The sequence below is a fragment of the Pontibacter sp. 13R65 genome, assembly GCF_047525655.1.
Taxonomy (GTDB): Bacteria; Bacteroidota; Bacteroidia; order Cytophagales; family Hymenobacteraceae; genus Pontibacter.
This window is the reverse complement of the sequence record NZ_JBLIQL010000014.1, coordinates 1-57,671: the sequence shown is the minus strand read 5'-3', so window position 1 is coordinate 57,671 and position 57,671 is coordinate 1. Positions and strand designations below refer to the sequence as shown.

The window sequence follows — 57,671 nt, the reverse complement described above, 5'->3', positions numbered from 1 at the left end:
CGAGCGATCTGGCGCTTTTTTTAACAAAGCAACCATAGAGACTGCCGTTGCCGATATTATTACGGCTTACCACGATGTAGTGCGAAATGCTCGAAAAATTAACTCTATTGAAGATGCCATCGCTATTTCGGAGCAGCGCGTGAACATTACGCAAGAGCAGTTTAATGTGGGTGTAAGTGCTAAAGTCGAAATCTTAAGAGCGCAGGTAGATTACAATGCCGACCGGGCAGAATTACTCCGGCAACTGGAACTGCTTCAGAATTCGAAAATAAATCTGAACCAGTTGCTGGGCCGCGACCCGAACATTGATTTTCTGGTAGATAATATTATTGAAGTAACCAACGATCTTAAGCTGGCAACGGTTAATGAGCAATTACTTTCTAGCAACCCGCTTCTGCAGCGCCTGCGCTTAAACCGCGACATAGCTTTGTACGATCTGCGTTCTACCCGTGCCCTGCGACTGCCAGAGGTCGGGTTAGCCGCCAGTTATGGCCGCAACCGATCTTTGCAGGACCCTGTGATTTTTGGTAACACGGTTGGTACCAACGAGAGCACCCGACAAGGCTTTAACTATGGCCTTACCATCAGCATGCCCATTTTTAACGGCTTAGAAATTAACCGGCAGGTGCAGAACTCGCGCATTGCAGTAGAAGCCAATACTCTGGCACTGCAGAGAGAACAAAACGCATTGCAGTCAGACATGTCGCGGGCATATACGCGTTACCAGAACCGGCTGCAGCTACTGGAGCTGGAAGAGTCGAACCTGATACTGGCAAAGCAAAACGCCGAAATAGCTATGGAGCGCTACCGCCTGGGTCTGCTCACGGCCATAGAACTGCGGGAGGCTCAACGGAACCAACTCGTAGCCGAAACCCGCTTAATAGATATTCAGTTTGAAGCAAAAGTAGCCGAAACAGAATTGAAAAGAATTGGCAGCACATTGCTAAACGAAGTAAACTAGATTTACAGACTTTTTTACCTGTTGGCATCATTCCAATTCCTGTAATGAAAAAGGCCTTCCAGAATGTTTTTAGGATCTGGAAGGCCTTTTTCATTACTGGAATTGCTCAGGCACTTTAAGGTACAACCAATATACATCCTTACCGGAGCAAGGTGGCAGGCTTCCGGATCAGTGGCGTCAGCACCAGGCTTATCATAAAGGCGAGCACCACTGTAAAAGCAATTTCAAGCCTACGGCCGGGCTCATACACCAGCACGCGTACCACCACCAGTAATAAGGTTACAGCCAGTAGCAACAACCAGTACGGCCATATGCCACTGCATTTAACAGGAGCCTCACCTGCCGGCAACTTAAGCAGCGCATACATTACCACCAGCATCCCAAAAAACGAGCTAAGCAACTGCAGCAACTGGTACAACGAGATAGAAAGCCCGACTACTCCGAACCGCTTATCCTGAAACGGGAAAAGAATGTCTTCCAAATAACCGTCCTCATGGGTAAAGGCATCCCAGAAGAGGTGCAATAAAGCACCCACCAGAATAGAGGAAATAACAACTAAATAATTATTCCTGAAAAAAGAAATCCAGTGGAGCTGCTTAAACGGGTAGAGCCTTTTCCGCAAAAAGTTCGGAAGGTTATCGAGGAGAGTATCGCGAACGACTAAATGGTACAGAAAGCAGAGCACCAGCGAAACAGGTAAGCTAAAAAGAAAAACTCCGGCAAGGCTATGGCTAAAGGTATTGGAAAGCCGCATGGTCAGAAACTTTTCGAAGTCTGGTGCCATACTGCCTACGATCAGGCCTGTTAAAGAAGTCCACTTTTTAAAAACACGATGAACTGGCACTATAAGAGCAGGGTGCGAAAGAGTAAAAGGCATGACTTAGCATTTTGCAGCAGAAATATAATCAAGAAGTGTTTAAATATAATTTTAAAACATTCTTTTAAAGCTTCGCCGCAAACATGTAACTGGTACTCCTTTACAAGCCAAAGCTTTACGGTCGCCGGAACGCAAAAGCTTTTTTACCTGGTATTAGCAGAGGAGCCAAGATGAGACCAACCAAAAAAGCAGCAAGCACCGAGAAAATGAATTCCATGACGTGCGAAATTTCAATCCAGTACCGAATACCAAACACCACACTCGCGACCAGTACCACGATACCCCAGTAAAGCCAAGGCGAAAAGGCAGGAGCAGGCACCGCCGGGAATTTAGGTAACCGGTAAACCTCATACATGATATACAATAGCCCGCCTAAGGAACTGATAAGCTGCAGCAGCAGGTATACCGGCATCCACATAATACCAATGCGGTACTTAAATTTAAGCATTGGGACCATATCTGCCACAAAGCTGTGTTTGTGTGTAAAGGCATCCCAGAGAAGGTGCGAAAAAGCACCTATAAGCACAGAGACTACAATGGTCTTATAGTGCTTGTTGAAATGCGCCACCCAGTCGAAACTTTTAAACTGATAGAACCGGCTGCGCAAGATATGGGGTAAACTATCGATAAGGGCATTGCGAACCACCAGGTGAAACAGCAGCGCAAGGAGAATAGAAACTGGCAGACTAAACCAGAACACTCCTACAATGGTATGGCTATAGGTATTGCCTGGCCCCATTTTCAGGAGCTTCTCAAAATCTGGCGCCATGCTGCCAATTACCAATCCGGTTAGAGAGACCCGGCTACCTAGCCGCTGAAGCGGCAAAACAATAGCAGGATGAGAAAATGTAAATGGCATTCGCGAACTAATTAGGAACCCTGTTTACAATGCAACAATAGCTCTGAAATTGGAAGATTAGAAAACTGACAATGAAATGCGCTCAATTCCCATTCCATCTTTCCCTTCGCCATTTTCACAATCTACAATCTGCTTTCCCACAGGAACTGAACCAGGCTTACTATACCCGTTTAAGTCTGCAAAGTTACTGTTTTCAGAATGACCTGTGTGTTATTTTTACAAGAAAGCTTGTCTGTAATAAACATAGCTGGCAAAAATTTAGCGCCAATTGTCTTTCTCAGAAAAACCATTGGCGCCAATAAATAACTTTGTTCCAGAAGCAGGTTCCATGACTGCTTAAACCTACAGCCATTAACTCAGTGGAGGAAGCCTTACAATTTGTTCCAACTCAAACCATTCCTTACCTCACCGCCAGCATTTTTCTGCGGGCCGGAATGCTATATAAAATCAAGCCTCCTATAATCAGCATCATGCCGAGGTTGCCTATCCAGTTTGGCCAGGCTATACCAAGCAGCAGCACCTCTCCGACCACCGTTACCAAAATCTCCAGCGCCTGGGTAGCTTCTACGGCTGCCATGGCAGCGCCATTTGAGCGGGCCATGTGCATGGCTTTAAAAAAGAAGATGCAGCCCAACACACCGGAACTTACCGAAATAATGGATACCGCCAGCAGCTGCTGCTCTGAGGGCCAGCCGACTTCACTATAACCAAACGTCATTAAGAGCAGGTTAAACGGCAGACTACCTATGGCGGTTCCGGCTACACGTTGCATGGCATTCAGCTTTAGCTGCTTCACCTCCAGGTGCAGCATCAGTTTACGGTTGGCCAGTGGCCACAGAAAGGCAGCTGTCAGTACCAGTCCAATGCAGCACAGCAACTGCTCTGTTGTGTAGCTTCCTTCTTTCTGGCTCCATTGCATCAGGGCAATGCCGGCCAGAATCAATGCTGATAAAAGGAGTGCGCGCATTGGAATGCGGGCGCGGTCGTCGCTGTAAATAAAAGGGGCGATTAAGATACCCGCCACAATAGTAAACTGAAACACTCCTGCCACCAACCAACCTGGCCCAAACAGAGCACCAAACGTTAACAGAAAATAGTTAAGCCCGAAGGCAATGCTCCCCCAGCCTATCCAGACCCAGACATGATTACGCATGGTTTGCAGCAGCGGCCACAGTTGCCCCTGCCACTGCAACATTACCCCCAGGAACAGCACAAGCAGCGAAGTCCGGAGCCCAGTAGTCCAGGCCCAGTGGCCGCCACTGCTGGCCAGAAAGCTATTCAGGATATAAGTAGAGCTAAAAAAAACTCCAGCCAGTGCGCCGGTTGCTACAGCTTTAGTTTGTTGCGTTGTTTGCATTGCCACCAATAAAAATCTTTTGGCAAAGGTACAGCAGCAGCAGCATCAGGTAGCAGGATTTTCAGCAGCAAGCGTGGTACTTTCGGAACCACCCAACCGAAATTGCATAGGCGTGGTGTTGGTCAGGCGTTTAAAGAAACGCACAAAATAAGAGGCATCCTCAAATCCAAGCTCAAACGCTATCTCTTTAACGGAGAGGCTGCTGAAGTATAGCAAGCGTTTACTTTCGAGCAGTAGCCGGTCGTGCTGCATATCGGCTACGGTGGTTTGCAGGTACTCCCGGCAAAGGCTGTTGAGGTGCTTGGGCGTAATGGCAAGCGCTGTTGCATAAAAGGTAATAGGCTGGTGCTCCCGGAAGTGCTTTTCAACCAGGTGGCTCAGCTGAAACAACCGCTCGCTGTGCCGGGGCGGCGTGAGTTGCTTAATAATATCTACGCTTTCGAGCAGCAGGTAGCGTAGCAGAATAAACAGGTACCGGGACAAGATGGCCCGATCGGGAGATGGTTTTTGCAGCTCCAGTTGCATTAGGTGCGCCAGTTGCTCCACGGTATGCAACAGCTGCGGAGGCAAGTCGAGGTAGGGGTGCTGGTACAAAGAGCCGAACAGCACCAGCACATCGTGGGCGTTGGTACCGGTTGTTTGCAGAAACTCCTCCGAAAACGACACCAATATACCCTGCTCCTGCCGCGACTGCCGTTGGTGTGCCTGCCCCGGCCTCACAAAAAAGAGCCGCCCCGCCTGCAGCGAATATCTTCTAAAGTCGATGAGGTTATCGCCACCCTTGGTTTCCTGCACCAGCATGAGCATATAGGCATCGTGGCTATGCGGCACCTCCGATAGCTCACTGCTATACTCCCCCAGCGATAGCACACTGAGCGGCTGGTGGTTCAGCAGATCCTGGTTAGGCAGTTTGTCCTGTTTTCGTTCTTTCATCTGGTGCCACAGATGCTGCAAAAGGCACCTGCCGGTCTGCCACAAATGAAGTAAATTCTCTTCTGATTTTGTGTTTAGCTATTCAGAATTATTTTAGGACAGGTTGCGAACTCTGAAGAAGTTCAGTCTTTGCCCCAGGCACCCAGGCTCGTAAAAGCTAAGATTAGCTCCGGAAGGTCATTTTTATTAGCATAATTTAAGGTTACTTGCAGTTGCGAAATTCAATCCTGTTTACTAAAGGGCAATTTGATTGTGACGGAAAAAGCTATTGGCAAGGTGTTTCGGTTAAAACAATATAGTTACCGAACTTAAGCTTGCTGCGATTTCTAAACACCATTTTACCACTTCGCTCTTCTACTTCACCAAAGCCTTCTACCAGCGTATTTCCTTTTCTAAGAAAAGCCACTTCTCTTACTGAACGCACACCTTCCGAATCGAAAGTATAATCAGCAAAAAGGGTATCGCCGTGCATTTCTCCTGTAATAGTGCCCTTGTTCTTGTCTTTTTCATAGAGGTTGTATTGCAGTGTTCCTTCAACCGCTTTAGTATCTGCCTGCGTAAGTTGCAGCCGAATTGTGTCGTTTTTTTGCACATACACATAGCATTTCTCCGTTAGCTCCTGCTGTGTAAGCGGATCCGGATTATTGGGTGTGGAAGAGGTAGCAGAATCGGTGTTGCCCTGGCAGGCCCCTAAACCGACAAAGCAAATGAAAAGAAAGGTTGTGTTCTTCATCATACTTAGCTTACTCTAAGTAGTGGCATAAAGTTAAAACACCTGTTACGGAGCACCTGAATTATTCTAATAAAAATGGGCTTCCGGAGCTATTTTGTTTAAAAATAAGCTCCGGAAGGTCTAGGGTTTATTACCATACTATGCTTATCTGACCGATGTACTTGCAGAAAAATTATACTTTATATAGCTGATGTGCTTTTCACTTTAACAGGTAAACTTTCTTATTTTTTAACAAACAGTGCTTTTACTACCTGAAGAGCATTTCAGGAACGCTTTTTGCTTCCGTTTATATTTAAACATTTACTTCATAAGTAAATTATTATTTGTAAAGGCTTTATTTTAGTAGTAATTTAGCCTTACCAAAAAATAAAGAAAAATCAGTTTCTGAGGGCTCTTTTTTTTGCCTTATCAGGAACGATTGTTCGTTTGAAACTCAGCTTCTTATCAGCTTTTAACAATTTTAGTTCATGGTATACTTAGCTCAAAAGCTATTTCTAATGGTCGGTTTGCTTGCAATGGTAAAGAGCTGCTCCGACTCCGATGCGCTGCCACCTAACAACCGGGTGCTGCAAGGCGATAAACTGGACCAATACGTAACGTATTTCAACCAAATGGAGCCAGAGGAAGTTGTAAACTACGTTCCGAATGCACAGGCCGCCAGTTGGATGAAGCAGAATGTGCCGCTGTTTGAGTGCCCCGACTCCGTGCTCGAAAAAACTTATTACTTCCGCTGGTGGAGCTTCCGCAAGCACTTAAAAGAGACGCCTGATGGCTTTGTTTTCACAGAGTTTATTACACCCGTAAAACATGCCGGCAAACACAACACCATCAGCTGCGCCCTCTCCCACCACGTGTACGAAGGCCGCTGGCTGCACAACCAGGAGTATGTAAACCAGTACGTCGACTTCTGGTTCAACAAAGAATTAAACTACGATGGCAGCAAGTACTACAAGTTCAGCAGTTGGATCGGCGACGCCGCCTACAACCGTTACCTGGTAAACCAGGACTCTGCGCATCTGCTGGCCCTTTTCGACCACTTTGAAGAAGACTACAAGACCTGGGAGAAAAATAACGACTACGGCCAAAACCTGTTCTGGCAGTTCGACGTGCGCGATGGCATGGAAGAATCGGTGAGTGGCTCCCGCAAAGAAAAAAACGCCCGCCCTACTATTAGCAGCTACATGTTTGGCTATGCCAACGCTTTGGCCAACATAGCCACTATGGCCGGCAAACCAGAAGTAGCGGCACAGTATCGCCAGAAAGCGGCCACCATTAAAGCATCGGTGCAAGACCTGCTTTGGGACAAAGAAGAAGACTTCTTTAAAACACGACATGAAGATGGAAAACTGAACGGCGCCCGCGAAGCTATTGGCTACATTCCCTGGTACTTTAATTTACCAGACGACTCTCCGGTTTATGCCAAGGCCTGGGAGCAGATTCGTGACTCAGCTGGTTTTGCCGCTCCCTGGGGTTTAACCACGGCCGAACGCCGCGAACCTACCTTCCGCACCAGAGGCTCCGGCCACGGCTGTGAATGGGATGGCGCTCTCTGGCCTTTTGCCACTACCCAAACGCTGAAGGGCCTAGCTAACCTGCTCAACGACTACTCTAACCACACCATGACCAAGCAGGACTATTATGATGCCCTGCACACCTATGCCAAGTCGCATCAGAAAAACGGTAAGCCCTACCTGGGTGAGTACCAGGACGAGAAAACCGGCTATTGGCTCAAAGGCGACAACCCGCGCAGCAGCTACTATAACCACTCCGGCTACACCGACCTTATTATAAACGACCTGGTGGGGCTGAAACCGCAACCTGACAACAGCATAGAGGTGCAGCCACTTATCCCGGAAGGCCAATGGGACTGGTTCTGCCTCGACAATGTACTGTACCACAACCAGATCGTAACTATTTTATGGGATAAAACCGGCGAAAAGTACGGCAAAGGTAAAGGCTTCAGAATTTTTGCAGATGGTAAGGAGATACATCATTCTAAAGACCTAAAGCAGACCGTGGCCAAACTACCTGCCAAAAAAGGCTAAGCACGAACATAAACAGTATCTACACATACATTACCAACCAACAGTATAATGAACACGAGACGGTACAGCACCCTCCCCCGCTTCTTCTTTTCGCTCTTTTGTATTGTCATGCTTTCGGCAGTTATGGCAAAAGCTGAGAAAAGCCCCTACTACAGCGTGCTGAAGTATGGTGCCAAAAACGACGGCAGCAAATTAGCAACCGAAGCCATAAGAAAAGCCATTGATGCCGCCTCAAAAGCAGGTGGCGGCACCGTTTTTTTCCCGGCAGGAGAATACCTCACCGGCCCGATTCACCTGAAAAGCAATATAACTCTTTATATAGATGCGGGTGCCCTGATCAAGTTCAGCGATAATTTTGATGATTACCTTCCTATGGTACAATCGCGTTGGGAAGGAATAGACGTAGTGAATTTCTCGCCGCTTATTTACGCCTACGAGCAGGAGAACATTACCATTAAGGGCGGCGGCACCATAGATGGACAGGGTAAAAAATGGTGGGACTTCCACCACAAGCTCTACGACAAAAGCATGCCACGCACCAAATGGCAGCTTGAATTCGACAAAAACAACAAAGATGTGCTGATGCCAGATATTCCGGGCATGGTGGCGCGTGGTTTCCTGCGCCCTCCGTTTATCCAGCCTATGTTCTGTAAAAATGTGCGCATCGAAGGCATCACCATCATCAACTCACCTTTCTGGACCGTTAACCCGGAGTTCTGTGAGAATGTGACGGTAACAGGAGTAACCATCAACAACCCTGATTCGCCAAACACCGACGGTATTAACCCATCTTCCTGCCGCTACGTGCACATCTCCGACTGCCACATCAGCGTGGGCGACGACTGCATCACTATTAAATCTGGTAAAGACAGAGCGGGCCGTAAAATGGCGACTCCAGCCGAGAACTATACCATTACCAACTGCACCATGCTCAGAGGACATGGCGGCGTGGTAATAGGTAGCGAAATGTCAGGCGATGTGAAGAAGATTACCATCTCGAACTGCGTGTTCGATGGCACCGACCGTGGCATCCGGATTAAAACAGCCCGTGGTCGCGGTGGTGTTGTAGAAGAAATCCGTGTCGACAACATTATCATGAAGGATATTAAGGATCAGGCTATTGTACTGAGCATGCAATATGCTAAATCAGAGCTCGAACCAATTACTGAAAGAACTCCGATATTCCGCAATATCCACATCAGCGATATTACAGTAGACGATGCCAATGAAGCAATCCTGATTGACGGACTGGAAGAAATGCCTGTTGAAAACATCACTTTCAACAACATTAACATGAACTCAAAAACAGGCGCCACCATCAGGAATGCCAAAAACATTGAATTCCATAATGTAACGATCAATACAGAATCTGGTCCGGCCATTAAAGCACAGGATGTACAGATGATGGAATTTGGCGGCGTAAAAACACACACGCCACACGCTAACACACCTGTTGTAGAATTAAACAACGTAGACGATGCTTTTATTTTCAACGCCAACCCACGCCCGGGCACCGATGTGTACCTGCAACTGAAAGGCAGCAAAACCAAAGGCATTATCCTGAATGGCAACAACTTCAGACATGCCAAAACACCTGTAGCCAAAGATCAGGAAGTAGCTGAAACGCCTGCTATGGAAATTAAGCCACAGGCAGCAGCAAAAAAATAGTAGCTTTTTAACACCAACTAAATTGCCTAGAGCCCCTATGATGCGTCAAAAAGCTTATATTCTCTCATTGATGATAATGTTTATCCTGGCCAGCCCTGTGGTTGCCCAGGATAAACCTGTTCAGGGGCAGCAGGTAGAACGGTGGGATATTTTTGAGCTGACGCTGCAAGGCCCTTCGGCCGGAAATCCGTTTACAGAAGTACCACTTACAGCTACTTTTAAGCAAGGCGACAAAACATTTACCCCGGATGGCTTTTACGATGGCAACGGAACCTACAAAGTGCGTTTTATGCCTAGCACAGAAGGCACCTGGACATATGAAACCCGAAGCCGCCATGAGGCCCTGAACGGCAAAAAAGGTTCTTTTGTATGTACGCCAGCCGCAACCGGTAACCATGGTCCGGTACGCGTGCGCGACCAGTACCACTTTGCCTACGAAGACGGTACTCCCTACTTCCCCTTCGGCACCACTATTTACGAATGGCCTTACAACCCCAAAGAGCGGCAGGATCAGACTATTGAAACTCTGAAAAATTCGCCCTTTAACAAGGCGCGTTTTCTGGCTATTCCGCCTTATAAACCAAAATATGTGGAAGGGTCGCTCAAGCTGACACAGTTTCCGTTTGAAGGCACCAGCAAAGACAACTGGGATTTCTCCCGCTTCAACACCGACTACTTTAAGCACCTGGAGCTGTGTGTAGAGCGGTTACGAGCATTAGGTATAGAGGCCGACTTTATTTTGCTGCGCCCTTACGATGGCAACTGGGGCTTCGACAAGATGGACATGGAGACGAACGAGCGCTTTATCCGCTATGTGATCGCCCGCTTCGGGGCCTACCGCAACATCTGGTGGAGCCTGGCCAACGAAAACAGCTTTATGCGTCACCTCTCGCAGGAAGACTGGGACACACTATTTAAAGTAGTGGAGAAGCATGACCCGTACCAGCACCTGCGCTCCATCCATAACGCCGACAAACTTTACGACTACTCTAAGCCATGGGTCACGCATGTGAGCCTGCAGTATTATAATGCCGTAAAGGCTTTTGGTGTATCGCCGCTCCTCCGCGACATTTACCGCAAGCCCATTGTGCACGACGAAATTAACTACGAAGGCAACGTAAGCCGGCGCTGGGGGCAACTAACCGGCGAAGAGATGGTGGACCGGTTTTGGATTGCCTACGTGGGCGGCGCGTACGCTACCCACGGCGAGGCTACCGAAGAAGGCTGGATTTCGAATGGCGGCACCCTCACCGGCAGCAGTCCTAAACGAATTGCTTTTCTGAAACAGGTGGTGGAACAGGGACCAGCAGAAGGCCTGAACCCGCTGGACCAGTACTATCTGATGAACGCCGCCGGCAAGTACGGTGAATACTACCTCTACTACTTCGGCAAAGACACCCCCAAAAACTGGACATTTGAACTGCCAGACGATGCCTTAAAACCCGGCATGAAGTTTAAGGTAGATATTATTGATGCCTGGAACATGACGGTTACACCGCTAAAGCAGGTGTTTGAAGTAGAAGAAGTAAACCGCTACAAGTTTAAAGATAAGAAAAACACGAAAATCAAACTTCCCAACAAACCGTACATCGCGCTCCGAATTCAGAGAGTTGATGCCGAAAAGTTGAACAATACAAAAGAAACCATAAAACGAAACGAGCTGACGGATGAAGTAGAACCGTAGGGCTGCGCTGCGCTAAATTAAAAATTAAAAATTAGAAATTATGGATGGTAGACTCCTGACACTACAGTCTAATATAAAATCATACTGATATAACCCTTGACCATAAAAAGCTAAATAGGCTTCCTGAAGGGCATTTTCATTAGAATAATTTGATTGTTGGTTGTTAGTTGCGATTGTTTAATGGTTAAATGGCTTGATTGTTAAACGAACCTAGATTGCTTTTGCTGATTATGTGAATTAGTAGCAGCAGATACAAAATGATTATCATAGGCTATCGAAACTGTACCAGTCTTTGGCTTAAGCCGCCTCGTGAGATCCGGTGCCGCCCTGGCGGCAGCCTGAGCGGGAGCGAAGGCAGGAGGGAACGCAGCGGCGATGGCCAAAGACGAGGCCCCACGGCCGTGAGCGCTCAGCGCCCCGGCAATGAAACTAAAAAGCATAAGGGCATCGGGTCAAGCTCTGACTAAGAGCGCCGGAGCCAATGCTTAGAAACAAGCAGTATACAGAAGAAACAATAATAGCAGAAGAACAGCAGGCCTGAGAAGCTCACGCTATTAACCATATTTATTAACAGTGACATCTGAATACAGATGTCCCACTGATCTTACTTTAACCCAAACCGCATGAAAGCCAAAAGCTTTGTAGTACTTACTTTTTTACTCCTTACGTTGTTTGCCTTCAACTTAAAACAGGAAGGAACGCAGGATCTAACCCTATGGTACAACACACCTTCTAAAGAGTGGACAGAAGCCTTGCCTCTTGGCAATGGCCGCCTGGCTGCCATGGTATATGGCGGTGTAGAAAAAGACCGTATCCAGTTTAACGAAGAAACCCTCTGGACTGGTGAGCCACGCGAATACGCCCGCCAGGGAGCTGCCAAATACCTTCCCGAATTAAGAAGATTATTAGCCGAAGGCAAACAGAAAGAAGCCGAGAAGCTAGCGCAGGAACATTTCATGAGCCTGAAAAGCAATGAAGATGGCGATCAGGGAGCGTGGGTAGAAAAAGTAAAAGCACTTCAGAAGCAACCTGACTCACCGGCACAACCCAAATTCAACGACAGCCAGTGGAAAGAAATGACACTCCCGACCGAACAAGGCTGGGAAAGCACTAATATAGCAGGCATGGAAGGCATGGACGGAGCCGTTTGGTTCAGAACTACATTTGAGCTTCCTAAAAAATGGAAAGGCAAAGACCTGAAACTGGAACTTGGCCGCATCCGCGACGAAGACTTTACGTTTGTGAATGGCGAACTGGTAGGCACAACTACTGGCATCGGTAACCACAGGCGTTATATTATACCGGCTAAACTCCTGAAGAAAGGGAAAAACCAGATTGCCGTACAGGTACTCAATTACTTCGACAAGGGCGGCATAATCGGGCATAAGTTTGGCAACATTCCACTGTCGGTATACCCTGAAGGCGACCCTGAACCTGAGAAGAACCTGATTCCGCTCAACACCAAACCCTGGAAATACTGGATTCAGGACGACATGCCTCCAGCCGTGCCGGCTTTTCAGGCATCTTATCAGGCTTTTGGCGATTTGTGGCTTGATTTTAAAGGACACGAAAATGCCAGCAATTACAGACGTGAGCTTGATATTAAGCAGGCTATTTCCCGCACAACATACACCGCCAACGGTGTAGAGTTTACACGAGAGTATATTGCCAGTGCCCCTAGCCAGGTAGTGGCGGTGCACCTGAAAGCCAGTAAGCCAAGGCAGATCACCTTCGAAACGTCACTAAGCAGCCCGCACAAAAAGTCTTCTACCCGCAAAATAGATGACCAAACCCTGGGTCTGAGCCTGCAGGTAAAAAGCGGCGCCTTGCGCGGCGAAAGCTTTCTGAACGCCAAAACCAAAGGCGGAAAAATAACTGTTACAGAAGATAAAATAACCATTACAGGAGCCGACGAAGCCACCCTCTACCTTACCGCAGGTACTAATTTTGTACGCTTCGACGATGTGTCAGGCAATCCGGAAGAAGTATGCCGACAGGCTTTAAGAACAGTGCAAAATGCCACTTACGAGCAGGTAAAAGCTGAGCATGTAAAAGAATATCAGGGCTATTTTAACACTCTGGCCTTTCATACGCCTCGTACGGCCAATGCCAATCTGCCTACAAACGAACGTATTGCAAAATTCTCAACTGCCTCTGACCCTTCTATGGTGCCTTTGTACCTGCAGTATGGCCGCTACCTGCTCATCTCCAGCTCACGCCCCGGCACACATCCGGCCAACATACAAGGCATCTGGAACGATATGCTGGTGCCACCCTGGGGAAGCAAGTACACTACCAACATCAACGTAGAAATGATTTACTGGCCTGCTGAGCCGCTTAACCTCTCGCCCATGCACGAGCCCCTGTTCGACATGGTGGATGAGCTGGCTGAAAGAGGCAAGGTTACAGCCAAAGCCCACTACAACGCCCCCGGCTGGGTGATGCACCACAACACCGACCTCTGGCGCGGCACTGCTCCCATCAACTCTTCTAACCACGGTGTGTGGGTTGGCGGAGGCGCCTGGCTGAGCCACCACCTCTGGGACCGCTATGAGTATACACAAGACAAAGAGTTTTTGAAAGAACGCGCCTACCCTGTAATGAAAGGTGCTGCCGAGTTCTTTGTAGACTTTCTGGTAGAAGACCCTAAAACCGGTTGGCTGATCAGTACGCCCTCCAACTCTCCTGAAAACGGAGGATTGGTAGCCGGCCCTACCATGGATCATCAGTTAGTTCGCAGCCTTTTCCAGAAAACAATAGCAGCCAGCGAAGCACTCGGTACCGATGCAGCCTTCCGGAACAAATTGAAAGAAATGTGGCCGAAGATTGCTCCCAACCAGATTGGCAAGCACGGACAGCTGCAGGAGTGGCTACAAGACATTGATGACCCGAACAACAAGCACCGCCACGTATCGCACCTGTGGGGCATGCACCCGGGCAACGACATTACCTGGCAAAAGAACCCGGATATGATGAAGGCGGCGAAACAGTCGCTGCTAATGCGTGGCGATGAGGGCACTGGTTGGAGCCTTGCCTGGAAACTGAACTTCTGGGGACGTTTTCTGGATGGTGACCATGCTTATAAAATGCTGAACATGCTCATCCATCCGGCAGCAGAGGGAGGTGGCTCCTACCCTAACCTGTTCGATGCTCACCCACCTTTCCAGATAGACGGAAACATGGGCGGGGCTGTAGGTATTGCCGAAATGCTGGTGCAGAGCCACGATGGCGCCATCGATATTCTGCCTGCTTTGCCAAAAGCTTTACCAGAGGGAGAGATAAAAGGAATCAGGGCCAGAGGTGGCTATGAATTAAACCTGAAGTGGGCCAATGGCCAGCTGCAGAACCTGGAGGTAACATCCTTAGCCGGTAACAAATGTGTGGTAAGGTACGCCGGTAAATCGATCAACTTCGATACCCAAAAGGGAAAGACTTATCAATTTAATAAAGACTTGAAGAAAATATAACACCTCACAGCGTCTTCCAGACTTTTGAGTGTATGGGCCTCAGTCCGAAATTTGCTGAAGGCTTTGTTACATTTAAAACACTTGCCAGTGTTGGAGGCGCTGTGAGTTTGTGCGGTAGCTAGGGCAAAATTAATTACATTAAGTAGTCTCACTAATTTCATACATGAGAGTTTTACATTTTTCAGTAGCATCTAATAATTCATTAACAAAAAAGGTAAGAGCACAAATCTTGTTGGTGCTTTTGGCTTTCTGCATGGCTTTTACTGCCAAGGCACAATCAGAAGTTCGCCAGGATATTTCGCTCGACAAAGGCTGGCATTCTATTGCTGACGACAAAAACATAAATGCTTACCAGGGTTTTGAACAGCCAACTTTCGCCACAAAAAACTGGAAAAAAGTAGATGTGCCGCACAACTGGGATGGCTACGAAGGCTACCGCCGCATGCGCCACGGCAACAGGCACGGCTATGCCTGGTATCGAAAAACATTTCAGGTGGAGCCTCAGAAAAAAGGGCAGCGCTATTTCCTGTATTTTGAAGGCGTTGGCTCTTACGCCACCGTTTGGCTAAACGGAAAGCAAGTCGGTTACCATGCAGGCGGCCGCACCACCTTTACTTTAGATGTTACAGATGCCATTCTTCTAGATAAAAAGGATAACCTCCTGGCTGTTCGAGCCGACCATCCGGCCGAGATAAAGGATCTGCCCTGGGTATGCGGCGGCTGCTCCGATGAGCGGGGATTTTCTGAAGGTTCGCAGCCTATGGGCATTTTCCGCCCGGTGCACCTGATCGTAACCGACCCCGTACGCATCGAGCCATTTGGTGTGCATATCTGGAACGACTCCACCATATCTGAAAAATCTGCACAACTCAACATCAATACAGAGGTTAAAAACTACGGCAGCAAAAGCAAAACAGTAACAGTTATCAACCGACTTGTGGATAAGTCGGGTAAAACTGTGGCCGAATCTAAATCGAAGTCTAAAATCCAGGCGGGCAAAATGGCAATAATCAGCCAGAGGCCTCCAGTTATCCACAATCCGCACCTATGGTCGGTGGAAGACCCTTACTTATATACGCTGGTAACGGAGGTGGTAGAGAAAAACAAAACCATCGATCAGCTGACCACACCATACGGCATCAGGTGGATCAGCTGGCCTGTTGCTCGAAACGACAATGACAAGCGCTTTTTCCTGAATGGCAAACCTGTATTTCTGAATGGGGTAGCCGAATACGAACATTTAATTGGCCAGAGCCACGCATTTAGTGCCGAGCAGATAAAGTCGCGGGTCATGCAAATGAAAGCTGCTGGCTTTAACTCGTTCCGAGATGCACACCAACCGCACAACCTGCGTTACCAGCAACACTGGGACGAGTTAGGCATATTGCTCTGGACCCAGATATCGGCGCACGTATGGTACGACACGCCGGAGTTTAAAGAGAATTTCAAGAAGCTGCTCGTTGACTGGGTACGCGAACGGCGCAACAGTCCATCGGTGGTGATGTGGGGGCTGCAGAACGAAAGCAAGCTTTCGGAAGAGTTCTCCCGAGAATGCACTGAACTGATTCGGCAGCTCGACCCGGCCGGGTGGACGCAACGCCGCGTAGTAACAACCTGCAACGGCGGCAGCGGCACCGATTGGGATGTACCTCAGAACTGGACTGGGACCTATGGCGGCAACCCCTCGCTTTACCACGAAGATATGCAGCGACAGATCCTGATCGGCGAGTATGGAGCTTGGCGCACACTCGACCTCCATACCGAAGGAGAGTTTGACCAAAATGGCATTGTAAGCGAAGATCGCATGACCCAACTCATGGAAATGAAAGTGCGGCTGGCGGAATCGGTGCGCGACAACACCTCCGGCCACTATTTCTGGCTCTTCACCTCACACGACAATCCTGGCCGTGTACAGGGCGGCGAAGGCCTTCGGGAACTGGATCGTATCGGGCCAGTAAACTACAAAGGAACACTTACGCCGTGGGAAGAGCCGTTGGATGTTTACTACATGTTCCGCTCCAACTACGCACCCAAAGAAACCGAACCGATGGTGTACATTGCCTCTCACACCTGGCCCGACCGCTGGACAAAACCCGGCAAAAAGGATGGCATTGTAGTCTATTCTAACTGCGATGAAGTGGAGTTATTTAACGATGTTAATGCCCGCTCGCTGGGTAGAAAAAAACGTCCGGAAGGCAAAGGTGTCCATTTTACCTGGAACGGTGTCGACATTAATTACAACGTGCTCTATGCAGTGGGTTATGTAAACGGTAAGGAAGTAGCTAAAGATTACATCGTGCTGAACCACCTGCCACAGGCACCTAACTTCAACACGTTTCTGAAAGATGCGAAGCCTCTTACGGCAGCTGCGGCCAACCAAAACTACCTGTACCGCGTGAACTGTGGTGGCCCGGCTTATACCGATGCCAATGGCAACACCTGGTCGGCCGATGTACATAAAACCACGGCTAACACTTGGGGTTCCGTATCCTGGACTGATGATTTCACGGATTTACCTCCTTTCTTTGCCAGCCAACGCCGCACGCACGACCCAATAAACGGAACAACAGAGTGGCCACTTTTCCAGCAGTTCCGCTATGGCCTCGACAAGCTTCGCTACGAGTTTCCGGTGCCGGATGGCGAGTACCAGGTAGAGCTTTATTTCACAGAGCCGTGGTTAGGAACAGGTGGCGGCCTAGACTGCACCGGCTGGCGCTTATTCGATGTAGCCATAAACGACCAGACCGTAATCGAGAACCTCGACATCTGGAAAGAAGCAGGACACGACGGTGCTTTGAAGAAAACAGTAAAGGCAACCGTAACAGGTGGGCAACTGGTTATTTCGTTTCCGCGAGTAGCTTCTGGCCAGGCGCTGATTTCAGGTATTGCTATTTCTTCTGCCAATTCTGGTCTTAAGGCCGCTGCCCCCTCTCCTGCTTTGATTCAAAACCTAAAAGTAACGGACAAAGCCGCTGCAAAAAACTGGTCTGCACATACCTGGCTGGACACTGGCGCCAAGCAATATACCGATTCAGAAACCGCTTTTATAGCCTTGCCTTCTGACTGGTATGGAGCCGAGTGGTTGCAGGTGCCCGCATCTGCAAAAGCAGCGGCAGGAGCCAACATAGCGCAGTTCGTAGTAAGTGCAGAGGCTGATGTATTTGTAGGCATTGATGCACGCGTAACACAAAAGCCAGCCTGGCTGAAAGATTACGAAGACACTAAGAGCTTTATTCAGAACACAAAGGAAGAGGGCAACCGTTTCCAGGTTTATAAGAAACGTTTCCCGGCTGGAGCTACTGTTACCTTAGGCAGCAATGGCAGCTTACCCAAAGGAACCGCGGCCATGTATGCCGTAGCTGTAACCAAAGCCGCTAACATAGATCCCGCTTACGACCTCAAAACCACCACCCGCTACAACGCCAAACCTGGAGAAACAGCTGGCCCAACACAGATAGTGGACGAGGTAAACAAAAAAGCAACTGTTACCTTTAAAAAAGCAGATGCCACTAACGTGGTAGAATTCGATTTTGAAGTTGGTGTGGCAGATATTTATGCCTTGGAAGTACGCTACCATAACCCGCACCAACGCGAGTTTAAAGGTAAAATGCAGTTATTGGCAATAGATGGCACTCTAATGAAAGAGGAAACTATTGAGTTTACGCCTACACGCCCCACCAAGTGGAATTACATTAACAGCACCACTGGCAGTATGATAAATGCAGGATACTATAGAATCCGTATTACCTCGTCTGAGGCTGAAGATGTAAGTTTCTATGATTTGGCGGTGCAGTAGGTTGTTATAGTTTTGGATGCTGGGTAAATCGCTTCAGGATGTTTGTCGGATTAAAATTATTTTTGACTGTTTCAGGTCATCAATAATTAAAGCTTAAAAAATATTAAGGGCCATTTGTATTGTGCTACTTTCATTGAAGAATGGGTTCCATCTGGCTTAGCGATAGCTCGACCCGATGCCCTTCTGGTGATGCGTTTCACAGCTGGGGCTCTGAGCGCTCACGGCCGCGAGGCCTCGTCTTTGGCCATCGCCGCTGCACATCTTTCCTGCCCTTTCGGGCTGCCACTACTGTGGCACCGGAAACCTGTGAGGCGGCTCAAGCCAAAGACTGGGATTTGTTCGATAGCTAAGGCAGTGGCGGAAGGTACAATACTTGCTACACATTATTTAAAATTTACCAGTCTTGATCCCTGCGCCTAGATGTAATTAATTACACATAAGTAGCACATTGACTTCTTGCTTTGCTAAGTGCATATCATCAGATTATAAATTATTCTAATAGAACTAGCCTCCAGAAGGATTTTGACTAGAATTTTGCCAAGGGTTATCAAATATATGTAAGCTAACTAGTTGAATGAAGCGAATAACTAGTTTACATATGGCAGTTACAGAGTGAACACCTCTGCCAGGTGCACGGAATGAAAATAAACTGTCTGAGCGTTCAGCGAGTTTTTATTTTCTTGATTTTTTTGGTTCTTTTTGTATCAAGACAAAAAGAACAGGAAAGCAGGCAATGGAATAACTTACCTCTGCAAGTATGTAGAAAAGTAGCTATGCGAACTTAGACTTCCAAACCAGTAGCCTTTGCTAAAGGGACTTGCCCACAAGATTCTTCCAGAATGACAAAGTGGTAAGGGCTTAACTATAAATAGAGAATATTTAAAACCTCTTGGTACAATACACTTACAGTACCTGACCGCATTTAAACCATTAGCTACTTTTACCTATTTCTTCTTCGGAAGGCCATTTTAATTAGAATAATTGCGGTTGTAGCCGATAGAAAACATAAACAAAAAAGATATGCCTGTAACCTTTAAGATCAATTTTCTGGCATCTAAAAAGCTGCTGCTGGCACTGCTGCTGACTATTGCTGGTGCAGAAGCAGGTGCACAAGCCGTAGACACGACACTCCTGACACAGGGCCGCTACTTTACGGAGGCAGAGGGCAAGGCAGCCCTCGATAAATTTGCCAGCACCTACAGCGACCGGAAAAGCTGGGAGAAACGCGCAGCACGTATTCAAAAAGGAATAGTAGAAGGTGCGCGTCTGCACCAACTCCCGATGAACACGCCGCTGAACCCTATCATCCATAGCAAAAAAACGCACGATGGTTATACCGTGGAAAATGTGGCGTTCGAGAGTTTCCCCGGATTCTTTGTAACCGGCAATCTTTACCGGCCTACCCAGAAACTGGATTCGTATGCCGCTATTCTGTCGCCTCATGGCCATGGCAAGGACCCCAGGTTTAGTGCCTATGTGCAGGAACGCAGTGCCACCCTTGCCCGCATGGGAGCCATTGTGTTTGCCTACGACATGGTTGGCAATGGCGATGCGCAGCAAACTTCTCACAAGCACCCATTGGCGCTACAGCTGCAAACGCATAACAGCCAGCGCGCAGTAGACTTTCTGCTCTCGCTACCACAGGTCGATAAAAACCGGATTGGGGTAACCGGTGAGTCTGGAGGAGGAACCCAAACCTTTGTTCTGACGGCCATCGATAAACGCATTGCAGTATCGGTGCCGGTGGTCATGGTGTCGGCGTTTCATTTTGGCGGCTGCGTGTGCGAGAGTGGCATGCCTATTCATAAAAGTAAAGACCACCAGACAAGCAACGTAGAAATTGCCGCACTGGCAGCTCCACGCCCCATGCTCCTGATCTCCGACGGAAAAGACTGGACCAAAAACACACCGGAGGTAGAATACCCGTACATTAAAAATGTGTACAGCCTCTACAACAAAGCCGAAAACGTAGAAAACCACCACCTGCCTACCGAGGGCCACGACTATGGCCCCAACAAACGAAAAGCAGCCTACTTTTTTCTAGCCAAACAACTGAACCTGGCCCTGGAGAACATTATAAACGATGAAGGGGAGATAGACGAAAGTTTCGTAAAAATTGCTCAGCCAGAAGATCTGCAGGTGTTTAATGCACAACATCCCAGACCTGCACACGCTGTTATGGGCGACGAAGCCGTAACAAAACTGGTGGCCTCCTACGCCAAAGGGAAAAAGCGGAAGAAGTAGAACATGCATGTCAGGAAGAGGCATTTCAGTTCTTTCTTCTTCAGGATATTATGGACTTAAAAACTCCTTAAACAGCTTATTCCAAGTCGGAAGTTTTTCTTGTATAGTCTTAGTATTCTATACCTTTATTGCAGCTCAACGCTTAGTAAAGGCAATGGACCATGCGAAGCCGAGCATAAAGCCTATACCTTGTTAAGGAGTTTAGTTTTGCTTTTTAGAAGTATAGAGTTCTTTACCTTCTGGCACTTTTCTTACTGTATCATAGTAATCAAACAGCTCTCTCACAATACTAATAACACATTCTATTGAATTCTCTATTATCCAAAGAGTTACTTCGTTTATACTAGCATTTGAATTCACATCCTGTTTAAACTCCTTGAAGTACTTTTTTAAAGATGAGGGTGCAGATATTATAATAATGTATTTGCTTTCTTTAGGAAAGTATTTTAAACCATCTGAAACAAAATCATCATTGTAATGAATTAATTCAGCTCTATATTCTCCTAACTTAAATACCCATTTTTTATCTAGTTCAATTAAGAGTTTGGCTAATTGTGTTTCACTGAAACTATTTGTTCCACGAGCTGTTTTTACAAGCTGTGTCCACAGCAGTTTCTTCTTTTGCTTGTTACTCTCAATGATATACTTAATCAAGCAGCTGGTATAATCGAATAAGGAAAGCGTATTGAAAATAATGCTATCAAACAGAAAGTCTTGTTTTATAGCAATCTGCGGTGTAACCAAAGGGGATATTGTTTTACTAGAGATAATTTCTTCACCGCTCACATTTATTGAAGCAAGAAGATCATAATGAAAGAATATACTCTCTAACCTTAGGGTAATACTATTTCTAAGTTCAATAAAATCTTCATTAGCATAGGTCCCTGAAATTTTATTAGCGTATTCAAACACCAGTTTTACCAATAAATTCTGTACAGACCTTCTCTTTTCGTCGAGCCGTAAGACTGTATTAGTATGATCGGAATATTTACCTTTATCGAACTTATACATATTATTTTCTATGCTCCTTAACGTTTAGTATATGCAAAGCCCGCAGCATCGCAAGGGTTTTGTATATGCCTTGTTATAGCCAGTTGTTCTTTTCATTTCACCCAATATAATTCTAAAAATTCATGTGCAGTCTTAGGTATTTTTTGCCTGTCTGCTTTACTTTGCCCGCTTACTGATTGCAATTTTTCTTTAAGGTCAATATAAATTGGATGCTTAATGCTTGAAAGTAAAAGTCCTCCTTTTTTGAGTTCTTCTGTAATTTCCTGTTTTAGATTTTCCTTGTCGGTCTGCAAATCGTCTATGTAGTCAAACCCACATTTGATAATTGGGTTTGATTTTAGTTTTTCAAGTTGTTTGTCAAGAAATGGGAGTCCATATTTTTTAAAATCTCCGAAAATTTCTTCAACGGCTTTTGTTGTTGTTTCTACTTTTCCATTGTGAAAATAGTAAGCATCTTGAATATTCAAGGCACCTGAATTATGTTTCAACCCTTTCAAGTCCTTGTGTGGATTTAAAAGTCCTATGTTGAATTGGTTTGAAAAAATGTATGCAGGATTTAATCTTGAAGCTATTGAGCAAGCAAAGTTTTTGTCTTTAAGCGTAAAAATTACGTGAAACAATTCATAAACACTTAACCTATTTTGCTGTCTAAGTCTTTGAAAAGTGTAGCAACCATTTTTATACTTTAAAAACTCAAAGTCTGGCAAACCTTCATTGGCTTCCTGAATTAGAATTTTTTTAATCTCTCCCTTTTTCAGTTCAGGTGATTTGTCCTGCGTGCTTGTCAATTCCTTTATTTTGTCAAACCATTTCACTGTTATCCTATTAATTGGTGGCCGTGCTACAATTGGCTATAACTAGCAGCTAAACGTAATACCTCCCCCAAAAATACGCTTATCTGCATTATGTGCGTAAATGTCTTATCTCTTATTTCCTAAGATAAAAAGTAATCGCTAAAGCTCCTAACCTGTTTTACCTTAAATAGAGCCCTGCTATTTTGCTTCCAAAAATTTATTCCTGCTGGTGGCAGAACTGTTCTGTTGTTAGAGAAGGCATCGTTACGCCTGTTTTACTGCTTTGCACGGCAGTTTTTCTACAAAAGGAAGCTACAGGCTACTAGCAATTATTCTAATCAAAACAGCCTTCCAGAGGTAAAAAGGTACAAAAAAGCCCTTACTGTGGCAAGGGCTTTTTTATGTAAGAATTGGTTCCGGCTACTTTTTGCTGGTAGCCAGGTTGGTATTTACCTGATCATCAGAAAAGTTGAAGTACAGGGTCATTTGCTTTGGTCTTGTTCTCCAGTAGTCGAAGTAGTTGTTTTTGCGGCCGGAATTGCCCAGGTACTCTGGCTTCTGCGATTTGGTACCTATTGGTGTGATGCCGTGCATAAACGAGATGTCGCCTTTCGGGAAAGGAGGAGCCGTGTTATAGGTTTTACCAGTAGGATTGGCCGGCGTGAACAAACGGAGGAAGATATCCTGCTGATCAGTTACTACCGTGAAAGGCTGTGAAGTGGTCAGCAGCTTCATCCAATACATATTGGAGTGGTAGCCTTTAAACTCCGGATAATCGAAGCGGGAATGGCCGGGGGTAATATGGCCGGTAATGGTGTTGTTGTACTTCTTCGTCCAGATATCGAATTTGTTGCCGTGCAGGCGGTTTTTCCAGACTCTGTAAGGGCCATCGCCCAGCCACTGCACACCCTTCACCTGGTCTTCAGGGAAAGAGAAGTTGATACCCAGAAAATCGGAATGTTCTCCTAACTCGTCGTCTGCATCGCCTTTGTAGGTCAGGTACTCCACATCCAGTTGCAGCCAGCCCGATGGGTACATGGTCCACTGCAGGGTCTTGAACTGTTTCTTCTCTTCAATGTCGTAGGTAATTACCACGTTATTGCCCTCCTGCTTCACGTTCAGCTTCTGGAAACCAGATTCACCTTCGGCAGGAATAGGTCCTTTAGCAAACGGAATAACGCCTTTTGCATTCTTCACCTGCTCCAGCAGGCCAGTTGTTTTGTCGATGCTTACCTGCACCCCATTGGCAGAAACAGTTACCAGGTTACCAGACTCCTGGAAAGAAGCAGCTTGGGTTCCTTCTTTCCGCACAATACGCTCTGCTACGGTAGCAGGATGTGTAATGGGCCAGCTCCAGGTAAAAATCTCTTTCTGATGCGGGTCTGTGGCAGTAACGTAAATCACATCAAAGTTCTGCCAGTCGCTGGGGAGCTGCAGAGCAAGTGTGCCTTTGTCGCCGGGTGCTATGGAAGGCGCTGTAAAAGTACCGGTTTTGGTTTCGGCTTTGCGGTTGCTGTTCGGCTCCGGCAACTGCGCCAGTTTGTACGAGTAGGTGCACTGGTTGAGGTTGGTGTAGAAGTAGCGGTTCTCTACCCGGAAAGTGCCATCAAAGCCAGGGGTTATTTCGCGCTGCTCAAACTTTATAGGCGACCAGATTTCCTTAATGGTGTAAAAGCTTGCCTCCTTCTCTTTGTGCGGACCCAGTATGCCATCATTGGCATGGTCGCCGTCAGTGTCCAGTATTCCTTTTTTATCGGTACGCACTACGCCTTCATCGGCAAATACCCACAGGAAACCACCTGCCGAAAGCGGCTTCTGCCACATCAGCTCCCAGAAATCGTACAAGCCTGCTCCAAGGCCACCATCGTAAAGGCCATGCAGAAACTCTGTCGGGAAGAACACATCGCGCCCCTCGAAGTAGGAACCGGTGCCGTAGTTGTAGTTGGTGTAGTGCTGCGTATCAATGCCACGGAAGTTCTGCCAAGGGTGCACCACCGGGCGCTTTTGAATGTCCATCGAATCGATGACAGGGTCTAAATCGAAGTTATGTCCGCCTTCGTTGCCGTTGGTCCAGATAATGATGGAAGGGTGGTTTACATCGCGGATCACCATTTCTTTGGCCAGCTTGGTACCTACTTCTGTGTCGTAGGCATCGTGCCAGCCGGTTAGTTCGTCAATTACAAAAAGGCCTAGCGAGTCGCACACTTCCAGAAAATGCTTGTCGGGCGGGTAATGCGACATCCGCACCGCATTCATGTTCATTTCCTTTATCAGCTGCACATCTTCTATGCTGTTCTTTTTGTTCGTAGTTCTGCCCGACTCCGGCAAAAAAGAGTGGCGGTTTACACCTTTGAATTTGATCTTGGTGCCATTCACATAAATACCGTCACGCTCCCGGAAATCAACAGTACGGAAACCGAAACGCTCGCTCACGGTGTGCACTGGTTTGCCGTTTTGCAGCAGCGTATACGTTACGCGGTACAGGTTCGGAAACTCCGGCGTCCACTGCTTTGGCGAGGAAATTTTGCTTTGCAGCCTGGCTACTGTTTCGCCTTGCTTCAAGCTTGTCTTAAACTCGGAGCCTACTTTCTGGCCGTCGAGCGTAAACACCTGCGCAGCTACTTCATTGGCACCAGCCAGGCCTTTCAGGTTAACTTCAGCTACAAAGCTGCCATCGTGTTTGGCATCGAGGGCGGTACGCTCAATGTGCTGCACCGGCAGCGCCTCCAGGTACACCGGCCTGAAAATACCACCAAAAATCCAGTAGTCGGCATGGCGCTCGGCCATCACCACCGATTCGTTGGCAGAGTGTTTGGCAACCGTTACTTCGAGCAAATTACTTTTGCCGGGCTTCAGCAGGTTAGTGATATCATATTTAAACCGGTAGAAAGAACCCTGGTGAATCGGTCCGGCAGACTGACCGTTAATTTTCACTTCCGTGTCGGTCATGGAACCTTCAAACACGATGTTTACCGTGTTGTTTTTCCAGTTGGCAGGTACTTTAAAGTTGTATTTATAGAGGCCTTTTTCTTTGGCACGTACATCGGCTTTGTCGTTGCCGTAGTTATAGGTTCCGAAACCTTGCTGCTCCCACACCGATGGCACCGGAATTTTTGTCCATTTTCCTGCTTTACGGCCTTCTGTTACCATAAACTGCCAGTCTACTGTTTTGTCGTTTCCGGTTCCGGAAAGGTACTGCACCTTGGTCTCCTGTGCATGCAGCGCAGCTATCGGAAAAAGCAGGAGGATAGAGAAAAGGAATCGGACTGAAATAGATTTCATGATATTTGGGTAATAATTAAACTAATTGTATTCAATAAGTTGCTTCGGTTCATCCTGAAGACCTTTCGTGTACAAGCCAATGGTTTCGACACATTAAAATATGATACTTAACGCACGCCAAAGACTAATCTCACCGTTAAAGTCATCTTCATTCAACCTGCCAGCTGTTTTGCAACTGTTTAAGTTCGTTGTTTTTTCTGGCTTTCGCCTCGCCGGCTGGGCCTTACTTTTCTCCTTGATGAGAAAAGTAAGCAAAAGAATCAAGACGATTTTGAACTCGCTGAACGCTCAAACAAAAAATCGTCAAATGGGCACTTGGCAATCTTTTTAGCTTCGTGGCTACACACTTTTTATGAAGATATAATATAAAGCGTAATACTGGCTCCATTCACTCAACTTCACCCTGGATCTAAAAACCAGAAAAAAGCTTTTGAAGGCAATTTTCATTTGAATAATTCAGGCTATTCCTGTAACAAGAGTTGCCTCCCACTATTTTAAACTATGAACTGGAAACTCGCAGCAGCAGGATACTCTCCTGCCGCTGCCGCCACCGTTTTTCAGGAGCACAAACCTTTGTTCGTATTTAAATGTAAATAAGGGATTTTTATATGAAAAAACCTTGCCTTTTTCGCCTTTTTAGTGCCCGTTAAAGAACACGTAGAGGCCTACCATCACTATAATAAGCAGCACCCAAAGCACATAAACGGAGCGACTTGGTTTTACCAGGTTACTAAAATCAAGCTCGTTCTGGTTTCTGGCTTCGGCGTTGTTATCGAAGTAAGAAATAAGGAAAGCTAATACGCTCAGAATCACGAAAATGTAGAAAGACAAGAGCAGGAAGTGCGGCCAGAAATCGTAAACAGCAGACGGGAACACCCACAGGTACATAATGCCAGTGCCAATACTAAAGGCCGTACCCGCCGTCAGGATAAAGTTGGCAGCACGGGTAGTGGTTTTTTTCCAGAACACGCCAAACAAGAACACCACCGACATAGGCGGCGCAATAAAACCAAGTACCGACTGAAACACATCGAACAGGTTCAGGCCTTTAATGCTATCGATGGCCAGGCTGCAAGCAACCGCAATAATGGCTCCGACCACTGTTACAATGCGGCCGATTTTTACAATTTCTTTTTGGGTGGCATCCGGCTTCACCTTTTTCACATAAATATCCATGGTGAACACGGTACTGAGCGAGTTCAGAGCCGAGTCGATAGTGCTTACCAGCGCTGCAATGAGTACAGCCATCACCAAACCGGTCATGCCAGCCGGGAATAGGCGGGTTACCATGGTCATGTAGGCTGTGTCGGGGTTCTCGAGTTCGGGGTATAAAATAAAACAGATAATACCGGGCAGAATAAACAGCGGTACATCCAAAATTTTGAGCCAGCCGGTAAAGTTAGCCCCCAGTTGCCCCTGCTTCAGGCTTTTAGCCCCTAGCACCGACTGTACCATAGATTGGTCGGTGCACCAGAACCAAACGCCCATAATCGGGTAACCCAGCAGAATAGCCGCCCAGGGGTAATTCGGGTCGTCGAGGGGGCGCAGCAGGTTCCAATATTCAGCGGGCACAGCTTCGTAGATGGCCACAGGACCACCTGCTTTTATGACTCCAACCACCGTAAGCGCCAGCGACACCACAATGAGCAGAATCATCTGGAAAACGTTGGTAAAGGCAATAGCCTCTAAACCACCTGCTATGGTAAAAAAGGCAGCAATCGCGATGAGTACCATGACCGATGCCCACAGCGGCAGGTTCAGGATTTGGCCTACGAGTATACCACCGGCAAAAAGTGTTAACGATAACCACGAGATCAGAACGGTTATAATGGTGTACCAGGCCAGAATGCTCCGCGTGGATTGCCCGAAGCGCTTGCCCATAAACTCCGGCAGCGTAAGCACCTTTGCCCCCAGGTAACGCGGAGCAAACACCACGGCCAACAGAAAAATGAACAGAAAGGCATACCAAGAGAAATTACCGGCAACCATGCCTGTTGTAAAGCCAATACTGGCCGAAGCAATGAGCATTGAAGGCCCTACGTTGGTGCCCCACATGGTAAAGCCAATACTGGACCAGCCCAGCGAATGGCCGGCCAGAAACAGGTTCTCTCCGCTTTGCTTCTTTTTCCGGAAACTTACCCAAAAGCCCAGGCCAATAATGATAATCAGGTAAACTGCTACCACTATAAAATCGAGTGGCTCTAAAATGCTGTAAATATCTTCCACAATCAGGTTGGTTTTACTTGTTGGCTCCGCTCCTGTACTGGCGCGAAACACTCAGATGTTTAAATGATGGGATAAAAAAATTAGCTGTTGTTTACCAGTCCTAAAAGCAAATTCTTCTAATGAAAAAGGCCTTCCAGAGGTAAAAATGCTCTTTTGAAGTCAGGGCTTATGCAGAGCAAGTATCTTTTGTTAAGGTGCTCCGGAAAATATAAGGAAGCTACCTGTAGGCAAAAGGCACTACAGGCAGCTTCCGGATAGATAAATCTAAAAGGAAAGTGGCTTAAACGGCTGCACCTTGCAGTTCGGCCAGGTCGTGCTGCTGTAGAATGTCGGCTACTTTTACAGGAGCGCCCGTCTCCAGAGATTTCTCCATGGCGTTGAGCAGAGCAATGGTCCCGATTCCCTCTTTTAGGTCTGGGTAAGCTGTTTTGTCCTGCTCAATGCAATCGGCGAAGTACTCCAGGTAGTTCTGGTATTCGCCGGCATGGTGGCTTTTGCCTTCAAAACGGAAATAATGCTTGAGCTTGTGTTCAAAGGTGATCACTTTTTCTTCGCCGGTGTTGGTGGTGATGGCATAGCGCAGGTCCATGTAATCGCCCTGGCTGCAGCCTTCGGTGCCGCGCAGGATGCAGCTCATCTCGCTGTCGCGGAGAACAGGCTGCACTGGCCCTGTATATACTCCGCTCACACGGGCAATACGACCATCTTTAGCCTTAAAAATAAAGTGCATGGTGTCCTCGTTTTTGAGACCGCCTTTTACACCGTTCGGGCTCAGCATGCCATACCCCATTACTTCTTCAATATCGGGCATGTACCAGCGCACCAGGTCTACCGGGTGGCTTAGGCCACCGTACAGCCACCTGAAGCTCTTCTCTAAGGCCCATGGCTTTTCGAGGAACCAGCGGTGGTCGGCGTGGTAGTAGGCTTCTATGGTTACCAGGTCTCCGATCAGGCCTTCCTCATAATCGGCACGCTGTCTTTTCATTGGCTCAAAAAAGCGGCTGCTCTGGCCAACAAATAATTTCTTGCCAGCCTTTGCACTTACTTCCAGCAGTTCTTTTGCCTGCGATAAATCATTGAGGAGCGGCTTGGTACACACCACATGCTTTCCAGCCTGCAGCGCCAGCTTTATGTGCTCCGCGTGCAGGTGGTCGGGCGTGTAAATGGCAATTACATCCAGTTCCGGGTCGTTGAGCAGGTCGCTGTATTCGGTGGTGTATTGGTGGAAATCGAATTCTTTGGCTCTGTGCTTGCACATGTCCAGGTTTCTATCGCAAACAACCTTAAGTTCCCATTTCGGACTTTGCAAGGCGGCAGACATGGTGCTTCTACCTTCTCCCAAGCCTAATATTCCTAGTTTTAACATATTTGATTTTTTAGATGCTATTCAAACTTAAATATCATATTTATGAATGAAACAACGAAATTTTGCTAACGCTATTTAGTCTTTTTTTAAAAGCTCCACCTGTTTTGTCAGTTTTGAAGGACAGAAGGGGTGATTGAGTGAAGGACAGTAGCCTCAAGCAAAGAAGCTTGTGTTGTGATAATACTTTAGCCGACCGCAGCTATTTCCGCAAGTTGAAAACACTTGGCAGAGAGGCTTCTTTCACTGCAATTATTCTAATGAAAACGGGCTTCCAGAGGTATTTGACTTTAATTTTGCTAAAGGCTAGTTAACGGACATCCGAATGGTAAATCTCCTGCTAGAGACCAAAAATGGCATACCCGCCTCCACCTGCCGATGAAAAAACAGTTATGCCATTTTTGCTCAAGCTGTAGTTCTGATACCACAGTGATACTCTCCCAATAGATAACTAGAGTTGAACTACCGAGGTTGACCTATCAAAATAATGAGTAAAATAATTTTGAATTTCTAATTTGGCGCAGCACTAGTAGCCTGGGTTCTGCTCCAGGTTAGGGTTAGCCAGCACATCGGCAGGCGGAACCGGGAACACCAGGCGGTTAGGGCTGGAGGCTGGTTTCAGGTGCCAAGGCTGCAGGAACTTGCCATAACGTACCAGGTCTGTTCTTCGGAGTCCTTCAGCAAACAGCTCACGACCTCGTTCTGCCAACAGATCATCTAAGGTAAGCGATTGGAAGGCGCTTACACCTCTGTTCGTTCTGATGGTGTTTACGATCTGCAACGCCTCGCTGGCAGAGCCTTTACGCAACAGCGCCTCGGCCTTCATCAACAACACATCGGTATAGCGGATCAGGATGTAATCGTTGTCGGCTGCAGATTTGTTTGCATAATCTGGAATGTACTTTACAGGACGCACCCCATGAAACAAACCTGCTCCTACTATAGTCGGTATTTCTTTAGTTAGTACCACATTCTGAATAGCTGTGCCATCCGGGTTATATTGCTGCCCCACCAGGAAACCGGCATTATAGCCTCTTTCTTTCACGATCGGGTGCTCGTAATATCTCCTGATGTCGTTCTGCTCGAAGGTATCGTAGAAATCACCAACAGCTGCAAAACCGTTCCAGCCACCACCATTTGGCAGGTTCATTTCGCCGGGAAAAATGGCATGCCACAGCACCCACAGCGAGTGCGACCGTACGCCGCCCTGCCCTTCTATGGTAAAGAGCAACTCCGTAGATTTCGTATTATTATCTGGTCCGAAGCTATCCCAGTAAAAGTTAACAGACTTGCCGGTAATGGCATCTGCGTACTCTATTACTTTGTCGAGGTCGGCGTTGTTGAACTGCGGGTTGGCTCTGTCGGCATACACGCCTTTGTTCAGGTACAGCCTGGTCAGGAAACCGCGGGCAGCGTTTTTAGAGGCTTTAAAAGCAGGAGCCGAATCAGATAACAAGGGCAGCGCCTCCTCTACCTCTTTTATGATAAAGTTAATGGCTTCCGTGCCTTTGTACACCACTGGCGGCAGCAGCAGGTTTGAGCCTGGTTCCCGGAACGGCACCCGGTCATACAGGTCGAGCAGCGTAAACATAAAATAAGCTCTCAAGAAACGGGCTTCTGCAGCTACTTCTGGTGTGGGGTTAAAGTTGAGCACGTTGGTGGCATCAAAAACACCCCGGTTCATGCGCTCCCACACCTGCCGGAGGTAAGCATGGTCGGCGCGCCAGGTGTGCTGGTGCAGCTCGCGATATACGCCCCCGTTGTCCCAGCCCGAAGGCCTGGAGGGGCAGATCATAGCATCTCCGCTAATTTCGTCTAGTACCCAAACAGAGGCGGCGTGTTGCACAAATGGGTTATCGAAATCGCGGTACACGCGCTCCAGCATAGACGGAAAGTTTACGTTCTCCTCCAGGAACGCCCGTGCTTTATCGGCAGGAAGTTCAGAGTGTACTTCTTCGGCCAGATCGGTACAACCAGCCAACACCAGACTCAGGGTTATATATTTTATAAATTTCATCTTCAAAAAATTTAACAGGTTTGGTAAAAAGGACACAGGTACCAGAGCACAAGGCAAAAGGTTTTTAGCTGTTTTACACTGACTTGATGCACGGTGCCCACTCCTTTAATTTTAAAATCAACTCACTGCCTTAGAAAGACACATTAAAGCCGAGTGTGAAGTTTCTGGCCATAGGGTAAGGCGTGTATTCTATGCCGAAAGATGGCACACCGTTTACGCCACGGTTGGTGTTCACTTCAGGGTCGAAGCCGCTGTAGTTGGTAAAGAGCAGCAGGTTCTGGCCTGTTAGGTAAAGGCGGGCATTTTTAAAGGTAGTGCCTATGTTGCCCAGCGTGTAGCCAAGAGCAGCACTTTGCAGCCTTAAAAAGTTTCCGCTTTCCATGTACCTGGTCGATACTACGTTGGAGTTGCTCAGGCTTTCAGGTCCTAGGGCGATGTCAGAAGTAGCGTTGCGGCCCAGGCCAAAGTTGGCAGCCGTAATCACAGCATTAGCCGTGTTGTTGTACAGCTGGTGGCCAAAGGCGCCGTTAAAGTTCATGGTAAAGTTAAACTTGCCTCTGCTCACATTTGTGTTGAAACCCACCAGGTAGTTCGGGTTCGGGTCGCCCACAAAATCGGCCTCCTGGCTGTAAAGCGCAGCGCCATCGTCGTCGAAGCCCTCGAACTCGCGCATATAGTACGCAAACAGCGGCTGCCCATTAGCCAGGCGCTGGCTGTTGCTGCCTTCGCCAAGGCCGTTACCGTTTATCTGCCCGGTAAGTACCGGAGCACCTGTGTAGTCTTCGAAGCGGTTTTTCAGGTAGGTGGCGTTCATGCCTACTTCCCACATCCATTTTTCGTTTTCTATTACCAGTGCACTCAGCAAAAGCTCTACGCCCGTGTTTTTAACAGTGGCCGGCAGGTTGGTCCAATAATTGGCAGAGGGAGCCGGTTGTAATGCTGGCAGCCTGAACAGCAGGTCTTTGGTAGCTTTGTCGAAGAACTCGATGGTACCATTCAGCCTGTTGTTGAAGAACCCGAAATCCAGGCCCAGGTTAATGGCTTCGGTAGTTTCCCACTTCAGATCTGGGTTCGCTACATTGGCGAGGGCAATACTTTGCATACCAAACTCATATCGCTCCTGCGAAGCACCTGCGGGGAACTCCTGGTTACCGGTTCTGCCCCAGCCCAGTCTCAGCTTCAGGTTGCTAAGGGTCTCTTTTCCGGCCAGGAACTGCTCCTCAGACAGCACCCAGGCACCGGCAAACGAAGGAAAATAACCATACTTGTTGTTGCTGCCAAACTTGGTAGAGCCATCAGCACGCATAGTAGCCGTAATAAGGAAGCGATCAGAAAAGTTTAGGTTAGCACGGCCGAAATAAGACTGAATTTCGTTTGTAGGGTCTTGGTAAGAGCTAATGTTTATCTGGTCTCTTCTAGCGTTCTGCAGAATGTCCGACCCCCTCAGATCGAAGGAAGTAAAGCCTCTGGCCGTAATTTCGGACCTTCTGTTTTTATAGGTCTGGTATTCGTAACCGGCCAATAAGTCTAAAGTAAGGCCATCGGTTACCTGGCTGTTGTAGTTTAACGTGTGGGTAAGAGTGCTGCTGGTAAGGTTCGAGTTGCTTACCACAGCCAGGCCTATATCGGTAATGGTAGACAGGAAAAGGTCGCCGGATGTATCGATGGCTCTGTTACCTTTAGACTGGTTTACCCCGAAACTTGCTCTGTAGTCCAGCCCTTTTACAATATTAAAGGTAGCTCCCACATTGGCCAGCACATTGGTAATGTTGGTTTCATCGTTGTAGTACTCGAGCAGAGCAGCAGGGTTTGTAGGCAGGCCAGATACGTTCGTGCCATATACGCGCTGCACAAAAGTACCATCTGCGTTTCTGAACGGCACCGTTGGGTTCCACTCGATGGCGTTGCCGATAAGGCTACCATTTACGTTGGAGTTTTCCGCAATAGGTGCACCGTTTTCTAGGGTGTTGGCCACAATCAGGTTTACGTCTACTTTCAGTCTGTCTTCGGGCAGAAAGTTATAAGTGCCGGTAAAGCTGCCGGTATACTTTTTAAAACCCGACTTTTTGATGATACCTTCCTGGTCGTGGTACCCTAAGGAAAGGCGGTAGTTGCTCTTGTCATTGCCACCTGTCATCGATACGTTGGCGATTTGGGTTTGCGCCGTACGCATAATTTCGTCAAAGGCATCTACATCGCCGCCGCCATCACGGTTTTCGATCTGCCGTAAGGCAAGGCCCTGCCGGAAGGTATTGGCATCCATCAATTCCGGTTTACGAGCCATCATACTAACCCCAGTCGACATGTCTACATTAAGCGTTGGTGCGCCCTGTTGTCCTTTTTTGGTGGTAATGATAACCACGCCGTTGGCTCCCCTGGCACCGTAAATAGCGGTAGCCGAGGCATCTTTCAGCACATCTATAGTTGCAATATCGTTCGGGTTCAGAAAGTTGAGCGGGTTAGAGCCAGCCGGACTGCCGAGTTCACCTGCCGCAGCGGCTGGTTTGGTGTTTCGACCATCCAACGGAACACCGTCTACTACAAAGAGTGGCTGATTTCCGGAGCGAACAGAAGAAGTACCTCTTATCCGAAAGGTTACCTCTCCGCCTGGCGCTCCACTGTTGTTTACTATGTTTACACCAGCTACTTTACCCTGAATAAGTTGTTCTGGCGAGGTGTTGATGCCCGTATTAAAATCCTTTTCACCTACTCGGGCCACAGAACCTGTAATATCTTTTACACGGGCTGTGCCATAACCTACCACCACAACCTCATCCAAAGCCCTGGCATCTGGCTTCATGCTAACGGCTATGGTAGCGCGGTTGTTAATCGGGACCTCCTGCGGCTGGTAGCCTACAAAGGAAATGACCAGGGTTCCGGTACTGCTTGTTGCCTGAAATGCAAAATTACCATCCAGATCTGTAGCAGCTCCTTTGGTTGTTCCTTTTTCCATAACCGTTACACCCGGCAGGCCGGTGCCTTTCTCGTCGGTAACTTTACCCTGCACCATATGGCCCTGGGCAAACGCGTTGTTGCAAATCAAAAACAGTAGAGGGAGTACAAATAAGTATCTCAGCTCTCTTTGTAGAATATGTTTCATTTTGATAGAGTTAAAGTTGTATATCAGATCGTCAGTTGCTCTCATGGCGGCTGTTGTGCCAGCCATGCCTCCACTCGGTTGTATCGGCACTATCGTTGGTAATTTATTAAACAGACAAGTAAGCCTGCCAGCTGGGACTCCGGTTCTTTTACTCCTACAAAAGAACCGGCTGGCCATACAGGCGCAAACAGTGTGAGGTGATGGTAATAATCAGGTGTTTCAGAATTTGCCAGAAGTGCAAATGTTTACAAGAAGCTGGTCAGGCTCTGTTGTTTGATTGCAGTCGCTAGATTATAGATGCTAAATTTCTCTTTAGATGAGAGCTAGATAAGACCCTCCACATCCTTATATCAACAATTTAATTATTTAAGAATCAGCAGCTAGTAACCGGTAACCAAATTATTTAAATAAAAAAGGCCTTCCAGAGGCTTTTTCGCCAGTTAAAGCCCAAGGGTGCTAGTGCCCGGAACGGGTAATCAAAAGAAGGCGTAAGGACTCATCACTTACACCTTCTTTTGATGCTACAGTATGCTAGCAGCCGTTTACGAGCAGTTTTTCGTCGAGGAACTGTTTGGCACGCGGCACATCCTCCTCCTCGAGGTGTTCTATAATAATCGGAATGTTCGGATGGTCGCGGCTCAGGCGCTGCAGGTACAGGTCGTAGTTCAGGGAGCCTAAGCCCGGAGCAGGCAGTTCAATCATGCCAACGCCACGAAGTGTATGGGCCTCGCTGGCATCTATGTCGGCCATTTTAACGCCTTGTGCAGCCGTGGCACGCTTTACATCTTTGGCATGCGATATTTTAATGCGGTGCGACAGTGCGTTAAAAATGTAGTTCAGCGTCTGGTCCATCTGGTCGATGTTGTGCTCCTCAAAATAATTGGTAGGGTCCATGAGCAGCCCCAGGTGCGGGTCGGTTATGTCTGAGAAAAGGCGCAGGGTTTCTTCCACAGATCCGATCACGTTGTTTACATAGGTCTCGGCCAGGAAAGTAACGCCATGCTCACGCGAAAAATCCACAATGTCCTGAATCACTTTTACACACTCTTCATACCCTTCTTCGGTTTTATTTTTTGGGTGATGCACCCAATCGCTCTCTGAATCGAAGGTGCCGGTTTCGCTGATTACATAAGGCGAGCCCATGTCGTGCGCAAACCGGATCAGCTGCTTCAGGTGCTTCAGGTTAGCCTGCCGCTTTGCCGGGTCGGGGTGCACCAGGTTGGTATAGCCCGAAATGCAGGAAATAGGCAGGTTGTGCCGCCTGAACGTGTCCCGGATTCTGCGGCATTTCTCAGCTGTAATCTGCTCGGTAGACAAATCCATGTCTTTAAAGCTCAGATCGAGTTGAACTGTGTTAAATCCGATTTCCCGGATTTTACGTGCCGTTTCTTCTAAGGTGTAAGGGAAGTAACCTGTAAATATGCCGACTTGTATCATATAGATTATGAGGATTAGGTATATTCAATGATAGAGTTTCTGAATGAGTGGGTGTGTGGATTATAAAAACACAACAATCAATACACAGTAAACTTAAGCTGCCTATTATGCTTTTGTTTGGAGCTTTTTAAAACCATACAGCTTAACAGATCGGCAGCATTTTGCCTGATGTCTAATGTCTTGTGTTCTCTATTAAGTTGCCAGTATCTCCTGTATGGCCACCGCCCGGTGCTCTTTATAAGAAACATGGCAGGCTTCTACCAGTGCCATGGTTTTGAGATTGTCTTCGCCGCTTAGTTCCGGGGTGGTATCCTCCTCAATGGCACACATTAGTTGCGCCATCGGCCCTACAAAGGCATCGGGGAACCATACTTCATCCCAGCGTGGTTTAAACCACTTCTCTCCTTCCTGAATGGTGGTATAGTCGAGGGTGCTCGGAGTCCGTTTCGGGTAAAAAGGCCAGCCGATGCTACCTTTTGCTGTTCCTTCGGTGCCTTCTACACGCCAGTTAATGTAAATATCGCTGGCAGCTCCTTCGCGGCTTGGCCCGGTCCAGACATCGTCCCAGGCGGAGGTGCGCAGGCCATTGTCGTACTCCAGGATATACAGCGACACCCCATCTTCGTGGCGGAAGTCTTTGCCATTGCGCGGGTCTTCGGTTACGCTGCAGAACACCCTGGTAGGGTCGCCGAACAAAAAACGAAACGCATCGAGGTGGTGGATGCTCATGGTTCGGAGCGTGGCCCAGCCGAGCTCTTTCTGCCACGGCATCCAGTGCGGAATGGCACGCATATCGATGGAGGCAAAAACAGGCCTACCCAGCACACCCTGGTCCAGCAGCGATTTGCAGGCTCTAATGGACTGGTCGTAGCGCATGTTCTGATTTACACTCAGCTTTATACCTGCTTCAGCGCACAAGCGAACAATTTCTTTAGCCTGCTCATAGTTTACCGCCATTGGCTTCTGCACCAGAATACCTTTAATATGGTCGGCATGCTTTACCGCTTCCCGCACAATCTCCAATTGAAAGTTGGGCGGCACCGCAATGTCTACGATCGCTACGGCAGGGTCCTGGAGCAGTTCCTGGTAGCTGTCGTACACTTTTCCGATGCCATGCCGGTCGCCTACAGCCTGGCTGTTGGCACGATGGCGCGAGGCAATGGCCACAGGGTTAAAGCCAGCCTGCCGGTAAGCCACCAAATGGCAATCGGCCATAATAAACCCGGAGCCAATACAGCCGATGCCTAAATCGAGGTTCTGGGGCAGGCGCGGGAGGTAGTTTAACTGAATATCTAACGAGGTATCCATTGTTATGCTTTCTGTTTAACCTTATTTAACTTTTAAAGTAATTTCGTTTTCCTTGTTCAGAAAATCTGTCTGTGCCGAAAGGCCCACAGGGTCAGATGCCAGAATAGCAGCATCCGGAACTACTTTTACAGGGGTAATGCAGGAGGTGTTTTTTTCGCGGAACGGCACATTGTAGCTCAGGTTATAAGCCGAAATAAGCGACCAGCGCGGCTTGTCCGATAAGTTAGCCTCAGACATGTGCAGCAGGTTCGGGTGGAAGAAGAGCATATCGCCTGGCTCCAGCTCTACGTGCACGCGCTCGCAACGCGTAATGGCCTGTTCTACAAAATCCATGTCGGCACCTTGTTGCTCGCCTGCAAAATTATGCTCAAAACGGCCCATCTTATGAGAAGCCTTTAGCACCTGCAGGCAGCCATTGAGCTTGGTAGCCTCAGTTAGCGCAAGCATGGCGCTCAGCATAGCTTCGGGGTACAAAAACCCGTTTTTATACCAGTACCCATAGTCCTGGTGCCACTCCCAAGCACCGCCTACTTCAGGCTCCTTTTGCATAAGCTTAGAATGAAAATGACATACCTCTCCTTCTCCTAATAAATCCTGCGCGGCATGCACCATCTTTTCGCTCCGTGTGAGCAGGCCAAACGTATCGTCGCCGGGCGTGAACCAGAGCGTAAGCCGGGTATGCTTACCACTTTGGTCTTTAAACTCAAATGCATTTTTGCGGAGTTGGCCGTCTTCTATAGCCAGGCCGTAGAGCAGTGCCACTTCTTCTTTGTTTAAAAAGTTTTTTACGATCAGGTAACCGTCCTGTTCGTACTGCAACTTTTGTTCGGGAGTTAAGCTTGTTAAGGTCATATAGAATATGGTTATGTTTTTTATAACTGAATAGTAACTAAAGGTAAGCCAGCAAGGCCAAACGCAACTTTCAAAAAGCTTTACAGCCATCACTCTTATTCAAACCAAGTACTTTTGCACCAGCAGTTTAACAATAGTGAACTCACACTTTATTACTCTAACTAATGTTTGTTAAAACATTGCTTAAAAAAAAGAAGCCAGCTGCTTCTAAGGGTAATTGCTTTCTTTATTGTAATCCGACTGTCGTGGTAAGCGAGAGCTTCGAATTTAAGGAAAATTTCAATAACTTTCGTTTATCTTCGTTCTCTTTCAAATCAACATAACCAAAGTTCGCTTTTATTTTATTCTTACGCCACCGCTTTTTTAGCAAATAAACAAACTTTTTTGACATAAATTAGGCAATTGTTTAAATATTAAGGTAAATTAAAGGCATATTCTACACTGTAAAGCAACCAAATGAAGCCGCATATTCAAAAACTTCCTTTGTCAGAACACTCTTCTTTTGTTGCGGATACTTTCTTTACGCCGCATTTCGAAACCCCCTGGCACTACCACTCCGAGTATGAGCTCGTACTGATTTTGCAGGGCAAGGGGAAACGGTTTGTAGGCAACCACGTCTCCGACTACGAAGAAGGCAATCTTACCTTTATGGGCCCCGATGTACCGCACCTATTCCGGAAAGAAGAGCCCGAGGCCACAGGCGGTTCGCTGGTGATTCATTTTAAGGAAGATTTTCTTGGAAATGATTTCAAGCGGATACCCGAGATGCAAAAGCTCAAGCAGCTGTTTCAGAAAGCACGTATGGGCCTGCACATAACCGGCTCCACCCGTGAGCTTATAAGCCAGAAAATGAATAATATGCTCCAGCTACAGGGCATGGAACGGCTTATCTGCCTGCTCAGCATTTTAACTGTTCTAGCCAATACCGGCGAGTTTGAACTGCTCTCCAGCTCCGAAATAAGTGGCCAGAACTCTCGCGACAATGACCGCCTGAACAAGGTGTTTGATTATGTAATGTCGAACTTTAAAAATGAAATACAGGTAGGCAAAGTGGCTGAAATAGCTAACATGAGCTACTCGGGATTCTGCCGATACTTTAAAAACAGAACCAAAAAGAATTTCACGCACTTTGTAAACGAAATACGGATTGGTTATGCCTGCAAACGCCTGATGGAGAGCGATGTTTCGGTAAGCAATGTGTGTTACGAAAGCGGCTATAATAACCTGACCAACTTTAACGAGCAGTTTAAAAAGATCCTGAAATGCACGCCTTACCAGTTCCAGCGGCAGCACAAGGTGTAGCTAAGTTAAGAGTCTAAAGTTATGAGTTAAAGGAATCCTGCACCCGTACTCCTAGGCCTGATCGGAACAAAAAAGGTTCTGGAAGGCCATTTTCATTTAAATAATTCAGTTGTTGGGTGTTGTCTGGCCAAGTAGCTTACCTGTTAAATTGTTGGTCTAAGGATGTAGATGCTCTTATCTAACTTCTAACTCATAACTCTCACCTTATAAATGGTCTAGGATCTAAAATCTAGTGTCTAAAATCTAAAACATATGGAAGTAAAGTTTTTTTGCCCACGCTGGGGATGTGAAGACATGCCTTGGGATGATTTTCTTTTGAAAATAAAAAGCGCTGGTTTTGCAGGCGTGGAGTGTGCTATTGCCAATGAGGCAACTCACGCAGAGCTAAGCGAAATATGGGAGAAACTGGATAAGCACGGGCTGGAGATTATTCCGCAGCACTACGGCACTTACGATGCCGATTACAACCGCCACCACGATACCTTTGCCGCCTGGTTCGAGAAAATACGACCATTCAGCGCTTTAAAAATAGATTGCCAGACAGGGAAGGATTTCTTTTCGTTTGAGCAGAACAAGGCGCTGATAGACCTTTCTGTGGGTTATACCCAAAGCACCGGGGTAGAAGTTTACCACGAAACGCACCGCAACAAGTTCGCGTTTGCAGCTCACATTACCAAAGAGTACCTCCGCCAGATCCCTTACCTTAAAATAACGCTGGATGCCTCGCATTGGGTAAACGTGGCCGAATCGTACCTCGAAGATCAGCAGGAGGCCATGGAGCTGGCTATTTCGCGCACAGAGCACATACATGCCCGGGTGGGTTACCCGGAGGGGCCACAGGTGCCAGACCCACGCGTACCGGAGTGGCAAGAGGCTGTAGAGCACCACTTGGCCTGGTGGGATAAGGTAGCCGCCAGAAAAAAACAGGAAAATGCCTTGCTGACCATCACACCCGAGTTTGGCCCTTTCCCCTACATGGTGCCTATGCCCTTTACCCGGCAACCCATCACCAGCCAGTGGGATGTAAATGTGCACATGATGCAGCTGCTAAAAGAACGGTATCAGTAGAGCAAAAAAGCAGCGGATGCTCCAGGTGTAAACCCGAAGCATCCGCTGCTTTTATACTAGAAGAGGTTTAATACTCCTTCGACTTAATTTCCAAGATTTTATACTCCTTACCAAGAGTTTCGAAGTGGTAGAAGGCGATAAATTAATGGCTAAGAGCAAGGCCCCTTGAGGCATGTTTATTTTCGCACAAAGTACATGCATGCAAAAAACATGGGAACCCTTGCGCATTTTTCTGCCGTTTTGCTTCTGAAGGGCCATTTCATTAGAATAATTCCTCTTCTGCTCAACTCAACTTTCTTAAATGCACTTAGTGCAAGTCAAATGGTTTCTAAATATTAGGCACAGCAAAAGAAGCAATATTTCTACCGCTGAGCCTCATTTTTAATTTGGCAGGAGAGCACTAATGGCCGCTGCCTGTACTTACTTCTCCCATTTCTGCCTGGCCTTTTACGGTGCCATAGGTCATAATCAGGAAGGAGGTACATAATACCACCAACGCCCCGATCAGCAGCAGATAAGTTCTGCGCGATACGTCTTTCCACTCCTTCATAATAACGCCTACTACAAAGCTGAAGAAAATGAGCATCGACATGTGAATAAGCCAGCTGGCAAACTGGAAGTTACCCATTTTTACGTGCCCAAGGCCATAGAAGAAAAACTGGAAGCACCAGAGCGTTCCGGCTAGCCCAGACCACATAAAGTTTCGCAGAATGGCTAATTTACCCAGGCCACTGCCTTTGCTCGTCATCTCTTTTAAATTGCCTTCTTTGAGCGCCAGCACCATAAACCACACCAGGTTTACCACAAAGCAACCAGCCGTAGACACAATCAGTTTGGCATTTCCTTCAAAATGACCGGCTCCGTTGGCTGCGGCCATGTCGGCAATAGGTTGCCCGTACTCCAGAGAAATGTTGAACACAGCCGACAAAATACCACCGATAATCGTTAGCATCAGGCCTTTCTTCATATCGAAGCGTTGCCCCTCTCCCATTTCTCTTTCACGCTTAAAACCGGCCAAGCCGCAAAGTGCCACGCCCAGCATCGAAACAGCCATGGCCGTCAGAATAATGTCGCCACCTGGCCGCTGGAAATACTCCACCACCTCGCCACGTAACAGCAAAGGCGTGAGCGTACCGATGATGGCCGATAAGCCAATAGAAATGGTATAGGTAAGGGAGTAGCCAATAAAACGGGTAGCATACCCAAACGACATACCACCAAAGCCGTAGCAGGCACCTAAAAAAAATGCGCCCAGCACTACATCGGTGGGAGCATTGGCCAGGATTTCAAAAAAGTCTGGCACCGTAAATATACCTAGCACAGTAGGCACAATAATCCAGGCGAAAAGCGACTGCACTAGCCAGAACGATGTCCAGGACCATTGTTTGGTTCTATGGTAAGGCAGATAGCAGGTAGAAGCGGAGATGCCTCCTACAGCATGCAAGGCTGTTCCTGCAATGGGGTTGGGTACTATCATGGTGAGGTAAGGGTGGGGAATTAGGGTTTAGTGTTAGCTGCCTGAAGCAAATAACTAACGATTGTTTCAGTATATATATTTTAGCATGAATAGATTACAGACAATAGATTTTCCCTGAAGTTGATTCTCAATGGTACTCCTGCCCGGCCCAAATGCACCCAGGAGCTACACGCACTTGGAGGTTTTTCCGTTGCCTCTCCCACTCAAATAAATCCTTAAATCTTCAAATTCATCAATCAGCACATTAAGCCAATTATTCTAATGAAAATGGACTCCCAGAGGCAAAAACGGGTATAAACAGGCTCGGCCTACGCTGCATCAAGATATCCGTTATTGAGCACTACTCCTGCTTTCTCCGCCAATCCATCAGGTTCCGGAAGTGAGGGTAATCAGAAGTCTCAGCAAAATAAGTAGTTATTGGCAACTTTCTAAATGTTGTAACACTGAAATTAAAATAAAAAACTCTTTCATGCTTTGCAACTTGGTACATCCAGCATGAAAGAGTTTAGATTAAGCTTCGTAATCTTTGCGTTTGGCGAGCAGAATATGGTCGGCCACCATCACAATTTCGCCGCGCTGATTAAACACCTCCACGTGCTCTACCACTTTGCCATACTGCGGCTTTTTATCGTCTTCTTTCTCAGAGATAGTTACTTTGGTATGGATGGTATCGCCGATAAAAACCGGTTTGATAAAACGTAGACGGTCATATCCTTTAGAGAAAGCTTCCGGGTTGATTTCGGAGGCAGTTTGCCCTATGGAAACGCTAAAAATGAGCGTGCCATGTGCAATACGTTGCTGAAAGGGCTGTGTCTTGCACCATTCGGCATCCATGTGGTGCGGAAAGAAGTCGCCTGTCTGGCCGGCATGCAGCACAAAATCTGTTTCTGTAATTGTTCTACCCAGCGTTTCTCTGGTGTCGCCCAAGGTGTAATCCTCGTAAAATTGAGATCTGATATGCATAAAGCTAAATCAATTAATATAATACTTTTTAACATTTACTCCGCCGTTGTTGCTCGACTCATACGCGCTTTCCACAACGGCCATTGTTTTCCTCACGTCCTCCACACTGGTAGGCAATTCGGTTGTTTCGCCTTGCGCAAAGCGCATCAGGCTCGACATAGTGCCCACAAAGGCATCCGGAAACCAGCTTCCGTCCAACTCCACCGTTTTCCACTCCGGCTCCTGCCCTTCCTGCAGCAGGCAGTACTCAAACTTGTCGGGCACGCCATGCGGGTAATCCAGTAACAGACCCATTTTTGCTTTTATGGCTCCTTTGGTACCTTCCCACTTTATAAAACTCTCCTGGTTCTGCGGCCCGAACACATGATCGTGGTTGGTGTTGATAACAGCGTGTAGGCTATCATCATAATCAAAGATAATCGTAGTGCGCGACGAGGACAGTTTTTTGTGCGGGTTGCGCAGCGTTTTGGCATAAATACTTTCCGGATCCCCAAGGAAAGACCGCAGCAAATCGATATAATGAATGCTGTGGAACATGATCTCGAGCCGCTCGTGCACCTTTACAGCCGGGAAAAGCTCCCAAGGCGTGTAGGTGGTTAAGCGAACCTCCATGTCGTATAGCTCCCCAATTAATCCTGCCTCAATCAGGTAGCGGGCCGCACTTACAAAAGGGGCAAATCGCAACTGAAAATTAATAGCCGCCTTTAGGTGCTTCCGTTTACAAACCGCATAAATTTCTTTTGTCTGGTCCAGGTTGTCGCCCATAGGCTTCTGAATCAGGACTGCCGCTCCATCGGGGAGTTGCTCCAGCACCTCCACAAAATGCGCAGGCATTAAGGCTATGTCATACACCGCATTTTCGGGTGCAGCGGCAACTGCTTCGGCCACGGAAGCAAACACATGCTCTATCTGATTGTCGGCTGCTAGTTTTTCGGCCTTTTCTGTTACCTTATCGGTAATACCGAATATGCTGAAGCCAGCTTTTTTGTAGGCAGGTAAATGGGCATCGTGCACAATGCCACCAGCTCCTATAATTACAATTGGCAGAGGCTGCTCTGGTAATACAGGTTTGTAGCGTAACTCCATTATTTGCTGAACACTTTGTTTAGTTGTTGCTGCCCCTCTTGCAGGATATGGTCTATGGGCAAGTCGGAATTTAAAGCTTTAAGCACCACCTGGTCTATTACTTCTGCTGCCTTGGCCCAATCAGCATGCCGGGGCAAGGTTCTGGATTTTTTGTGCAAATGCTCCAACTTGTGGTAATATGGCACTACACGATTAATTTCGGGGTCGTGCCAGGTAGAGATGCGGCAACCAATACCTCCGGCAAGCGTCAGCTGTTTGTCGTTCTCTGTATTGGTGGCAAACCGAATAAAATCGTAGGCAAGTTCTTGTTTGGAGCTCCCGGCACCGATGGTGTACATCCAGTATACATTTAAGGAGGCACCTGTGCCGGTGGGGCCATGCGGAATGTCGGCAATATCTACCTTCCCTTTCACCTTAGAGACTGGGTCTACGTCGCACACGGCAGCAAAACCAAACCAATTTACCATCATGGCTACTTCGCCGTTGGCAAATGCCTGCCCCGCGCGCACCGACTCAAAATCAGCGCAGTTCGGATGTACGGCTGCCTTGTCGCGCAGTATGTTGCGGTAAAATTCCAGTCCTTCGCGTGCAGCCGGCGTGTCTATGGTTAGGCGCCCATCGGTGTCTACAAGCTCTCCTCCTCTTGTCCAGAGTTGCAGGCAAAAATCGAAAACAGTGTTATGACCGTCGGGGTAGGCCGCAAAGAGAGTACCATACAGCCCCTGCTCCGGCCGCTGAAAAAAGCGTGCGATAGTTACAAAATCATCCCAGGTTTTGGGCGGAGCTAGCTCTTTGCTAAACTGTTTCCGGTAATTTTCTTGTTCAGACGGATCTTCAAAAAGGTCTTTTCTATAGATCAGGCATTCCGGCCCATCATGAAAAGGCAAGCCTACCACCTGCTCCCCGAACTGCTGCATCTGCAAGAGGGCGTCTGACCAACCTGCAGGAAATTCATCTAGTCTGTTTTTTTCTATGAAAGGGACAAGATCAGCAATGGCACCAGTGGCCTGGGCTTCAGCAATCCAATCGGTATTGAGATGCGCTATATCCCAGTCTCCGTTCCTGAGCCCGTTCTGCACAAGAGCTGCGTTATGCAGGTCGTGCAGTTCCATGGGAACAGCTTCGAGCTGCAGGGTACAACCTGTTTCTTTACAATAGGCTTTCCAGGTCTTTTCTAAAGCGGCCTCAAAAGGGCCAAATTTTCTGACTGCGAATCTAAGCGTATTGTTGTTTTCAGGCATAGTGAACATATATTAATGAAAACTGGCAAAAGAGCATTATTAAAAATTAGCGGTAAAGCTAAGGTACTGACCGCTAATCTAATTTAGAAATTATACAGGAGGGCTCTGATTGAAAAAGAGCCTTTAAAGATACCGACTGTTCCAAACTGGCACTGAGGTTTACTTGGCAGGAGCAGGAGTTCTGAACCGTATATAATATAGGCCAAAGTCTTAGCGGCTGCCTATATCTTGTTCTTGTTTAGAAAAATAAGATGTAAACAGCCGCGTCGGCTTTATTTTCCGGTAGAATGTTTTACCAGCATTTCTTCTATAATGGCTGCCGTATGTTCTCCTAATTTGGGCGCTCCTTTGCTAGAGAGCAACAACTCCCCATCTATTTTAATGGGGCACCGGGTGGTGCGGTAACGGTAGCCGTCGCCCATGCTGACCTCCTGTATCATCTCCAGCACCTTAAAGCCTTCGTGCTGCATCAGTTTATCCCAACTTAGCACATCGGAGCACCACACATCGGCAGGTTCCAGCACGGCCAGCCATTGCTCGGTTGTGCCTTTCAGCAGGTGCGCCGCCAGTATCGATTTAATTTCATCGCGCTTGTCAAACCAAGAGGCTACCTCCTGATACTCCAGCAGGGCCGGGCAATCGAGCAATGTGCCTAATTGGGGAATAGAGGCCATGGCAATAGCCAGGTAGCCATTGCTGGTACGGTAAATACCGTAAGGAGCCCCCAGGTAGGCATGTGCATTGTTTTTAAGGGAACGAACGGTAGGCTCGCCGCCATCGCGGAAATAGGTTGTAATTACCTCAAACTGGAAATCGACGATGGATTCCATCATGCTTACCTGCACCAGGCCTCCCTGACCAGAAATTCCTTTTCTAACGAGGCAGGCCATCAGGCCTTGTGCCAGGTGCGCACCGGTTAAAATATCTACAATAGCAATACCCATAGGTACAGGCCCTTTATCGCCATTGCCACTCAGGCCGGTTAAGCCAGAGAGCGATTGCACCAGCAGATCCTGGCCAGGCTTGTCGCGCCAGGGTCCTTCATCTCCGTAACCCGATATTTCACCATATACCACTTCGGGGTTAACTTGCTTTACAGCCTCGTAGTCGAAGCCGAGTCTTTCCATAACACCCGGCCTGAAATTATGCATCACCACATCGGCCTGCTTTACAAGTTCCCAGATCTCATGTCGGTCTGCCTCATTTTTAAGGTCGGCCACAAAGCTCTCTTTGTTTCTGTTTATGGCATGAAACACAGACGAGTCGCCGTTCATAATCAGGTTAGACACGTACAGCTGTCTGCATATGTCGCCAGTACCGGGTTTCTCTACTTTTATGACTCTTGCACCTAAATCGGCCAGTCTCAAACTGGCAGAAGGGCCGGAGAGAAACTGGCTGAAATCTACAACTAAAATATCTTCTAAAGGTTTTATCATGAGCATAACCGCGTATGGCCTCCGTTCTAGATAATGTATTATACAATATGCCGCTGCTTTTGCGTTTGTACACTATAGCCCCACCTGTTGCGTGCACAATAGTAGTGGTAGTAGTGTTATACGCTCCCAGCTACAATTGAACTATCGGTTTGGGGCTCCTAAAACAGCCACACTAATAATTAAATTTTGTTTTACTATTGTATCAGGAAGCGTTACCGTAACCTGCTGACAGGTTAAAATCCCTCTCGATTACCTTCACATGTTCTCCTACGGCCGGAGCAGGTTTAAATGAGAAAAGTCGTTGCCCGTCTATTCTGATGGGGCAGCGGGTGGTACGGATATTGTCGCCACTTGCAGTTATAGTTTCCTGCTCCATTTGCAAAGCCTTGTAGCCTGCATGGTTCAGGAACTCCTCGTAATTCAGAATGTCGGCACACCAGATATCGGCTGGCTCCAGTACTGCAAGCCATTCGGCAGTGGTGCGTTCTTTTAAGAATAACCCGAGTTTACGCATAATATCGTCGCGGTACACAAACCAGGAGTCGCTGCTTTTGTACTCTAACAGTTCATAACAGCCAAGTGTTTCGCCAAGGGTGTGCAGGTCTTCCATGGCCAGGGCCAGGTGCCGGTCTTTTGTTTTATAGACTCCGTATGGAGCGCTCAGGTAAGCATGCCCATTGCCTTGCATAGCTCTGTCGGGCAGTTTACCGCCATCGTTCAGGTAAGTGGTAATTACCTCAAACTGAAAATCAAGTATAGACTCCAGCAGACTTACCTCCACCAGGGCACCCGTTTTAGTTTTACCTCTTCGGATAAGTGCAGCCAGTATGCCTTGTACAAAATGAGCGCCACACAGCATGTCGGCCACGGCCAGGCCAAAGGGAGTGGGTGCATCGTTTTTATCGCCAGACAGGAAAGTTAAACCAGAGAGCGACTGCAACAGCAGATCCTGGCCGGGTTTTGAGGCCCAGGGACCTTTGTTACCGTAACCGGTTACTACTCCATATACTATTCTGGGATTAATGGCTTTCACCGTATCATAATCCAGACCAATTTTCTCCATCACACCCGGCCTGAAATTGTGCGTCATCACATCAGCCTGCTCAATCAGCTTTTTTATGCGCTTCAGGTCTTCCGGATTTTTAAGGTCGGCCGCATAAGATTCTTTGTTCCTATTAATGGTGTGGAATACAATGCCATCATCGCCAGAGAACAGGTTCTTGATCGAAATCTGTCTGCCACTCTCTCCTTTTCCGGGCCGCTCTATCTTTATCACCCTCGCGCCCATATCTGCCAGGCGCAAGCCTGCTGAAGGGCCTGCCATAAACTGGCAAAACTCCAGCACTACCAGATTCTCCAGTGGCTTCATTTTCTTGATTCTTTGTATAATGTATTAAGTTCGTTTAGCACATGCTCCTCATTTCCTCCCTGCATCATGTAGTTGCGGATTGGTGTACCACCATGGTCCTGGAAGTGCATGTAGCCTTTGTATGTTGGTCTCAGAAATGCTCTGTCGTGTGTTGGCAGTGTAGCCTCCAGAAAGTTGGCTGACTGTCTGTTTGTTTCTTCATTTAGCCAGGCTGCCCGATGCCCAGGCTGTCCACCGCTTGTAAAATACAGCGTTTGCTGGCACTCGGGCGAGGCTACAAAAGCAGCATATTCCATGGCCACCTCTACGTGTTTACAGGTAGTAGATACCGCAAGACCTGTTCCACCGAGTGTACTCCTTAACTTGCCGCTGTCTCCAAAAGAAACTATATCATGAAAATGCAGCAGGTTGCTGGCGTAGCCAGGGCGGGAGTAGTTGGTGTAGCCATAGGCAAAGGGGCAATACACATACTTGTCGGTACGGGTCATGGCTTCGTACACCTTTATAGGATTCCAGTCGAAGCAGCTTTTATCTACTTTTTGAGCCAGGTAACGGAGCGTTTGCAATGCTTTAATACCAATCTCTTTGCTTACCACCTCCTGCTCCGACAGGAACGGCTCCTCCCCGTTCGCAATACAGAACATGTAAAAGTTCATTAAAGTATCAATTGGAATGGCAGGGAAAGCAACAAATCCTTCACCGGCAAGATTCAATACATCTTCCCAGGTTTGAGGCAGTGTCAGGTTATGTTTTGCAAGCAGGTCTGGGCGGCTAGAGGCAACAGGTGTGGCAGCATCTATGGCAAGTGCCCACTGGTGGCCATCATAAGCATAGCTTTTGTAAGAGGACCCCACGCTATTATTTGCCTGATCTTCTAAATATGCTTGAGGCAAATGCTCGTCCATCGGCACCAGCACGCCATTGGCAGAAACAAACCCTGCCCATGGATGGTCAATCACAATTAAATCATAATCACTGGCCAGTTCGCCAAGCGGCTTGTCCGCAAAATCCTGTAGAGAGCGTTTCACCCACTTAATTTCAACATTTGGGTTCAGTTCTCCGAAACGCTGCGCTGTTGCCACCATAGGCACTAAGCCTCTACTATGATCCCAAGTTATACCTGTTAATTTTACTGGTCCAGAAGACATAAATGTTAGTTAGTTTTTGCATTCAAATATAAATATATAATTTATTTATAAAACAAACTAACCTTATTAATTTTTTAAGTATGTACTACATTAAATACAGTACTTTGCTTTTACAAACTTTTTATTCAAGGTGTATACTCTTTCTTAAAATCATTGAATATTTATAAACACTATATCTTTCTGCCTTTGCTTCGGAGTTACCTTTAATTGCTCTATCTTACCATTCACCAGCTTGCCTTCTACAGTTGTGTTGTAGGGTGCATGGAGTTTAAAAGTTACATCCCAGTCTTGTGGCCAAGCGGGGAAAAGATAAATTTTTTCACCGTCGGCCTGCAGTAACATTTCCTGCAAACCGATCATGCCGGAGCCACCCCAGTTATGATCCGGAACCCAATCCTGCCCAGGTCCCCAAAAAGTAGGAAAGCGTCGGTCAGCATTTCCTAGCTTCTGAATGGTTATGGCAGCTGCCTCCTCGGTGAGGCCCAGGCGGGCGCAGAAAATATTGTCCTGGTGCCAGCTGGTGTAGTTCCGGTTCTTAATAGCATCAGTGTCGTATTTCCAGGTGTTTATGGCTACTTCCAGATCTGGCTTGCCTATGCCGTACATGCCGAACGGGAAAACAGGGTAGAGCTGTGGGATTTCGGTATTTTGCATACGCTCCCAGCTTTTAGCCGGCGATAAGGTTTTGTGCCCCTGCATTTCCCGGAAACTTAGAGGCGGTACGCGTTTCAGCATTGCTTCCCAGGAGCTGCGAGCTTCGGAGGTGCCGTAAGATTGAGGGAGCTCCAACATACGACTCAAGACTGTTTTGAGACCGGCAATGGTGGAGTTTGCATTGTAGGCCATTTTAAATGTTTCGGCTGCAGTACCCGGGTACAACACCAGGTGGCCGTTTTCATCTAATTTCTTAGCGCCGCGCATGCCAGCCCGGTACTGGTAATGCTCATCAAAAAAAATAACGCAGCTTTCGATCAGGGGCATGTATTGCGTTATGTCTTTGCCTGTGTAGCGCTGCATGTCGAGTATCATCAGGCAAAAGTCCAGGGAGGTATCCCAATGGTACTCCAACCAGGCATTGTATTCTACGCCAGGGTCGAAACCTTTGGGACGTTTGAGGCCATACTCTGCATAATTAGGCAGGCCAAAGTTTTCGATCTGCTCCGTAAAAGAAGCGCCCTTGTGCCCCCAGTAATGTGCTGTGCGTTTTTCGGCGGTGGGCAGCAGGCGCCGGTAAAATTCGAACTGAGGAAGCAACATATCAAAATCGCCGCTTTTGAGCATGGGCCAATACACCAGCCGTTGATTCTGGGCCGTAAAGGTGCCTCCGCCCCAGTTGCGGTAATCGGGGGTAAAGGGGTAACGGGTGGAGTCTATAAAAACAGGATCTACGGTAAAAAGTCCGCCATTAAATTTGGTAGGGTAAGCACCGTACGCATTACACGCCAACTGATAACGGAACAGCTGGTAATTTCGCGCTACCTGCCAGGGAGCCGCAGCAGCATCTGGCTTATCTGGGTTAATCAATACGTAGCTTCTTTGCCAGAATTGCTTCCACCAGTCCTGGCTCTTGCGGAAGGCGGTTCTCTCGGCCGCCTTTGCCTCTTTTACTGTTTTAGCCAGACCTGCCTGCCAGGTTGCTACGTCTGCTGCCTGCTCGATATGCAAAAACACTTCTATACTGTGCTTTTTTTGCGTTGTTTTGCTTTGCAGTTTCCAGCCCTGGTAAGCAGTGTTTAAATACTTCCCTTCTGTGTTGCCCGCCGGCACCATGTTTGCCCCTCGCATAAGCCCCCCGAAGGTTAGGCGCCGGAGCGGGTTCAGGAGTTCTGACTTTATAGAATCTAGTCCCTGCGATTTAACAGTTAAGTCAAAAATGGTGGAGTCCTGGTTGCGGTGATAAAACAGTACGTCATCTCCCTTGAAGTCAACAATATCTTTGTAGCTGATGGCAGGAGTTTTAATCCATTTAAGAGAACTAGAGAATTTTTCCCCCTGTAGCAATTCCCGGTTATGGGTGCGCCAGTTCTCGTAGGTGGCGGTTGCCTGCACCGGCTGGTTGCTGGCTACGTCTACATGAATAACGGGTCTGAACACATCAACCCAGGCCGTAATGGTAGCAGCGTGTTTTCCTTTGGTGCCGGTTATTTCTACCAGCCCTTCCTGCAGCTTTAGCTCCTGCCTGAAACGGGTGCCGTCTTCAAACGGGTTGGGTGAAAGCTTTACACGCACTCGGCCAAATTTCGGAAAGATGTTGTTTTCTTCGAAAGCCCCGCTCCTTGACATGTAATAAAGCAGTTCGCCGTTTTCCACCCACACATTGAGCCCTATGTCGCCACCACCGCAGGGCATCGATTCGCTGGCGTTTTTGCTTTGGCTGTCCCAGATGATATTATACGTCTTAAGCGCTGGTACCTGCGCCAAGGCAGAAGAAGTTGACAGGAAAAGAATCAGAAATAGGCCACACCAGGTGGACTTGAGGAGGTGGTTCATGGTACTTGAGTTTGTTCAGAAGAAACGCAACTGTTGTCTTATCTGGCAAAAATAAGTATAACAGTATAGGAATGTAAGTGCAACGTATGTTTCTTCCTCTTTCGTGCCACGGTAATCAGAAAATCGAGATACTGCGAAGGCTACACTGGAGCTTTAGCTGTGAGTACCAGGGAAGAGTAAAAGCCTTCCAGAAGGCAGGTTCTAAAAATTAAATTATTCTAATGAAAAAGAGCTTCCAGAGCGCTGTTTCACACAAAATACCTATGGCTTTTTGGTACGCCTCAGCTTTTGAAAGACATCCTTTTCTTTATTTTGAATTGCGTTTAGATTCCTCTGGAGCAGCCCATAGAATTATTCTAATGATTTTAGCCTTCCGGAGGCAAAAAACACCCTGGGGCATAAAAGGCTGAGGAGGATGCTGGCCACTGCGCCAGAAAAGTTTCCTGTACTGAAACTGCCCTTACAAAGAGCAGCTTCAGCACAGAAATTGCTTTTAGTTATAACCTGGGTTTTGCACCAGGTTCGGGTTGGCATCAAGTTCCGACTGCTGGAACGGCAGCACATAATTATTCAGATTAAACTGGAGCGGAACTCCTCCTGGTGTTCTGAGGGTAGGCAGCTTGATGTGGGCAATACGCCATCTTTTTAAGTCGTTGTAGCGTTGGCCCTCCAGCGCAAGCTCCACTCTCCGCTCGTGCCGGATGTAATCGCGAAGGGTTTCCTGGGTACTGTACAGCGCCCGGTCCACAGGCGGCATGTTTACAGTAGGCCTTGCCCGTACCTCGTTCAAGGCGCTGTACACAGCATCGTTTGGTCCATTTACCTCGTTCAGAGCCTCCGCGTACATCAGCAGCACGTCTGCATAGCGCAGGTGTATGTAATCTTGGTCTGAGTCCTGGGCGGTGTTGTTGGTAAAGGGCGCCCGCGACAGGTCCACGTATTTTTCCATCAGAAAATCGGTTACCGTCGTGTAGCTACCTGTCCACTCTTCGCCTGCGTCATTGCTCCAGACCTCACCGGGTAATTTCACCGTCATGTCGAGGCGTGGGTCGCGATTGGCGTAAGGGTTGGCAGGGTCGTACAAAGGCGAACTGCTGGCTGGTTTGCCGTCGGTCATTTCGTAAGCATCTGCCAGGTCTTTGTACGGCTGCATCAGCGACCACCAGCCAAGTTCGATATCCATGCCAGCGTTGCTGCGGTGCACGTTGTTCGGTGCCAAGTATTGCGTAGAGAACATGATCTCGCGATTTACCTCGGCATTCGCCTGGCCTTCAGTTCGGAACAGGGCGGCGTAGTTGTTTGCCAGCGCGAACTTGCCGGAACCGATAATTTGCTGTAGCACCGGCACCGCATCGGCGAATCTGTTCTGCGTCAGCAGCACCCGTGCCTTTAGCCCCTGGGCGCTTCCTCGCACAGCCCGCCCAGTATACCGCTCGTCTGGCAGGTTGGCGATGGCAAAATCAAGATCCTCATGCACAAGGGAGTACACCTGTTCCTGTGTACTTTGGGCAATGTTGGCCTCTGCAATGGTGCTCGGGAAGGTTGTGTAAATAGGCACGCCTCCAAATGCCTGCACCAGGTCAAAATAGGCCAGTGCCCTGATAAACCGGGCTTCTGCTCGGTACCTTGTGTTAAGTTCGGCGCTGATGGGGGCCTTGTCTATATTATCTAAAAAGTAGTTGCAGGAAGCGATGGCGCGGTAGGGCGAGCTGAACATGTTTCTGACAGCAGCACCCGAAACGGGTGTTATATTGCCAGTGGCCAGATTTGGCATGCCATTCTGGTTGCCGTTTCCCGGATCAAGAAAGGCATTGTCTGAGATGCCATCCAAGTATACCCGCTCATAACCAAGGAAGTTTTGCTGCAGCCTGCTATACACACCAGTTATGCCAGCCTGTGCATGAGCCTCAGAGAGCCAGAAAGTTTCGTTTGAAATACTGTTTAAGGGAGCCTTTTCAAGAAAGTCTGTACAAGATACTCCTACTACCAGCATACTAGCTGATAAAAACATCGAGATGTTGTGTTTTATTCTCATTGCCGTTTGCTTAGAAGTTAATGTTTGTGCCTATGTTGTAGATTCTGGTCTGCGGATACTGTGCAAAGTTGCCTGTTATGCTGGCTCTTTCAGGGTCGCTGCCCTCGTACTTGGTCCAGGTGAGCAGGTTGTCGCCCGACACGTACACACTGATTCCTTTTGACTTGATGCGCGACACCAGGGCCGTTGGCAGTGAGTAAGAAAGCACCACGTTCTTCAGGCGTAGGTAAGAGGCATCCTGCAGAAAATAGGTGGAGTTGATATATGCCTGCACACCAGGGTAATTCTGGATATAGAGGATCGGGAGCTCGTTCGTCGGGTTAGTCGGAGACCAGGCATTCCGCCATTTTTCGGTCGGAGCAGTTCCCTGATGAAACGGATCAACACCCCAGCCAGACACCCTTGACTTTACACCTTGCACCCCTTGGAAGAAGGCATCCAGGCTAAAACCTTTATAGCCAACATTAAATCCGAATGAGTAGATGTAATCTGGATAAGCGCCTTTTACCACAATACGGTCGTCAGCGTCAACAATTCCGTCGCCGTTCTGGTCCTTCATCTTTAGGTCGCCCGGCCTAGGACTAGTATTGGCCGCATGCTGTGGAACATTTTCCCTGAGCGCACCACTCTCGTCGAAGTCTTCGAGTTGAAAAATGCCGTCCCATTCATACAAAAAGTGTGAGTCGTAGGGTATGCCGTTGTCTCTTATCAAGGAGCCTGATCTGTTGGGAACAGGAATTTGCAAGACCTTATTTCTAGCGGTAGAAATCTGGCCAAACACGCTGTAATTTACTTCTCCTACCTGGTTACGGTGCGACAGCTCCAGTTCTATGCCCTGGTTACGAATTTTACCGTTATTTACAACAGGCGCGTTCAGGCCCAAGCTAGCAGGAACAAGAATTTCGGACAGAACATCGAAGCTTGTTTTACGGTACCAATCGAAGGTGATACCCAGAAGCCCATTCTTAACGTCCATGTCGAAGCCAAAGTCGAGCATGCGCGTAGACTCCCAACGGATGCTCTGATCTACAAACAAGTTCACCACTGCCCCCTGCTGCATGTTTGCATTACCAAAAGGGTAGAAAACATTATTGATAACCAGGTTATTATGATAGGCATAAGGTCCAATATTTTGGTTACCCAGTGTGCCATAGGAGGCGCGTAGTTTAAAGTTGCCAATGGTGTTGCCGAAGGTGTTGCGGAAAAAATCTTCTTCAGACATTAACCAGCCAGCAGAGAACGAAGGAAACGCTCCCCAACGATATCCTGGCGACACCCTGGAGGTACCATCGTAGCGCAGGTTAGCCTCCACCAGGTATTTGCCCTTGTAATCGTAATTTAGCCGACCAAAGTAGGACTGAAGCGCCCACTCCGTAGGTTGAGGAGTACCTGGCAGGCGCGGGTGGTTAAAGAACAGAGCCTGGTTATCTGCGGTATATGCGGTCAGTTCATCTAATACCGGCGAGGCAGAGTTAATCCTCCTGGCGCTCAATGCGCGAGACCTATAGCTAACCTGCTCGTAGCCGGCCAGGGCTTTAAAGTTGTGCACTTCGCTCAGGCTTTTCTCGTAGGTTATGGTAGAGAAGATAGTAGGCGTTAGTTGCTTGGCATACATGTCTGTAACACCCAATACATCAGGGCCATAAGAGTCGGCCTTGTAGTCGCCGGTAGCAGGGTCTCTTTCCTGCGTGAGGTAAGCCTTGTAAGGCTGCTGATGCATTTTATAAAATTCATCTACATAATTAAGCGCCGCTTTGGTAGACCATGTGAAGCCTTTAAATGGTTTGATGTCGATGAAAGCCTGCCCGTTCAGGTTGTACTCCTGGGTGCGCTGCCGCCCCATAGCATAGTACTCCTGTGGGTTTCGGTTTCTACCTTCCAGCTGGTATGCCCTGGAGGCAACCCGGCCACTGCCGTCTGGAAGAAAAGGGCCATACAAAGGACCGGCCGCATAGATAGAGAGCGCCATCCCCTCCCCTGTAAACGGCGGTTCTTTTCTGTCTTTGTAAGCAAGGTTCATAACAGTTCCTACCGTTACGTGCTTGCTTAGTTCGCTTGTGTAGCTTAGCAAACCGTTGTACCTGTTAAAATTATACCCAGGTATTACAGCATTTTGGTCGAGGTAGCTCAGCGACAGATTAAAGCTGTTCTTTTCTCCTCCACCCGATACGGCCAAGCTATGGTTCGTGACCGTGGCAGGGTTCATGTAATAATCCACGTTGTCGAAATTAGGATAAAGATTCCGATCGGTGGCATTACGGTATTTCTCTATTTCTTCCGGAGCAAATCTAAAAGTTACACCCGCTGAACGCTCTGCCGCCTGGTTGAACATTTCCATATACTCAGCCGAGTTCGTGATCAGGTCAGGTAGCGCTGTGGGTGTGTGCCTGGCCACGTTGGCACGATAACTAACATTCACCTGGCCAGATTTTCCTCTTTTGGTTGTAACCAGAATTACGCCATTAGCCGCCCTCGAGCCGTAAATAGAAGCCGAGGCAGCATCTTTCAGCACCGTTACCGACTCTATATCGTCTGGCGACAGGTTGTTAAACGAGCCCACCACTCCATCGATCAGCACCAACGGATCTGCATTCCCGAAGGTCCCCCTTCCCCTTATCCGAAAATTAGGATTGTCGCGGCCTGGCTCCCCAGATGGCTGCGTTACCTGCACCCCGGTTACCCGCCCCTGAATCAGGTTAGCGGCGTTAGGAGCTGGCCGCTGCGTAAGTGTTTCTCCAGTAACCGTAGACACGGCGCCTGTCAGGTTAGCTTTATTCTGAGTGCCATAACCTACTACCACGACTTCCTGCAACGCTTTGGCATCCGGAACCATGTTCACGTTTATAGTAGCACGGTTGTTTATAGGTATCTCCTGGGTGTTGTAGCCCACATACGAAACAACTAGTGAGCCAGTGCCACTTGGGGCTGTAAGCGAAAAATTTCCGTCAATATCTGTTGAAGTTCCAATAGAGGTTCCCTTTACCATAACAGTTACACCTGGTAAACCTGCACCCTTTTCATCCAGAATTCTACCTGTCACTGTGGTTTCCTGCTGTAGTGCGGTGGCGTTTGAAGCCTCTCCTTTGCCAGTTACCGCAGCCTTTCCTCCGTCCACGGAGGCCAGCACCAGTTCCTGCAAGCCATTCTGCTGAAACTGTAACAATGCCTGCTGTTGACCATAGCCAACCTGGCTCACTCCCAGCAGCATGCAGGGGAGCAGCAGTTTTCTGATTGGGTAGATAATCTTTTTCATGTGTATATAGTTTAGGAATTAATTCATAAAGCCGTAAATCATCAAGAGCAACAAGGGAATACACAAAGCACTAGGATGGGGCCTAAAAATTACGGGAAATGACGGCAAGCTCATTTAATTTGTTAACAGTATACTGTAGAACAAAATCAGAACTCAGCGGAGCATACATTACTATCCAGAACTGGTTTTAAACATGAGGTCAGCATGTCAGGAAAATGGCAACACCATTTATCTTAAAACTAATGTTAGTGATTGCTGCTTTAAAAAATAATAGGCTTAAAACCTACCGACATAATAAAGTAAATAGTCCTTTCTAAACTTTTTAACCACTAAAGTTGCCAGGAAGCTATTACCCTAATTACTAATTCAAAGATAAATAATTATTTTACATATGAAAACAAATTTACGTGTTTTTGTTTTCATATGTTTTCGTTTTTTTTGTCTTAAACAAGCTTTACAAGCTAAACCAGTTATGCTTTTTTACGAGTTGGCTTTAAGGTATTTTCTACACAAAAACTCCATCTTATGCCTTAGCACATTTGTGTTGCATAAACCCCAGAAGTTTAATCTTAATAATCCATAATCAAGATATTTGTAGTATCTTAGTTTACTAATAAAACTAAGTAACACTAGTTTGTATCATACTTAAATTATCCACCAAACTTAACGCAATTGACCCATGACAGAAAAAGCTGTCAAGTACCAGGCGCCGGCCCTGGAGAAGGGCCTCGACATCCTCGAGTACCTGGCCCTGAAGGCCGTCCCCCTCTCCCAGACCGAGATCGCCGT

Annotated in this window: 35 protein-coding genes (1 of these 35 running past the window's edge); 10 read left to right on the top strand and 25 right to left on the bottom strand. The window is 47.6% G+C overall.

Features of this window, described 5'->3' with window-relative positions:
- A protein-coding gene (locus tag ACMA1I_RS15790; protein WP_337069373.1) for a TolC family protein crosses the window boundary here: on the top strand, positions 1–961 show its 3' portion. 383 nt of this gene lie to the left of the window's left edge; the window shows 961 of its 1,344 coding nt (coding positions 384–1,344); the start codon falls outside the window, past its left edge; its stop codon occupies positions 959–961.
- Between the two features lie 139 nt (positions 962–1,100).
- Here ACMA1I_RS15790 and ACMA1I_RS15785 read toward each other — a convergent pair whose 3' ends face one another.
- The 5 genes from ACMA1I_RS15785 to ACMA1I_RS15765 all read right to left on the bottom strand — a co-directional run bounded on the left by ACMA1I_RS15785 (position 1,101) and on the right by ACMA1I_RS15765 (position 5,723).
- The gene (locus ACMA1I_RS15785) at positions 1,101–1,838 is read right to left on the bottom strand and encodes a DUF4184 family protein (RefSeq protein WP_337069372.1); all 738 of its coding nucleotides are present in this window, start codon (positions 1,836–1,838) and stop codon (positions 1,101–1,103) included.
- 115 nt (positions 1,839–1,953) lie between these two features.
- Complete coding sequence (locus ACMA1I_RS15780) at positions 1,954–2,697, bottom strand: DUF4184 family protein (protein ID WP_337069371.1); 744 nt, start codon at positions 2,695–2,697, stop codon at positions 1,954–1,956.
- 400 nt (positions 2,698–3,097) lie between these two features.
- Complete coding sequence (locus ACMA1I_RS15775; RefSeq protein ID WP_337069370.1) at positions 3,098–4,054, bottom strand: multidrug resistance efflux transporter family protein; 957 nt, start codon at positions 4,052–4,054, stop codon at positions 3,098–3,100.
- 45 nt (positions 4,055–4,099) lie between these two features.
- The gene (locus ACMA1I_RS15770; protein ID WP_337069369.1) at positions 4,100–4,987 is read right to left on the bottom strand and encodes a helix-turn-helix transcriptional regulator; all 888 of its coding nucleotides are present in this window, start codon (positions 4,985–4,987) and stop codon (positions 4,100–4,102) included.
- A gap of 265 nt (positions 4,988–5,252) precedes the next feature.
- The gene (locus tag ACMA1I_RS15765; protein ID WP_337069368.1) at positions 5,253–5,723 is read right to left on the bottom strand and encodes a hypothetical protein; all 471 of its coding nucleotides are present in this window, start codon (positions 5,721–5,723) and stop codon (positions 5,253–5,255) included.
- 464 nt (positions 5,724–6,187) lie between these two features.
- On the opposite strand from ACMA1I_RS15765, the gene ACMA1I_RS15760 reads away from it, so the two are divergent.
- The 7 genes from ACMA1I_RS15760 (at position 6,188) to ACMA1I_RS15730 (ending at position 20,624) form a co-directional block, all read left to right on the top strand.
- Positions 6,188–7,765: an MGH1-like glycoside hydrolase domain-containing protein gene (locus ACMA1I_RS15760; RefSeq protein ID WP_337069367.1), complete on the top strand. Its 1,578-nt coding sequence runs from the start codon at positions 6,188–6,190 to the stop codon at positions 7,763–7,765.
- 48 nt (positions 7,766–7,813) lie between these two features.
- The gene (locus tag ACMA1I_RS15755; RefSeq protein WP_337069366.1) at positions 7,814–9,433 is read left to right on the top strand and encodes a glycoside hydrolase family 28 protein; all 1,620 of its coding nucleotides are present in this window, start codon (positions 7,814–7,816) and stop codon (positions 9,431–9,433) included.
- A 70-nt stretch (positions 9,434–9,503) separates the two neighbouring features.
- The gene (locus ACMA1I_RS15750; protein ID WP_414703928.1) at positions 9,504–11,117 is read left to right on the top strand and encodes a DUF5060 domain-containing protein; all 1,614 of its coding nucleotides are present in this window, start codon (positions 9,504–9,506) and stop codon (positions 11,115–11,117) included.
- A 257-nt stretch (positions 11,118–11,374) separates the two neighbouring features.
- The gene (locus tag ACMA1I_RS15745) at positions 11,375–11,584 is read left to right on the top strand and encodes a hypothetical protein (RefSeq protein WP_337069364.1); all 210 of its coding nucleotides are present in this window, start codon (positions 11,375–11,377) and stop codon (positions 11,582–11,584) included.
- A 156-nt stretch (positions 11,585–11,740) separates the two neighbouring features.
- Complete coding sequence (locus ACMA1I_RS15740; RefSeq protein WP_337069363.1) at positions 11,741–14,584, top strand: glycosyl hydrolase family 95 catalytic domain-containing protein; 2,844 nt, start codon at positions 11,741–11,743, stop codon at positions 14,582–14,584.
- Positions 14,585–14,837: 253 nt separating this feature from the next.
- Complete coding sequence (locus ACMA1I_RS15735) at positions 14,838–18,380, top strand: malectin domain-containing carbohydrate-binding protein (RefSeq protein WP_337069362.1); 3,543 nt, start codon at positions 14,838–14,840, stop codon at positions 18,378–18,380.
- Between the two features lie 1,020 nt (positions 18,381–19,400).
- Positions 19,401–20,624: an alpha/beta hydrolase family protein gene (locus ACMA1I_RS15730; protein WP_337069361.1), complete on the top strand. Its 1,224-nt coding sequence runs from the start codon at positions 19,401–19,403 to the stop codon at positions 20,622–20,624.
- Positions 20,625–20,825: 201 nt separating this feature from the next.
- Here ACMA1I_RS15730 and ACMA1I_RS15725 read toward each other — a convergent pair whose 3' ends face one another.
- From ACMA1I_RS15725 to ACMA1I_RS15680, 10 genes are all read right to left on the bottom strand, one after another.
- Complete coding sequence (locus tag ACMA1I_RS15725; RefSeq protein ID WP_337069360.1) at positions 20,826–21,635, bottom strand: hypothetical protein; 810 nt, start codon at positions 21,633–21,635, stop codon at positions 20,826–20,828.
- A gap of 92 nt (positions 21,636–21,727) precedes the next feature.
- Positions 21,728–22,450, bottom strand: a complete 723-nt coding sequence (locus ACMA1I_RS15720; RefSeq protein ID WP_337069359.1) for a hypothetical protein — start codon at positions 22,448–22,450, stop codon at positions 21,728–21,730.
- 399 nt (positions 22,451–22,849) lie between these two features.
- The gene (locus ACMA1I_RS15715; protein ID WP_337069358.1) at positions 22,850–25,711 is read right to left on the bottom strand and encodes a glycoside hydrolase family 2 protein; all 2,862 of its coding nucleotides are present in this window, start codon (positions 25,709–25,711) and stop codon (positions 22,850–22,852) included.
- A 636-nt stretch (positions 25,712–26,347) separates the two neighbouring features.
- Positions 26,348–27,988, bottom strand: a complete 1,641-nt coding sequence (locus tag ACMA1I_RS15710; RefSeq protein WP_337069357.1) for a sodium:solute symporter — start codon at positions 27,986–27,988, stop codon at positions 26,348–26,350.
- A gap of 229 nt (positions 27,989–28,217) precedes the next feature.
- Positions 28,218–29,303, bottom strand: coding sequence for a Gfo/Idh/MocA family oxidoreductase (locus ACMA1I_RS15705; protein WP_337069356.1), 1,086 nt, complete (start codon positions 29,301–29,303; stop codon positions 28,218–28,220).
- A 523-nt stretch (positions 29,304–29,826) separates the two neighbouring features.
- Positions 29,827–31,317: a RagB/SusD family nutrient uptake outer membrane protein gene (locus ACMA1I_RS15700; RefSeq protein ID WP_337069355.1), complete on the bottom strand. Its 1,491-nt coding sequence runs from the start codon at positions 31,315–31,317 to the stop codon at positions 29,827–29,829.
- A gap of 130 nt (positions 31,318–31,447) precedes the next feature.
- Entirely contained in the window at positions 31,448–34,507 is a 3,060-nt protein-coding gene (locus ACMA1I_RS15695) for a SusC/RagA family TonB-linked outer membrane protein (protein WP_337069354.1), read from the bottom strand.
- 441 nt (positions 34,508–34,948) lie between these two features.
- A complete protein-coding gene (locus ACMA1I_RS15690; protein WP_337069353.1) occupies positions 34,949–35,854 on the bottom strand; it encodes a sugar phosphate isomerase/epimerase in 906 nt (301 codons plus the stop codon).
- Positions 35,855–36,046: 192 nt separating this feature from the next.
- The gene (locus ACMA1I_RS15685) at positions 36,047–37,162 is read right to left on the bottom strand and encodes a Gfo/Idh/MocA family oxidoreductase (RefSeq protein ID WP_337069352.1); all 1,116 of its coding nucleotides are present in this window, start codon (positions 37,160–37,162) and stop codon (positions 36,047–36,049) included.
- A 21-nt stretch (positions 37,163–37,183) separates the two neighbouring features.
- Positions 37,184–38,014: a phytanoyl-CoA dioxygenase family protein gene (locus ACMA1I_RS15680; protein ID WP_337069351.1), complete on the bottom strand. Its 831-nt coding sequence runs from the start codon at positions 38,012–38,014 to the stop codon at positions 37,184–37,186.
- 456 nt (positions 38,015–38,470) lie between these two features.
- On the opposite strand from ACMA1I_RS15680, the gene ACMA1I_RS15675 reads away from it, so the two are divergent.
- Complete coding sequence (locus ACMA1I_RS15675; protein ID WP_337069350.1) at positions 38,471–39,316, top strand: AraC family transcriptional regulator; 846 nt, start codon at positions 38,471–38,473, stop codon at positions 39,314–39,316.
- 252 nt (positions 39,317–39,568) lie between these two features.
- Entirely contained in the window at positions 39,569–40,384 is an 816-nt protein-coding gene (locus ACMA1I_RS15670; RefSeq protein ID WP_337069348.1) for a sugar phosphate isomerase/epimerase, read from the top strand.
- A gap of 400 nt (positions 40,385–40,784) precedes the next feature.
- Here the strand turns inward: ACMA1I_RS15670 and ACMA1I_RS15665 are convergent, their stop codons facing one another.
- The 10 genes from ACMA1I_RS15665 to ACMA1I_RS15620 all read right to left on the bottom strand — a co-directional run bounded on the left by ACMA1I_RS15665 (position 40,785) and on the right by ACMA1I_RS15620 (position 56,882).
- Positions 40,785–41,861, bottom strand: coding sequence for an L-rhamnose/proton symporter RhaT (locus tag ACMA1I_RS15665; protein WP_337069347.1), 1,077 nt, complete (start codon positions 41,859–41,861; stop codon positions 40,785–40,787).
- Positions 41,862–42,371: 510 nt separating this feature from the next.
- Positions 42,372–42,824 carry a MaoC family dehydratase gene (locus tag ACMA1I_RS15660; RefSeq protein ID WP_337069345.1) on the bottom strand — a complete coding sequence of 151 codons (453 nt, stop codon included), beginning with the start codon at positions 42,822–42,824 and terminating at the stop codon, positions 42,372–42,374.
- A gap of 9 nt (positions 42,825–42,833) precedes the next feature.
- Positions 42,834–43,910: a Gfo/Idh/MocA family oxidoreductase gene (locus tag ACMA1I_RS15655; RefSeq protein ID WP_337069342.1), complete on the bottom strand. Its 1,077-nt coding sequence runs from the start codon at positions 43,908–43,910 to the stop codon at positions 42,834–42,836.
- Complete coding sequence (locus tag ACMA1I_RS15650) at positions 43,910–45,151, bottom strand: extracellular solute-binding protein (RefSeq protein ID WP_337069341.1); 1,242 nt, start codon at positions 45,149–45,151, stop codon at positions 43,910–43,912. Before ACMA1I_RS15650 ends, ACMA1I_RS15655 begins: the two co-directional genes overlap by 1 nt.
- A gap of 272 nt (positions 45,152–45,423) precedes the next feature.
- Complete coding sequence (locus ACMA1I_RS15645) at positions 45,424–46,587, bottom strand: CaiB/BaiF CoA-transferase family protein (protein WP_337069340.1); 1,164 nt, start codon at positions 46,585–46,587, stop codon at positions 45,424–45,426.
- Positions 46,588–46,789: 202 nt separating this feature from the next.
- Positions 46,790–47,956, bottom strand: a complete 1,167-nt coding sequence (locus ACMA1I_RS15640; RefSeq protein ID WP_337069339.1) for a CaiB/BaiF CoA-transferase family protein — start codon at positions 47,954–47,956, stop codon at positions 46,790–46,792.
- Positions 47,953–49,104, bottom strand: coding sequence for an ABC transporter substrate-binding protein (locus tag ACMA1I_RS15635; protein ID WP_337069338.1), 1,152 nt, complete (start codon positions 49,102–49,104; stop codon positions 47,953–47,955). The genes ACMA1I_RS15640 and ACMA1I_RS15635 overlap by 4 nt, the downstream gene beginning before the upstream one ends.
- A gap of 150 nt (positions 49,105–49,254) precedes the next feature.
- Positions 49,255–51,594, bottom strand: a complete 2,340-nt coding sequence (locus ACMA1I_RS15630) for a DUF5703 domain-containing protein (protein WP_337069337.1) — start codon at positions 51,592–51,594, stop codon at positions 49,255–49,257.
- Between the two features lie 493 nt (positions 51,595–52,087).
- Positions 52,088–53,629, bottom strand: coding sequence for a RagB/SusD family nutrient uptake outer membrane protein (locus ACMA1I_RS15625; RefSeq protein ID WP_337069336.1), 1,542 nt, complete (start codon positions 53,627–53,629; stop codon positions 52,088–52,090).
- 10 nt (positions 53,630–53,639) lie between these two features.
- Positions 53,640–56,882, bottom strand: coding sequence for a TonB-dependent receptor (locus tag ACMA1I_RS15620; RefSeq protein WP_337069335.1), 3,243 nt, complete (start codon positions 56,880–56,882; stop codon positions 53,640–53,642).
- Positions 56,883–57,671: the final 789 nt, after the last annotated feature.

Coding starts and splice junctions, on each gene's coding strand:
- ACMA1I_RS15690 (WP_337069353.1), bottom strand. CDS start 35,854: ATGATACAAGTCGGCATATTTACAGGTTACTTCCCTTACACCTTAGAA.
- ACMA1I_RS15700 (WP_337069355.1), bottom strand. CDS start 31,317: ATGAAATTTATAAAATATATAACCCTGAGTCTGGTGTTGGCTGGTTGT.
- ACMA1I_RS15755 (WP_337069366.1), top strand. CDS start 7,814: ATGAACACGAGACGGTACAGCACCCTCCCCCGCTTCTTCTTTTCGCTC.
- ACMA1I_RS15725 (WP_337069360.1), bottom strand. CDS start 21,635: ATGTATAAGTTCGATAAAGGTAAATATTCCGATCATACTAATACAGTC.
- ACMA1I_RS15650 (WP_337069341.1), bottom strand. CDS start 45,151: ATGCCTGAAAACAACAATACGCTTAGATTCGCAGTCAGAAAATTTGGC.
- ACMA1I_RS15705 (WP_337069356.1), bottom strand. CDS start 29,303: ATGTTAAAACTAGGAATATTAGGCTTGGGAGAAGGTAGAAGCACCATG.
- ACMA1I_RS15750 (WP_414703928.1), top strand. CDS start 9,504: ATGATAATGTTTATCCTGGCCAGCCCTGTGGTTGCCCAGGATAAACCT.
- ACMA1I_RS15730 (WP_337069361.1), top strand. CDS start 19,401: ATGCCTGTAACCTTTAAGATCAATTTTCTGGCATCTAAAAAGCTGCTG.
- ACMA1I_RS15670 (WP_337069348.1), top strand. CDS start 39,569: ATGGAAGTAAAGTTTTTTTGCCCACGCTGGGGATGTGAAGACATGCCT.
- ACMA1I_RS15715 (WP_337069358.1), bottom strand. CDS start 25,711: ATGAAATCTATTTCAGTCCGATTCCTTTTCTCTATCCTCCTGCTTTTT.
- ACMA1I_RS15660 (WP_337069345.1), bottom strand. CDS start 42,824: ATGCATATCAGATCTCAATTTTACGAGGATTACACCTTGGGCGACACC.
- ACMA1I_RS15740 (WP_337069363.1), top strand. CDS start 11,741: ATGAAAGCCAAAAGCTTTGTAGTACTTACTTTTTTACTCCTTACGTTG.
- ACMA1I_RS15620 (WP_337069335.1), bottom strand. CDS start 56,882: ATGAAAAAGATTATCTACCCAATCAGAAAACTGCTGCTCCCCTGCATG.
- ACMA1I_RS15770 (WP_337069369.1), bottom strand. CDS start 4,987: ATGAAAGAACGAAAACAGGACAAACTGCCTAACCAGGATCTGCTGAAC.
- ACMA1I_RS15745 (WP_337069364.1), top strand. CDS start 11,375: ATGATTATCATAGGCTATCGAAACTGTACCAGTCTTTGGCTTAAGCCG.
- ACMA1I_RS15735 (WP_337069362.1), top strand. CDS start 14,838: ATGGCTTTTACTGCCAAGGCACAATCAGAAGTTCGCCAGGATATTTCG.
- ACMA1I_RS15625 (WP_337069336.1), bottom strand. CDS start 53,629: ATGAGAATAAAACACAACATCTCGATGTTTTTATCAGCTAGTATGCTG.
- ACMA1I_RS15630 (WP_337069337.1), bottom strand. CDS start 51,594: ATGAACCACCTCCTCAAGTCCACCTGGTGTGGCCTATTTCTGATTCTT.
- ACMA1I_RS15635 (WP_337069338.1), bottom strand. CDS start 49,104: ATGTCTTCTGGACCAGTAAAATTAACAGGTATAACTTGGGATCATAGT.
- ACMA1I_RS15780 (WP_337069371.1), bottom strand. CDS start 2,697: ATGCCATTTACATTTTCTCATCCTGCTATTGTTTTGCCGCTTCAGCGG.
- ACMA1I_RS15645 (WP_337069340.1), bottom strand. CDS start 46,587: ATGATAAAACCTTTAGAAGATATTTTAGTTGTAGATTTCAGCCAGTTT.
- ACMA1I_RS15765 (WP_337069368.1), bottom strand. CDS start 5,723: ATGATGAAGAACACAACCTTTCTTTTCATTTGCTTTGTCGGTTTAGGG.
- ACMA1I_RS15775 (WP_337069370.1), bottom strand. CDS start 4,054: ATGCAAACAACGCAACAAACTAAAGCTGTAGCAACCGGCGCACTGGCT.
- ACMA1I_RS15640 (WP_337069339.1), bottom strand. CDS start 47,956: ATGAAGCCACTGGAGAATCTGGTAGTGCTGGAGTTTTGCCAGTTTATG.
- ACMA1I_RS15655 (WP_337069342.1), bottom strand. CDS start 43,910: ATGGAGTTACGCTACAAACCTGTATTACCAGAGCAGCCTCTGCCAATT.
- ACMA1I_RS15665 (WP_337069347.1), bottom strand. CDS start 41,861: ATGATAGTACCCAACCCCATTGCAGGAACAGCCTTGCATGCTGTAGGA.
- ACMA1I_RS15680 (WP_337069351.1), bottom strand. CDS start 38,014: ATGACCTTAACAAGCTTAACTCCCGAACAAAAGTTGCAGTACGAACAG.
- ACMA1I_RS15785 (WP_337069372.1), bottom strand. CDS start 1,838: ATGCCTTTTACTCTTTCGCACCCTGCTCTTATAGTGCCAGTTCATCGT.
- ACMA1I_RS15760 (WP_337069367.1), top strand. CDS start 6,188: ATGGTATACTTAGCTCAAAAGCTATTTCTAATGGTCGGTTTGCTTGCA.
- ACMA1I_RS15685 (WP_337069352.1), bottom strand. CDS start 37,162: ATGGATACCTCGTTAGATATTCAGTTAAACTACCTCCCGCGCCTGCCC.
- ACMA1I_RS15675 (WP_337069350.1), top strand. CDS start 38,471: ATGAAGCCGCATATTCAAAAACTTCCTTTGTCAGAACACTCTTCTTTT.